This is a genomic window from Pseudomonas sp. BNK-30 (genome assembly GCF_047456185.1).
GTDB lineage: Bacteria > Pseudomonadota > Gammaproteobacteria > Pseudomonadales > Pseudomonadaceae > Aquipseudomonas > Aquipseudomonas putida_E.
In genome coordinates this window covers 4,313,142-4,369,861 of the sequence record NZ_CP179904.1, presented here as the reverse complement: position 1 = coordinate 4,369,861, position 56,720 = coordinate 4,313,142, and the positions used below count along the sequence as shown (strand labels likewise).

Genomic DNA, 56,720 nt, shown 5'->3' with positions numbered 1-56,720 from the left:
GCTTCGTCCGTCAGCGGATTGCTGAACAACAGAATCGAGCTGATGGGGAAATCGTTGTCCAGGTTGGCCAGTATGTGGGCCGGCAGTTCGGTAAGCCGGTTTTCGCTCAGGTCCAGCATCTCCAGTGGGAACAAGCTGTCTACCCAGGCCGGCCACTGCTCAAGGCCCATGCTGTTGAGGTCGAGTCGGCGAAGTGTTTGCAAGGCCTGAGGAGTGTGTGCGATCGCCCCCATTCGGTTGCCCGTGAGGTCCAGCGAGTTGAGGGTGGGTAAGCCGCCCAACGTGTTGATCACGTTCTGGTCGATCAGCAGGCCTGACTGGCGCAAGGCGATGTCCGTCAACCCCGGCAAGCGCAGAAGCGCAGAAGGCAGTGACTGCTCGGCTTGTCGGTAGTTGTCGATCGTCAGGCGCGTCACCCGTGGGAACCGGCTCAGCAATCCATCGAGCTGTGCCGTCGTACCACTGACGCGCTCAAGCGCAAGGTTATGCACCTGTGCGATGAAGAAGGCCGGCAAGCGTCTTGGAAAATGCGCCAGGGCAACATCATTCAGGCGTAAAGCCGCGCGTGTCAGCCCTGTTTCCTGGTAATGCCAGAACTCGTTCAGTGCCGCAGCGATACGGGTTCTGGCAGTCATTGCCGTTTGGCTGACTGGCGCGCTTGAGCTTGAGGCATTCACATAGTTATCGATGGCGTCGCGCAGTTGCTGGCGCTGCTGCAACTGGGCAGCCAGAAGCGTTCTGAACGCATCAGACTGGTCCATCTCAAAACGTGAGGCGCGGCCATCTTCGCTCAACATAACGCGGCGTATATCATCCTCGAAGAGCGGATTGCCCTGCATGGAAACCAGCGCGTGCTCGGGAATGTTGATTCGGTTATCCCGCAAAAGGTGCGGGAGGAGTCTGATCTGGTTGTTGCGCAGGCCAATGTGCCGAACCTGAGTCAGGGTGTTGTAGCCAACGCCCTCTGGCCAATGATCCAGTGCCATGTCGTCCAGGCCCAGGTAATCGAGTGTCAGTTCATTGAAGAGTGGGGGATGCTGCCCCGAAAATCGGTTACCGCTCAGGTCCAGTCGTCGCAGCCGTGTGAGCCCTGCCAGGCTGTCGATGTCTGTTGAGGACAGCGTGAGATTCTGGTTGGTCAGGCTCAGTGTTTCGAGCGCCGGTAGGCGCTGGGCAATCATGGGCAGGCTGAACTGGAATGCTGAAGGAGTTCCTTCAGGCCGGTAGGCGCGGCTGATCTCCAGCGATCTCAGGTTGGCAAACTGTCGGACCAGGCTGTCCAGTTGCGGACCGTGCTGGTTCCAGCCTTCATAATGTTCGGGTGATGTTTCAATCAATTGCAGGTCCGTGACGCTGGCGCTGAAGAAGTCCGGCAGTTCAAGAGGAAACTGCGCCAGGGATAGGCGCTCGAGACGAAGCGGGGCGATGGCTTCGCTGGTCGCCAGGAACGCACGCTCATACCAGTGCTGGGAGATGGCGTTCATCAACCGCTCCAGGCCATCGGTGCTCTGATGAGATCCTTGTGCGGCTTGTCGACGCCAGTCGTCCAGCCGGCTTTGCAGTCGGTCGCGTTGCTCCATCAGCCCGCTGAGCATCTCATCGATCTGAGCGCGGGTCAGGTTTCTGTTTTCCAGCGCGGCCATGATCTGCTCTGCGGGCCGTGGTACGGGAGTGTGTTGGCCGATCCGGCGTATGGAATTGAGCAGCGTCTGCCTTGAAGTGCTGCCAGCGCGGGGGCGGGTGCCGCCCAGCGGGTAGCCCAGCCGCCCATCTGCCAGGCGCATGGGCGAGCGAAAGCCCGGTGGCACGCCCTGCATGCCCAGCACCCGGCGCAATATCGCCCGTGGCAAGAGAGGCGCGTGTTGAATCCTGCTTCTGAGTGCGTGCATGTCCTCGACCGCCAGCGCCTGCCTTTGCTCGGCAGTGAGTACCTCGAACAGCGCCCCATGCAATGAACCGTGGACGCAAAGCTGATCGTCGGGGCGGGTACTGTCCATGACTACGTAACCTGCCCGGGCGCTGATGATCGACTTGCTTGCTGGCACCTCACTGGCGCCGATCTTTTCGATCTGGGCCGGCGAGTTCTGGCGCTGTTCGAGGGTGATGCCGACCTCGCTTGGCCACCCAGGCAGTTGCTCGAGGGTGTGCAAGACCAGCACGTCGGTATCCCAGTTGCGTACACCTTCCAGATAAAGCCCTTCATAGGCGCGATTCAACCGTACCTGTTGCGCAAGGCAGCGGACTTCTTCGGCGAGCCGTCTGGGGACTTTGCCAGTGGTCAGCTCACCCTGTTCGAAGGTATTGGCATGGCGCAACAACTCCTCGGTGAGGGGTGCCGGAAGCCGCGGATAGCGAGCCTGGATGACATCGGCGCCGGGCACCTGAGGCGCGGGCAGCTGACGATAGCGCCTTTCGAAGGCTGCATGGAGTTGGTTGGGCTCGGCCAGCTCAGGCAGGTGCTTGAGTGTCTGGTAGAGTTTGAAGCGAGACAGGGTGTCTTCCAGTTGTGCGGGTAGCCGCTGGCTGTTGCAGAGCGCATGGCGCAGAACATCTTCCTGGGTACCACTCACCCGCAGTATGCGCAGGGCGGTTTCATCGTCGAAATGCGCGCCAAGGTGGCCGGCACGTCTGAATAATTGCAGTTCTGGCCATTGCTCGGGCCTTTCTGCCGGTAGCAACCAGGCGCCAGCACCGTTGTGGCGTAGCGGCGGTTCATGGCTCAGGGCCTTGGCGGGGTGCACCAGGCGGTACTCACCATTTTCAGATATCCGTTTGACCGAATAGGTGCTGTCTTCGACTGCCAGCCAGGTCTTTCCAGCATGGCGATACAGGCCGGATTCATCCGGCAGCAGGCCAGCCGGTAGCACGACGTCATGGGCGTACGGGCGGGCGTCTGGTCGCCACAGGCGGCTACTGCCATCGGGCATGAGCACGGGCTCGAGCTCTTCGATGAACGAGGGTGTTTCCACGGAAATCTTCTCGACGGCCGGCCTGCCGTCGGCCGCCCCTGTTGCTACGGCCACAGTGGTTAAGGCAACGTTCTCGACAATATCCATCAGGTAATCGAGCGCTTGCTCACCGTCGCCGTCAGCCCAGCTTTCGAGGCCCTCGAAAACCTCGTAGCTCAGCTGAATGAGCGACAGACCGAGCATCAACTGCCCCAAGCCCGGTACGACGAAGGCGCCAATGTTCAAGGCGCCAGAGGTCAGCTGGGTAAAATAGGCCCTGCGTTTTTCGGCGCTTTTCTGGTCTTCCTGGGCCGTGGAAACGGCATGGAACGAAGCATCGTCCATGCGTCGTTGGCGTTTCTGGCTGACCAGTTCGTTGGGTAGTGGCCGGTTGAAGGGCTGTAGCGTTACCGGTACCCAAGCCTGCGGGTCACGAATACGCCTGGCTTGTTCGCCCTGGTGCGCCGGCGCTGGCAGCAGCAGGGTCCAATCCAATGGTTGTAGACAGTCGCGCAGCTTTTCCATGAAGCGGCCACTGTCACGCGCCGGCACGCCTTGTCGCAGATGGCTGAGTTGCATTGCCCACAGCTGCTCGCGCAAGTGCGCCTGGACTTCATGAACGGTAGCGTGCACTTTCAGCGGGACCCCTGCGCCGGGCAGGTACGTTACCAGCACGTTCTTGTACGCAAGACGGGTTGCGTCGTAACTCAGAAGCAACTCTGGAGAGGGTACGAGGCCTATCATCAGCGCACCGGTCAGGGAGATGTCAAAGAGCTTGAGAAAGGCGCACCGCATGGGGCTTTGCAGGTAGTGCGCCTCGCCACCTCTGGCGAGCGTCAGCAGAGCCTCATACAAGGGCAGGTCGATCATGTTGCCCAGGTAAGCCCTGTGCAGCTCAAGGCAAAAGGCGCACTGCTCGGCGTTGCCGAGCGTCTCGATAACGCTTGCGCTCCCAACGTCGGTGCCAGGGTGATAAATGGCGTTGAGCAAAGCTTGATAGGTGCCGCCGATGTCCAAGTCGCGCACTAGCGAGGCGAAGGCCTGCGGGGCTATCTGAACCAGGTTTCCGGTGGGCAGGTGCGCCAGGAACTGGTTGTTGTCGAGTATCACGGACTCCAACGTTTGGCCATCGAGGCCGCCAGGCTGGGCTTCGGCAGCTTCAAAATTCTGCAAGGCGCAGTGCAGCAGGCTTTGGGTAGCCAGTTTGAATGCCCGCTGGGCAGTGGTGAGCGGGTCCCCAGTCATGTTGGCTTGGTAGGCTTCGGCTTTGCCGGCGTTGAACAGGTAGGTCCGGGTGACATCCAGCTCAAGATTGAAACGCTCCTTGATCGCCGAGCCCAGCCGCTCCCTGGCGAACGCCGCCAGGTCGGGAAGCAGGGCGAACAGTGCGCCAGCTTCGCTTTCGGCCTTGCGGTACGTTTCATATTCCTTGACCAGCCGGTGGGCGTCAGCCGGTTGCCTCTGGCAGGCTTCGGCGAACCAGGGTACCGGGGTGCTCACGGCGGCGCGCATGTGCTGATGGGTTTCAGGCGTGGCAGTGAGCATCCAGGCCGGGATCTTGCCCTCTATCAGGGCCTGGGGGTGAAAAGTGTCATCGCTTCGGGATGACCTTGCATCGGGAAGGTGCGTCATTTACTGGCCTCGCGTCATAAAGCAGCGAGGCTATCGAGCGCGGTGGCGGGCATGTGCATAACATGATCTACCCACAGACACATGCTCAAAGCGCAATTCAGGTTTATGATGCCCAACGGCAGACTTAATCCTCACACGGAGTGCGCAATGCAGACCCTCTACCCTCAGATCAAACCCTACGCCCGGCACGATCTGGCCGTGGAAGCGCCGCATGTGCTGTATGTCGATGAAAGCGGCTCGCCTGAAGGTCTGCCGGTGGTGTTCATTCACGGTGGCCCGGGCGCGGGTTGCGATGCCCAGAGCCGTTGCTATTTCGACCCCAACCTGTACCGCATCATCACGTTCGATCAGCGCGGTTGCGGCCGTTCCACCCCGCACGCAAGCCTGGAGAACAACACCACCTGGCACCTGGTCGAGGATCTGGAGCGCATTCGCGAGCACCTGGGCATCGACAAGTGGGTGCTGTTCGGCGGCTCCTGGGGCTCGACCCTGGCCCTGGCCTATGCCCAGACCCACCCCGAGCGGGTTCACGGCCTGATCCTGCGCGGCATCTTCCTGTGCCGCCCGCAAGAGATCGAGTGGTTCTATCAGGAGGGCGCCAGCCGCCTGTTCCCCGATTACTGGCAGGACTACATCGGGCCGATTCCGCCGGATGAGCGTAATGACCTGGTCAAGGCATTCCACAAGCGCCTGACCGGCAACGATCAGATCGCCCAGATGCATGCCGCCAAGGCCTGGTCCACCTGGGAGGGCCGCACTGCCACCCTGCGCCCCAATCCGCTGGTGATCGACCGCTTCTCCGAGCCGCAACGGGCCTTGTCCATCGCCCGCATCGAATGCCACTACTTCATGAACAACGCGTTCCTTGCACCCGACCAGTTGATCCGCGACATGCCCAAGATCGCCCACCTGCCGGCCGTGATCGTGCATGGCCGTTATGATGTGATCTGCCCGCTGGATAACGCCTGGGCGTTGCACCAGGCATGGCCCAACAGTGAGCTGAAGGTGATCCGCGACGCGGGCCATGCGGCGTCCGAGCCTGGGATCACCGATGCGCTGGTACGGGCAGCCGATCAGATGGCCCGTCGCCTGCTCGATTTGCCGCTGGAAGAAGCATGAAGGGGCTGCTGCAGCGTGTGCGCGGCGCGCGGGTAGAGGTGGCGGGTGAAATTGTCGGCGCCATCGACCAAGGCTTGTTGGTGCTGGTGGCGGTAGAGCCTGAAGATACCCGTGAACAGGCCGATAAGCTGTTGCACAAGTTGCTCAACTACCGCGTTTTCAGCGATGAGCAGGGCAAGATGAACCTGTCCCTCAAGGATGTGGGCGGCGGTTTGCTGCTGGTGTCCCAGTTCACCTTGGCAGCGGACACCCGCAGTGGCATGCGTCCGAGCTTTTCGACGGCTGCGCCGCCAGCGCTCGGTGCCGAACTGTTCGACTATCTTTTGCAGCAAGCCCAGGGCCAGCATGCAGATGTGGCAAGCGGCCGATTCGGTGCTGACATGCAGGTGCACCTGGTCAATGATGGCCCTGTGACTTTTCTGTTACAAATATGAAGGAAAAAACGGCCTTGGTTGCGCGAAACAAGGTGTTTTGTACGATAAATAGTTGATCCAGCCTGATGCGTTGTAACGCATCCTGCTGGATAATCGCGCGCTGTTAGGGCCTGCGTTCGCAGGTTCGTTTTACTCTGACTCGAGCATTGTCTGGAACCGTTTGGGGAATCATTACGCCCTCACGGGGTCCGAACAGTGCTCGCCAACCCGGCATTTGTCGCTGGCCGTTGGTTTCATGATCTGTTTTCGGCGAGGGTTGCTCGTGATTGTTAGTCCCCATAAAGCATCTAGAATCCCCGGCAATCGGCTGCGCAAGGCCCTGATGGCCAGTGCCGCACTGGTCGGCCTGATGAGCGCGGGCCAGCTGTGGGCATTCAATCTTGACGATGTTGCAGCCAAGGCAAAGGATCTCGCCGGCCAGAAGTACGAAGCACCGAAAAGCAATCTGCCGGCAGTCTTCCGCGACATGAAGTTCGCCGACTACCAGAAGATTCGCTTCCTGCAGGAAAAGGCCGAGTGGGCCAAGGACAAGACGCCGTTCAAGCTGTCCTTCTACCACCAGGGCATGCACTTCGACACGCCGGTGAAAATCAACGAAGTCACCGCCACCACCGTCGAGGAAATCAAGTACGACCCGAACCGTTTCGAGTTCGGCGACGTGCCCCACGACCCGGATACCACCAAGAACCTGGGCTACGCCGGTTTCCGCGTGCTTTACCCGATCAACAAGGCCGACAAGCAGGATGAAATCATGACCCTGCTGGGGGCCAGTTATTTCCGTGTGGTCGGCAAAGGGCATGTGTACGGCCTGTCGGCCCGTGGCCTGGCCATCGACACCGCGCTGCCGTCGGGCGAAGAGTTCCCGCGGTTCACCGAATTCTGGGTCGAGAAACCCAAGCCGGCCGACAAGCACCTGGTGATCTACGCCTTGCTGGATTCGCCGCGCTCAACCGGTGCCTACAAGCTGATCCTGCGCCCGGGCAACGATACCGTGGTCGATGTGCAGTCCCGCGTGTTCCTGCGTGACCACGTCAGCCGTCTGGGCATCGCGCCGCTGACCAGCATGTACCTGTTCGGCCCTAACCAGCCCTCCAAGGTCATGAACTATCGCCCGGCCCTGCATGACTCCGAAGGCCTGTCGATCCACGCCGGTAACGGCGAGTGGCTGTGGCGCCCGCTGAACAACCCCAAACACCTGTCGGTGAGCAACTTCAGCGTCGAGAACCCGCGCGGTTTCGGCCTGATGCAGCGTCATCGCGATTTCAAGGATTACGAAGACCTCGACGACAACTACCAGAAGCGTCCGAGCGCCTGGATCGAGCCTAAGGGCGACTGGGGCAAAGGCACCGTCGATCTGGTCGAGATCCCGACTGCCGACGAAACCAACGACAATATCGTTGCCTTCTGGAGCCCAGAAACCCTGCCGGAGCCGGGCAAGCCGTTCGAGTACGACTACCGCATGCACTGGACCATCGACGAGTCGCGTTTCCAGGCCCAGGAGCTGGGTTCGGTTACCCAGACCATGCGTTCCACCGGTGACGTCAAGCAGTCCAACCTGATCCGTCAACCAGACGGTAGCGTAGCGTTCCTGGTCGACTTCGCCGGCCCGGCCTTGGCCGCCCTGCCGGAAGACGCCGCGGTACGCAGCCAGATCAGCGTCGGCGACAACGCAGAAGTGGTCGAGAACAATCTGCGCTATAACCCAGAGACCAAGGGCTGGCGCCTGACTTTGCGGTTGAAGATCAAGGAAGCCAAGAAGGCTACCGAGATGCGGGCCGCACTGGTCAGCGATGTTCCGGTCGAAGCAGCCAAGCCTGCCGAAGAAACCAAACACGACAAGACCGCAGCCAAGCATGGCAAGGCTGAAAAAGCCGCCAAGGCCGAGCAACCTGCCAAGGCCGAACAACCTGCCGCCGATGCGGCATCCACCAACGGGACCCCGGCCACCACCGAAAAAGTGCTGACCGAGACCTGGAGCTATCAGTTGCCTGCCGATGAGTAACTCAAGCGCAAGGCCGGAATCGCTTGGCGAGTACCTGGCCCACCTCCCACTGAGCGATGAGCAGCGCGCGGAACTCGCCAGTTGCACCTCGTTCAGTGAGTTGCACCAACGCCTGGCGGGCAATGCGACCGCCACCACCACTGAGGCCGTGCAGGCCTCGGTGGGCCCGCGCCTGACTGTAGGCAGCGCGGCCGAACTGGAAGATGCCCAGATGCTTGGCGTCGACGGCAGCGGCCGGCTTTGCCTGAAGATCGCACCGCCGATCAAGCGTACCCGGGTCGTGCCCGAGCCATGGCGCACCAATGTGCTGATCCGCATGTGGCGGCGCATGACCGGCCGCCCCAACGCGCCGCAGCCGCCAAAGCGCGAGTTGCCGCTGGCGCGCTGGCGCACGGTCGGCTCGATTCGCCGCTATATCCTGCTGACCCTCATGATCGGCCAGACGCTCGTCGCCGGCTGGTACATGAAGGGCATCCTGCCTTACCAGGGCTGGTCGTTCGTCGACCTCGACGAAGTGGTCAACCAGCCGTTGTGGGATACCGTAGTGCAGGTCTGGCCGTACGCGTTGCAAACGTCCATCCTGATCCTCTTCGGCATCCTCTTCTGCTGGGTGTCGGCGGGCTTCTGGACGGCGCTGATGGGCTTCCTCGAGTTGCTCACCGGCCGCGACAAATACCGTATCTCCGGCAGCAGTGCCGGCAGCGAGCCGATCGCTCCTGAAGCACGTACCGCGCTGGTGATGCCTATTTGCAACGAAGACGTGCCGCGCGTGTTCGCAGGGCTGCGGGCGACCTTCGAGTCGGTCGCCGCCAGCGGCAACCTCGACCGTTTCGATTTTTTCGTGCTCAGCGATACCAACGACACTGACATTGCCGTGGCCGAGCAACAGGCCTGGCTGGACGTGTGCCGCGAGACCAAAGGCTTCGGCCGCATCTTCTATCGCCGCCGCCGCCGCCGCGTGAAGCGCAAGAGCGGCAACCTCGACGACTTCTGCCGTCGCTGGGGTGGCGAATACAAGTACATGGTCGTGCTCGACGCCGACAGCGTCATGAGTGGCGAGTGCCTGAGCAGCCTGGTACGCCTGATGGAGGCCAATCCGGACGCTGGCATCATCCAGACCGCGCCCAAAGCCTCGGGTATGGACACGCTGTATGCGCGCATGCAGCAGTTCGCCACCCGCGTCTACGGCCCGCTGTTCACCGCCGGCCTGCACTTCTGGCAACTGGGCGAGTCGCACTACTGGGGCCACAACGCGATCATTCGCATGAAGCCTTTCATCGAGCACTGCGCCCTGGCGCCGTTGCCTGGCAAGGGCGCTTTCGCCGGCGCGATCCTTTCCCACGACTTCGTCGAAGCGGCGCTGATGCGCCGTGCCGGCTGGGGCGTGTGGATTGCCTATGACCTGCCGGGCAGCTATGAAGAGCTGCCGCCGAACCTGCTCGACGAGCTCAAGCGCGACCGCCGCTGGTGCCACGGCAACCTGATGAACTTCCGCCTGTTCCTGGTCAAGGGCATGCACCCGGTGCACCGTGCGGTTTTCCTCACGGGCGTGATGTCTTACCTGTCGGCGCCGCTGTGGTTCTTCTTCCTGGTGCTGTCGACCGCGCTGCTGGCAACCAACACGCTGATGGAGCCGCAATACTTCATCGAGCCGTACCAGCTCTACCCGCTGTGGCCGCAGTGGCACCCGGAGAAGGCCGTCGCGCTGTTCTCCACCACCATCGTGCTGCTGTTCTTGCCCAAGCTGCTCAGTATCATCCTGATCTGGGCCAAGGGCGCGGTCGAGTTCGGCGGGCGGTTCAAGGTCACCTTGTCGATGCTGATGGAGATGCTGTTCTCCATGCTGCTGGCGCCAGTGCGGATGATCTTCCACACCCGCTTCGTGCTGGCCGCATTCCTCGGCTGGGCTGCGACCTGGAACTCGCCGCAGCGTGACGACGACTCCACCCCGTGGAGCGAGGCGGTACGTCGCCACGGCCCGCAAACCCTGTTGGGTATTGCCTGGGCGGCGCTGGTGGCGTGGCTGAACCCGAGCTTCCTGTGGTGGCTGGCGCCGATCGTTGGTTCGCTGGTGCTGTCGATCCCCGTTTCGGTGATCTCCAGCCGCACACGCCTGGGCCTGGCGGCCAAGGACGAGAAGCTGTTCCTGATCCCTGAGGAGTACGCAACGCCCCAGGAGCTGCTCGCCACCGACCAGTACACCCACGAGAACCGCTGGCATGCCCTGCACGACGGCTTCGTCCGCGCTGTGGTCGACCCTCGGCAGAACGCCCTGGCCTGTGCCATGGCCACTGCCCGTCATGGCCAGGCAGCACCGATCGAGGCGATGCGCGCCGAGCGCCTTGCCAAGGCGATCGAGGTCGGGCCCAAAGGGCTGGACCTGGGTACTCGCCTTGCCTTGCTGAGCGACCCGGTCGCCTTGGCGCGTCTGCATGCACAGGTATGGGCCGAGCACAATGCCGCCTGGATCGACGTGTGGCGTGCATCGATCAACAACGACCCACATTCGCCGTTGTTGCCGTTGCACCCGGCGGACGAGGCGCAACCTAGCCTGGTTGGCGCCTGACCGACTCTGGGGCCGCTATGCGGCCCTTTCGCCGGCTTGCCGGCGACAGGGTTTTCCAATCTTTCTCATCCCCTCGGATTTTGGCCAACAAAGTCCCCCCCGGCTCTAGGTCCCAGGGCCGCCATGCGTTAGCATCCCTCTCCGATAAGCCATGCCGGCCGGTACGGCCGTGCCAACAATAAGATTCGCTACTTTTCTTGCTAGGGGACTTGGTGATGATGAAGAAATACCTTTCGCGGCTGCTGGTCGGCGTCACGGCGCTGGTCGCGGTGGCCTCGGCCCAGGCCGGTGCCATCGACGACGCGGTCAAGCGCGGTACCTTGCGGGTGGGCATGGACCCGACCTACATGCCGTTCCAGATGACCAACAAGCGCGGCGAAATCATCGGCTTCGAAGTCGATATCCTCAAAGCCATGGCCAAATCCATGGGCGTCAAGCTGGAGACCGTCTCCACCGCCTATGACGGCATCATCCCGGCCCTGCTGACCGACAAGTTCGACATGATCGGCAGCGGCATGACCCTGACCCAGGAACGCAACCTGCGCCTGAACTTCAGCGAACCGTTCATCGTGGTTGGCCAGACCCTGCTGATCCGCAAGGATCTGGCTGGCGAGATCAAGTCGTACAAAGACCTGAACAACGAGAAGTACCGCATCACCTCCAAGCTCGGTACCACCGGCGAGATGGTCGCCAAGAAGCTGATCGCCAAGGCCACGTACCATGGCTACGACAATGAGCAGGAAGCGGTGATGGACGTGGTCAACGGCAAGGCTGATGCCTTTGTCTACGATGCGCCGTACAACGTGGTGGCGGTCGACAAGGCCGGTGCCGGCAAGCTGCTGTTCCTCGACGAGCCCTTCACCTACGAGCCGCTGGCATTCGGCTTGAAGAAGGGCGATTACGACAGCATCAACTTCATCAACAACTTCCTGCACCAGATCAAGCACGACGGGACCTACGATCGTATCCACGACAAGTGGTTCAAGAACAAGGACTGGCTGAAGGAAATGGAATAAGAAGTAGCTTCAAGCCGCAAGCTGCAAGCTGCAAGAGGAGGTGGGCCAATACGCGGTCTGCTTTTCCTTGCAGCTTGTGGCTTGCGGCTTGCCGCTTTCTGGAGTAACCCCGTGATCAAACACAAGAAAGCCCAATGGCCCTGGCATGCGCTGACGGCGCTGGTCCTGGTGGGCCTGGCGATCAGCCTGTACCTGGCCACCTCGATGATTTCCTACGAGTGGCGCTGGAACCGCGTACCACAATACTTTGCCTACAAGGCCGAGGACGTGCAGCGTGCCAGCGATTACGGCACGGTGCAGGACATCGTCGTCTCCGGCGATAACGCCCGCGTTACGCTCAAGGATGAGAACGGCGGTGAGCAGGTGCTCGATGTGGCCAAGGACAGCCTACAACTGAGCCGCGGTGACGATGTGGCCGAAGGTGATCAGGTCGGCGTCACCCGTCACTGGGCTGCTGGCCCACTGGCCTGGGGCCTGTGGACCACATTGTGGATCTCGGTAGTGTCCGGGGCGCTGGGCCTGGTGATCGGCCTGTTTGCCGGGTTGTGCCGGTTGTCGAACAACCCGACCCTGCGCGACCTGTCGACCGTCTATGTCGAACTGGTGCGCGGCACGCCGCTGCTGGTGCAGATATTCATCTTCTACTTCTTCATCGGTACCGTGCTCAACCTGTCCCGTGAGTTCGCCGGGGTGGCAGCGCTGGCGCTGTTCACCGGTGCTTACGTGGCCGAGATCGTGCGGGCCGGCGTGCAGTCGATCGCCAAGGGGCAGAATGAGGCGGCCCGCTCGCTCGGCCTTAACGCCAGCCAGTCGATGCGTCACGTGATCCTGCCGCAGGCGTTCAAACGCGTACTGCCTCCGCTGGCCGGGCAGTTCATCAGCCTGGTCAAGGACACCTCGCTGGTCTCGGTGATCGCCATCACCGAACTGACCAAGAGCGGCCGTGAGGCCATCACCACTTCGTTCTCGACATTCGAGATATGGTTCTGCGTGGCAGGCCTGTACCTGCTGATCAACCTGCCGCTGTCGCATCTGGCCAGCCGGCTCGAGCGGAGGCTTGCGCAAAGTGATTGAAGTCCGTGACCTTTTGAAAGTGTTCGACACCCGAGGCCAGGTAGTGCGTGCGGTGGACAACGTCACCACCCAGGTGGCCAAGGGTGAAGTGGTCGTGGTGCTTGGCCCGTCGGGGTCCGGCAAGTCGACCTTCCTGCGCTGCCTCAACGGCCTGGAGCATTTCGACGAGGGCCATGTGGCCATCAACGGGCTGCGGTTGGAAGATCCGAAAACCGACATCAACGCCTACCGCCGCGAAGTCGGCATGGTGTTCCAGCATTTCAACCTGTTCCCGCACATGACGGTGCTGGAAAACCTGTGCCTGGCGCAGAAGGTCGTGCGCAAGCGTGGCAAGGCAGAGCGTGAGGCCAAGGCGCGGGCGTTGCTGGAAAAGGTGGGTATCTCGGAGAAGGCCAATGAGTACCCCTCGCGGCTTTCCGGTGGTCAGCAGCAACGGGTGGCGATTGCCCGTGCGCTGGCGATGGAGCCCAAGGTGATGCTGTTCGACGAGCCGACCTCCGCGCTCGACCCGGAAATGGTCGGTGAAGTGCTGGACGTGATGAAGACACTGGCCCAGGAAGGCATGACCATGGTCTGCGTGACCCATGAAATGGGTTTTGCCCGCGAAGTGGCCGACCGCGTGCTGTTCTTCGATCACGGCAAGCTGCTGGAGGATTCGGCGCCTGCGGCGTTCTTTGCCTCGCCGAAGGATCCGCGGGCGCAAGCGTTCCTGCGCCAAGTGCTCTGAAAGCAGCTGCAAGCTAAAGCCGGGCGGTGATGGGCGGCCCATAGCGTTCGGCTTTAGCTTGTGGCTTGAAGCTTTCAGAGGCTGAAACGCCCGACCATACCTCGCAGCTGCTGGCCCAGCTGCTCCAGCTCGCCGCTTGAAGCTGCCGTTTGTTCGCTGGCCGCACTGGTCTGGTCTGACGCATCGCGCACGCTGATCACACTGCGGTTTATCTGTTCGGCCACCACACTCTGTTGCTCGCTGGCCGTGGCAATCTGCTGGTTCATGCCCTGGATGCTCGACACCGTATCGGTGATCTGGCTCAAGGCATCCCCGGCCTTGCGGCTCAGCTCGACACTTTGTTCGGTCAGGCGTTTGCTGTTGTCGAGCAGGCTGGTCACCTCGTCGGTGCCGTTGTGCAAGCTTTCGATCAATTGCTCGATCTCCTCCGTGGACTGCTGTGTACGCTGCGCCAAGCCGCGCACTTCATCAGCCACCACGGCAAAACCACGGCCGGCCTCACCTGCTCGGGCAGCCTCGATGGCAGCGTTGAGCGCCAACAGGTTGGTTTGCTCGGAGACCGACTTGATCACATCGAGAATGCTGCCAATGCGCTGGCTTTCGCCCGCCAGATGCTGCATAGCTGCCAGGCAGTCGTCCATTTGCCTGGCCAGTTGCTCGATACGGCCAATGGCTTCAGTCACCACCTCATCGCCCTGCTGGGCCTGCTGGTCGGCGTTGGTTGCCGCCAATGAAGCTTGTTCGGCGTTTTGCGCGACTTCCTGGACCGTGGCGCTCATCTGGTTCATGGCAGTGGCGACCTGATCGGTTTCCTCGCGCTGCTGGCTGATGCGCAGCTTGGTGTCCTCGCTGCTGGCTGCCAGTTGTGTGGCGGCCTGAGACAAATGGCCAACACCTTGATCGATACCGCCGATCAGCTTGCGCAGGCTCAGGGTCATTTCCTGCATGCTGGCCTGCAGCTGGCCCATTTCGTCACGACGACCCACAGGCTCCACCTGGCTCAGGTCACCCCGGGCGATGCGCGCTGCCACCGCCAGGGTCTGGCGTAGCGGCTGGGTGATCTGCAAGGTGATCAGCCAGCCGGCTGCTACGCCCACCAGCAAGGCCAGTACCGCAACGCTGGTCAACAGCGAGCGGGCGGCCAGTGCTTCGCTGTCGCGCTGCTCGACCTTCCTTTCACCCAACTCCAGGCTCACAGCACGCAGTTCGTTGCCCATCTGCTCCATTTCGCTTTGCAACTGCTCGACAATCAGGGCGGCGCTTCGATACTGACCGAGGGTGGCTCGGTACTTGCCCAGCTCGACGCCAGGCTGCTCCATCACTGCCCGCGGCAGGCCCAAGGGGGTAAGAGCCTTGATCAGTTGTTCGAGGCTTTTGTCGGCGGCGTCCAGTGCAACCTCGCCGACCTTGGCGTAGTCCTCTAGCGGTGAGAAAGTGTAGGCCGGCACGAGGCTTTGCTGATTGGCCCCGTCTACGTGGCGGCTGAGGGTGTCCATCAGCCCCAGTAGGCCACCTTGTTGGGTATCGGCGGGCATTTTCAGCAATGCCTGGGTCTCGAGCTCATCAATGACGGCGTTGAGTTTTTGTTCCTGCGCCTGCATGGCCTCGCGCAGGGCACGTCGGCTTTCGACGGTACGCTGCAAGCTGGCAAAGTTGTCGTTCAGCCGCTGCAGCAGTTGCAGCTTCTGGGTGAGTATCTGGCGTGACTCGTCGACACTACTGCGTTGTTGCAGTGTCGTCAGCATGCCGTCGAGCTGTTGCAGGATGCTGCTTATCTGCGCCTTGCTGGCATCATCGGCCAGCACCCTATAGGTAATGCGCTCGGCACGCAGATCCTTGACCAGATCATTGATCCGGCCAATTTCGCTGAGCTGTTCCGAGCGGGTAATGGCGCCGTCCAGAGCGCGCCAGCCACTGACCGCGGTGGCCAAGGTTAGCAGCAGCACTACGGCGAAACCCAAGGCGAGCTTGGCGCCGACACTGATGTTGCCAATCCTGCGGTTGAGGTAGCTGAACATGGCAAGTCTCCATCCAGTTGAGTGGGTAAGCCACGCTGGCGCTTTGCCGGCATGGCACTCCTGCCCATCGGCGGATGGCTTGTAGGACTTGACCTGAAAATAAGGTAGGAAACTTCAGTAGCGCATGTAGGAATTAGTACCAGCCCTGTCGGCAGCTCGTTTGCGACAGGGCTGGCGTGTGCTTAAAGCCTGAAACGGCCAACCAGGTTCTGCAGGTGTGTGCCCAGCCGCGCAAGCTCGACACTGGAGCTGGCCGTCTCCTCACTCGCCGCCGAAGTCTGGTCGGAGATATCCCGCACATTGATCACGCTGCGGTTGATCTCCTCGGCGGTCGCACTCTGCTGTTCGGCGGCCGTGGCGATCTGCTGGTTCATCGCCTGGATCGACGACACGGTTCGGGTGATGGTCTCCAGCGAAGTGCCGGCGCGGCGGGTCAGCTCGACGCTGCTGTCGGTGAGCTGGCGGCTGGCGTCCATCACGCTGGCCACCCGCTGCGTTCCGCTTTGCAAACCGGCAATCAGCTCTTCGATCTCTTCGGTGGACTGCTGGGTACGCTGCGCCAGGCTGCGCACTTCGTCGGCGACCACGGCAAAGCCACGGCCGGCCTCACCGGCCCGCGCCGCTTCGATGGCCGCATTGAGGGCCAGCAGGTTGGTTTGCTGGGCCACCGACTTGATCACATCCAGCACGCTGCCGATCTTGTCGCTTTCGGCCTTGAGCTGGTTCATCGCCTCGCTGGAGTTGACCACTTCACCGGCCAGGCGCTCGATTTGCGCCACCGCTTCGCTGACAACCCGATCACCTTCACGCGCCTGCTGATCCGCCATGAGGGCCGCCTCCGAGGCTTGCTCAGCATTGCGTGCCACTTCATGCACGGTGGCCGCCATTTCGTTCATGGCAGTGGCCACCTGGTCGGTTTCGACCTTTTGGTTGTTGACCCCGGCGCTGGTCTGCTCGGTTACCGCCGAAAGCTCTTCGGCGGCGCTGGCTATCTGCGTGACACCGTCACCGATACCACCGATCAGTTCGCGCAGGCCTTGGGTCATGCGCTGCATGCTGGCCTGCAACTGCCCCAGCTCGTCGCGGCGGGTTGCCAGAAGGTCCTGGCGCAGGTCGCCGTTGGCCACGCGCTCGGCGGCGGCCAGTGTCTGGCGCAGCGGGACGATGATCTGCCGAGTGATGGCCCAGGCCGCGAGCAGGCCCAGTACCAACGCCAGTGCCGTGGCAGAGGCAAGCAAGGTTTTTGCCTTGCGCGAGCCTGCATCGCGGACTTCGGTCTGTGAAACCGTCATCTTCTGGCTGTTATCCATCAGCACGGTGCCTTGATCAGTCATCACCTGCAGGGCCTGATCACTGGCCGATTGCGCGCTACCGAACTGGTTGACCGCATCGCGGTAAGCGGCGAGGGCCGACATCGAGTCATCGAGGCTGGCGGCATATTCGGCGGGCAGCTTGGCCGGTAGCGCCTTGAGGTTGGTCATGGCCTGGTCGATGGCGTTGAGCGCAGTCTGCTGGTAGTTCGCTTCGCCACTGTAGGTGTAGCCGCGCACCTGGAAGCGTGCTTGCTGTAGCAGGGCACTGACCTCTACCGTGCTCTGGTAGGGCGTGATATCGCCGGCTTGCAGCAGGCGCTCTTGCACCCTGCTGATAAGCTCGGCTGCCTTGTCGGCACTGTCACCCAGTGCGCTTCGGCTGGCTTCGCGTCGTTGCCCGGCCTGCTTGAGGTCGGCGAAAGCTTGCTGATATTTGCGCACCGCCTCCTGCTGTTGCTGCAGGCGCTGATGATCGACGGGTTGCTCGATCTGGCCGAGCATGAGGCTGATCTGGCGGTCGAGGCCAGCGAGGGCTTTTTCCAGTTCGCCGATCGCCGCTTCGTTGCGATCGCGCTGGTAATGCTGACGCGCGATGCGCAGTTCCTGGGTGCCCTGGCTGATGACCGAGATATTGCCCAGCTTGTCACCACGGTCGATGATGCTGTTCATGCCTTGCCAGCCAGTGAAGGTGATGGCCAGAGTCAGTAACAGTACCAGGCCAAAGCCCAGCCCCAGTTTGCGATTGACGCTCACATTTCCCAGCGTTTCGGTAACCCATCGGAACATGTTCGACTCCCCGGTAAACTTGGCAGCACGGATTATTGTTGTGTTGCCTAGGCATCGGCCTGCGCCGGGGAAACTTGATGGGAAAATCCTGACCCGTTTGTCAGAAAATCCTTGAAAGCAAGGCTGTTACGGCGGTTTCCACACGCAGGATGCGGTCACCCAACTGCACTGGCGCGAGCCCTGCTTTGCCCAGCAACTCGACTTCGTAGGGGATCCAGCCGCCCTCGGGGCCAATGGCCAGTGTCACCGGGCCTTCGACGGCGCGCGGGCACGCGGGGTAGGGGCCGGGGTGGCCAACCAGGCCCAGGGTGCCGTCGGCGATGGCAGGCAGGCGGTCTTCGACGAACGGTTTGAAGCGTTTTTCGATGACCACCTCGGGCAGCACCGTGTCGCGGGCCTGTTCCAGGCCCAGTATCAGGTTGTCGCGGATGCTCTCGGGGTTGAGGAACGGCGTCTGCCAGAAGCTTTTTTCGACCTTGTAGCTGTTGACCAGGATCAACCGCTGTACGCCCAGTGTGGCGACGGTCTGGAACAGCCTGCGCAGCATTTTTGGCCGCGGCACGGCCAGCACCAGGGTCAGCGGCAGCTTGGCCGGCGGCGGCTGGTCGAAGCCGACTTCAAGCTCGGCTTCGTGCTGTGCCAGACGTACCACGGTGGCGGTGCCCATCAGGCCATTGATGCGGCCCACGCGCAGGCTGTCGCCCACCACCACGCGGTGAATCTCCTGCATATGGGTGAAGCGCCGATCGGCAAGGACGACGCGGTCGGCCGACACGAAGTCGGCCTCTTCAAGAAGCAACAGGTTCACGGCTGGGTCGCTGGTGGCTGGTCGTTGGGGTCGTTTGCCGTGTCATCTTCGGCGTGGCTGCGCTTGCGGATCAGGCTGCCACACAGCACGCCGATCTCGAACAGCAGCCACATGGGCACGGCGAGCAAGGTCTGCGAGAAGATGTCGGGCGGGGTCAGGATCATGCCGACCACGAAGCAGCCGATGATCACGTAGGGGCGGATTTTCTTCAGGTATTGCACGTCGACCACGCCGATCCACACCAGCAGCACCACCGCTACCGGGATCTCGAAGGCAACACCGAAGGCGAAGAACAACGTCATGACGAAGTCCAGATAACTGGAAATGTCGGTCATCATCGACACGCCTTCCGGCGTGGCGCTGGCGAAGAAGCCGAAGATCAGCGGGAACACCAGGAAGTAGGCGAAGGCCATGCCGGCATAGAACAGGAAGATGCTCGACACCAGCAGCGGAATGGCGATGCGCTTTTCGTGGCGATACAGGCCAGGCGCGATAAAACCCCAGATCTGCTGCAGGATGAACGGGATCGCCAGGAACAGCGAAACGATCATGGTCAGCTTGAACGGCGTCAGGAACGGCGAGGCCACGTCGGTGGCGATCATCGTGGCGTTGGCCGGCAGGTGTTCGCGCAGTGGCGCCGAGACCAGGGTGTAGATCTGCTGGGCGAAGGAGAACAGCCCGGCAAAAATCAGGAAGATGGCAGCCACGCAGCGCAGCAGGCGGGTGCGCAGTTCGGTCAGGTGCGAGACCAGCGGCATGGGCTGGTCGTCTTGCGGTTTTTCGCTCATGGGGCTCGCGGCGGTTGAGGCTGTTCGGGCTGCTCAGGCGCAGGCGCCGGCGCTACCGGTGCCGATGTTGGCGTGGCGGCGGGCTGCTCGGTGGCCACAGCGGCGGGTGGCTGGGCAGGCGGCGTCAGCGGGTTGAGGATGCGCTTGGCTTCCTGTTCCATTTGCAGGATGTGCTCGTTGTGCAACTGTCGGCGGATGTCATCGGCACCGATTTCGCGCTCGACTTCCATCTTGATCGAATTGAAGCTGCGCTTGAGCCGGCCGATCCACAGCCCTGCAGTGCGCGCGGCGCCGGGCAGGCGCTCGGGGCCGAGCACCAGCAGCGCGACGAGGCCGACGAGCAGTAACTCGCTGAAACTCATGCCGAACATGGTTCAGTCTTTCCGCTGCGGCTCTTGGACCGGTTGCGCCTGGCCCTCGATGGTGTGGCCCTGTGGCTGTTGTGCGGTGTTCTGCACCGGCGGTACCGGCTGGGCAGGCGGTGGGGTCTGCTCGGTGGGTTTGCTTTCTTCTTCGTTCATGGCTTTGCGGAAGCCCTTGATCGATTCGCCAAGGTCACTGCCGAAGTTCTTCAGCTTCTTGGTGCCGAACACCAGGACGACGACGACCAGCAGGACGATCCAGTGTTTCCAGTCAAAAATACCCATGGTGCTCTCCTAGAATGCTATTTGGTCAGGCCGAGGGCTCGCGAGCGGCCTTTTCATCGTGCCCGGACAGGCCGAAGCGGCGTTCCAGTTCATCGAGCACGGCTTGTGGGTGCTGGCCCAGTGCACTGAGCATGACCAGGCTATGAAACCACAGGTCGGCGGTTTCATAGATGACATCACTGCAATCCTTGCTGACCTCTGCGTCCTTGGCAGCGATGATGGTCTCGACGGACTCTTCGCCGAGCTTTTCGAGGATCTTGTTCAGGCCCTTGTGGTACAGGCTGGCCACGTAGGAGCTGTCGGGGGCCGCGTGCTTGCGTTCTTCGAGCACTTCGGCCAGGCGGTTGAGGGTGTCGCTCATGTCAGTGTCCTGCGTTGTAGATGGCATGCGGGTCTTTCAACACCGGATCGACGGTTTTCCACTGGCCGTCTTCGAAGACGCGGTAGAAGCAGCTTTCACGGCCGGTATGGCAGGCGATATGGCCCAGTTGCTCGACCATCAGGATGATCACGTCGGCATCACAGTCCAGGCGCATTTCGTGCAGCTTCTGCACATGCCCCGATTCCTCGCCCTTGCGCCACAGCTTGCCACGCGAGCGCGACCAGTAGATGGCGCGTTGCTCGGCGGCAGTGAGGGCCAGCGATTCGCGGTTCATCCAGGCCATCATCAGCACGCGTCCGGTCTTGTGGTCCTGGGCGATCGCCGGTACCAGGCCGTCGCTGCTCCACTTGATCTCGTCCAGCCACTCTTTCATCGTCGACTCCAAAACCGGGCCCGCTCCTGTACCGGGCCCTTTGCGCTAGTGTGCCAGCCAGCAGCGCGGCTGGCTATTGGCGCACGATCAGGTAAAGGCCTGCGGCCAGCATCAGCCAAGCCGGCCAGGCGGCCGGGGCGGCGAGGCTGGCGGCCTCGGCGGCGCCGGCGGCCAGCACCGCACCGCCACCCAGCAGGCCGGCACCGAGCAGGCGCAGTGCCCAGCGGTCGCCCTGGCGGCGCCGCTCCGGCAGTTGCGGGTCGTGCAGGTGCGGCTGGGAAAGACGTTCGAGCAGGTCGCGGGTCATGCCGGCCAGGTGCGGCAGCTGTTCGGCCTGGCTGTACAGGTTGCCGAACATGGCCTTGGGGCTGTAGCGCTCGCGCATCCAGCGTTCCAGGAACGGTTTGGCGGTACTCCACAGGTCAAGGTCGGGGTACAGCTGGCGGCCCAGGCCCTCGATGTTGAGCAGGGTCTTCTGCAGCAGCACCAACTGCGGCTGGACTTCCATGTTGAAGCGCCGGGCAGTCTGGAACAGGCGCATCAGCACTTGGCCGAAGGAAATGTCCTTGAGCGGTTTTTCGAAGATCGGCTCGCACACGGTACGGATGGCCGCTTCGAATTCATTGACCTTGGTGTGCGCCGGTACCCACCCCGAGTCGATGTGCAGCTCGGCGACACGGCGGTAGTCGCGCTTGAAGAAGGCGATCAGGTTGCGTGCCAGGTAGTCCTGGTCTTCGGCGGTGAGGCTGCCGACGATGCCGCAGTCGATGGCGATGTATTGCGGGCTCCACGGCTTGACCGTGCTGACGAAGATATTGCCGGGGTGCATGTCGGCATGGAAGAAACTGTGGCGGAACACCTGGGTGAAAAACACCTCCACACCGCGCTCGGCCAGCAGTTTCATGTCGGTGCGCTGGTCGGCCAGGGTGGCCATGTCGGTCACCGGCACGCCGTAGATGCGCTCCATCACCAGCACCTTGGGGCGGCACAGGTCCCAGTAGACCTGGGGCACGTACATCAGCTCCGAGCCTTCGAAGTTGCGCCGCAGCTGGCTGGCGTTGGCCGCCTCGCGGAGCAGGTCGAGTTCGTCGTAGATGGTTTTTTCGTAGTCGCCGACGATTTCCACCGGGTGCAGGCGGCGGGCATCGGCCGAAGCCCGCTCGGCGCCTTTTGCGATCAGGAACAGCCAGGCAAGGTCCTGGGCGATCACTGGTTTGAGGCCCGGGCGTACTACCTTGACCACCACTTCCTCGCCGGTCTTCAGGCGCGCGGCATGCACCTGGGCCACCGAGGCCGAGGCCAGCGGCTCGACGTCGAAGCGGCTGAACACCTCACCCACCTTGGCGCCAAGCTGGCTTTCGATCAGCGCCACGGCCTGTTTCGGGTCGAACGGCGGTACGCGGTCCTGCAGCAGCATCAGCTCGTCGGCGATGTCGGTGGGCAGCAGGTCGCGGCGGGTGGACAGCAACTGGCCGAATTTGATGAAGATCGGCCCCAGGTCCTGAAGCGCCAGGCGCAGGCGGGCTCCCCGGCTGAGTTCGGAGGGTGTGCGAGGCAACCAGCGCCATGGCATCAGCAGGCGCAGGCTGCGCAGCCACCACGGCAGCGGCAGGTCGAAGAGCAGGTCATCGAGGCGGTAGCGGATCACCACGCGCTGGATGCGAAAGAGACGACGGACGGCGAGCAGCTTCATGCGTTATCGCTGGTATCAAGGGATCGGGAGAGGCGCTGCAGGCGCGCCTCGAGGCGTTCTAGATCGACCTTCAGGGTATCGAGCTCGCTGAAGGCGGCTTCGGCTTCGCGCTTGCCTACCAGGGTGCGCGACTCTTCGGCCAGGTACTCGGACAGGTTCTGGCTGAAGCGTGCCAGGCCTTGGCGGGTCCAGCGTGCACGCAGGCGCACGTGGCCGGCGAGCAGCGAGGTGGCGACCGGGCCGAGCCAGCGTTGCAGTTCGTGTTCCCAGTCCAGCTCCAGGTCTTGCAACACACCGAACAGGTCGAGCAGCACGGCACTGTCGCCATGCAGCTCGACCTGAGGGCTATGCAGCACGGCCGTCTTGTCCTTGGCCACGGCCAGTTGCAGCAGGCTCCCGGCTGGCGCGCGCAGGCTGCAGTCGACCTCGCCTTGCCAGTGGGCGGCAAGCATCAGGCCCTCTTCATCGGGCAGGATGAACACTTGCAGGGCCGGCTGGCGACAATCGATTTCGATGACCTTGCCTTCCAGCGCGCCCAGCCGCGGCAATGCCGTGCTGTCCATGCGCAGGACGCGGTTCAGGCCATGTTCGACGCTGGCGAGCAGCCCTGCCAGCAACATCAGGGCTTGATTCCCCGGTGCACGGCGACGATGCCGCTGGTCATGTTGTGGTAGGTGACCCGGTCGAAACCGGCATCGACCATCATGGCCTTGAGGGTTTCCTGGTCGGGGTGCATGCGGATCGATTCGGCGAGGTAGCGGTAGCTCTCGGAGTCATTGGTGATCAGCTTGCCGGCCAGGGGCATGAAGGCGAACGAGTAGGCGTCGTAGGCCTTGGACATCAGCTTGTTGGTCGGCTTGGAGAACTCCAGGATCAACAGGCGCCCGCCCGGCTTGAGCACGCGCAGCATCGAGCGGATGGCTTCGTCCTTGTGGGTGACGTTGCGCAGGCCGAAGGCGATGGTCACGCAGTCGAAGTGGTTGTGCGGGAATGGCAGTTTCTCGGCATCGGCCTGGACGAATTCGATGTTGCCGGCAACGCCACGGTCGAGCAGGCGGTCGCGGCCGACCTTGAGCATCGAGTCGTTGATGTCGGCGAGCACCACTTGGCCGGTAGGGCCGACCAGGCGCGAGAACTTGGCTGCCAGATCACCCGTGCCGCCGGCGATGTCCAGCACCCGATTGCCGCTACGCACACCTGACAGCTCGATGGTGAAGCGCTTCCACAGGCGGTGCATGCCGCCGGAAAGCACGTCGTTCATCAGGTCGTACTTGGCAGCCACCGAGTGGAACACTTCGGCGACTTTCTTCGCCTTCTGGCTCTCGGGCACATCCTGGTAACCGAAATGGGTGGTGGGTTCGGCGTGTTCGCCTTTGCGCTGGTCGTTCATATCGCTTCACCGGAAAAAATTATCGCCATTCTAGGGCGAACGGGCGCATTTGTCTTGGCGGGGTGTACCGTGCGGCAGGGGCGGGCATAATGCCGATTATGTCTTCATATCCAGGAACACCCGCATGACCCAGATCAGCGTCGAACGCAAACACTCCCTCGGTCGCGAGGCCGCCCGTGCCAAGGCCCAAGCGCTGGTGGACAAACTGAGCCAGGAATACGACCTCAAGGCCACCTGGAACGGTGACCGTGTGGACGTCGCCCGCAGCGGCGCCAACGGCAGCGTACATATTGGCGAGGACAGCATCCGTGTCGAATTGAAGTTGGGCATGATGCTGTCGATGATGAGCGGCACCATCAAGAGTGAGATCGAGCGGGCGCTGGACAAGGCTCTGGTCTGAAAGCTGCAGCTGCTCTTAGGGTGAAGATTCTAATTTCACTCATTACCTTATGCTCAAGCCCAGCCTCCATGGGCGGTTTCTCCCTCCACTCATGAGCATGAGGTATAGAGCATGGCCAAAGTGAATGTGAAGAAAAAGGATGACGCCCAAAGCACGCTGGGCGAGGTGCGCGGCTACGCGCGCAAGATCTGGCTGGCAGGCATCGGCGCTTACGCCCGTGTTGGCCAGGAGGGTTCGGACTACTTTCAGGAGCTGGTAAAAGCCGGTGAAGGGGTCGAGAAACGTGGCAAGAAGCGCATCGACAAAGAACTCGATGCCGCCAACACCCAGATCGACGAAGCGAGCGAAGAAGTCAGCCGCGTACGTGGCAAGGTCGAAGTTCAACTCGACAAGATCGAGAAGGCTTTCGACGCGCGGGTCGGTCGCGCCTTGAATCGCCTCGGCATTCCGTCTAAACATGACGTTGAGGCGTTGTCCATCAAGCTTGAACAGCTGCATGAGCTGCTTGAGCGCGTCGCGCACAAACCATAAGGAGAGCAGGATGGCTGGCAAGAAGAATTCCGACAAAGACGGCAGCTCCTGGGTCGGCGGGGTCGAGAAGTACTCCCGCAAGATCTGGCTGGCAGGGCTGGGTATCTATTCGAAGATCGACCAGGACGGCCCGAAGCTGTTCGACTCGCTGGTGAAAGATGGCGAGAAGGCCGAGAAGCAGGCGAAGAAAACCGCCGAGGATGTCGCCGATAACGCCAAGGCCTCGACCACTTCGCGTGTGTCCGGCGTGAAAGATCGCGCACTGGGCAAGTGGAGCGAGCTCGAAGAAGCCTTCGACAAACGCCTGAACAGCGCCATTTCGCGCCTCGGTGTGCCAAGCCGGAACGAGATCAAGGCCCTGCACCAGCAGGTCGATAGCCTGACCAAGCAGATCGAGAAGCTGACCGGCGCCTCGGTCACACCGGTCTCCTCGCGCGCTGCTGCAGCCAAACCGGCAGCCAGCAAGACTGCGGCCAAACCGCTGGCCAAGGCAGCAGCGAAGCCTGCGGCGAAAACCGCGGCGGCAAAACCTGCGGCCAAGACTGCTGCGGCCAAGCCAGCAGCGAAACCTGCAGCCAAGCCGGTTGCCGCCAAGCCTGCAGCCAAACCCGCTGCGGCGAAGAAGCCCGCCGTGAAAAAAGCGCCGGCCAAACCCGCCGCCGCCAAACCGGCAGCCCCAGCGGCCAGCGCCACACCGGCCGCTACCGCAGCGCCGTCGCCAAGCGCGGCACCGGCCAGCAGCGCGCCGTCGGCACCGGTGAGCGCTGAAGCCTGACACCGGGTTGCCCTCATCGTCGGCAAGCCGGCTCCCACAGGTACCCCGCTGGTTTCAATGCCAGCAGGGTAGGTGTGGGGCCGGCTTGCCGGCGATGGGGCCAGCTCCAGCACCTTGTAAGCTATCTACCCCTCCAGATACCGCACCGCCAACTGCTCCGCCGCCTCCCGCGCAGGCGCCTGCAGATGCGGCGCCACCAGCATCATCACCTGGTACACCACGATCCCTACATCCCCCTCGCGCCCCAGTACCCGCTGGTAATCCAGCGAAAACATGAGCGTCAGGGTGATCTGCTCCACCAGTTGCCCCAGTGCCTGCGTCTCACTGACCACCTGGCCCTGGCCCTTGAGGCTGGCCAGCAATGCCGCCAGTGTGCGCTTGAGCGCATTGATCAGGCTGCGCATGCCCCGCGCCAGCTTGGGCAGGCGACCGGTCAGGTTCGACAGGTCCTGGAACAGGAAGCGGTACTGGGCCATGCGTTCGACAATCAGGTGCAGAAACAGCCAGTAGTCCTCGGCATCCAGGCGCACTTCCAGCGGCGGGTCCAGCAGCGGCACAAGCGCTTCTTCGAAGCGCTCGAACAGGCCGATTATCAAAGGCTCTTTGCCGTGGAAGTGGTAATACAGGTTGCCAGGGCTGATCCCTAGCTCGTTGGCAATCTCAAGGGTCGAAACGTTGGGCTCGCCCTGCTGGTTGAACAGCTGCAGGGCGCATTCGAGAATACGGTCGCGGGTCTTCATCCAGTCGTTGTGCTCATCGGGTCAGGACATAGGTGCCTGGCGCGGGGCCCAGCGGTGGGTAGGTTGCGTTGCCCAGCTCCACCCGCGGCGCCTTGAGCGGGCCGGAACGTGGGGTTATCCATTCCAGCCACAGGGGCCACCAGCTGCCGTCGTTGCGCTTGGCATCGTGGAACCAGGCCCGCGGGTCGCTCGATAGCCTGGGGTTGTCCAGGTAGTAGGCCTTGGGGTTTCCGGGCGGGTTGATGATGCTCTGGATGTGCCCGCTGTTGGCCAGCACGAACCGTCGCTCGCCGCCCAACAGCAGGGCCGAACGGTACACGGCATCCCATGGGGTGATGTGGTCATTGCTGCCGGCCACGGTAAAGCTGTCGAGGTTGACCTGCTTGAGGTCGATGGGCGTGCCGCAGACTTCCAGCCCGGCGGGGTGGGTGAGCGGGTTGAGCTTGAAGAAGTCCAGCAGTTCGCCATGCAGGGCAGCGGGCAGTCGCGTGCTGTCGGCGTTCCAGTAGAGAATGTCGAAAGCAGGGGGCGTTTTGCCCAGCAGGTAATTGTTGACCCAGTAGTTCCAGATCAGGTCGTTGGGCCGCATCCAGGCGAAGATCCGCGCCACTTCGCTGCCATCCAGTACCCCGCGCTGGTAAGAGCGGCGCTTGGCCGCTTCGATGGTCTGCTCGTCGGCGAACAGGCTGGCGGGGCTGTCAAACTTGCTGTCGAGCAAGCTGACCAGGTAGGTGGCGCTGCGCACCCGGCGCAGTTGGTGCTTGGCTTGCAGGTGGCCCTGCAGCGCGGCCATGGTCAGGCCGCCGGCGCAGGCCCCCATCAGGTTGGGGTCGCGGTTGCCGCTGATGCTGCGGCAGGCGTTGAGCGCCTCTTCAAGTGCCTCAACGTAGCTGGACAGGCCCCATTCGCGGTGGCGCGGGTCGGGGTTGCGCCAGCTGACCATGAACACCTGCAAACCGTTCTTGAGCATGTACTGGACGAAGCTGTTGTTCGCCTGCATGTCGAAGATATAGAACTTGTTGATCTGGGGCGGCACCACCAGCAAGGGCCGAGCGTGCTGTTTTTCACTCATCGGCTTGTACTGGATCAGCTCCAGCATCTCGTTGCGAAACACCACAGCGCCCGGGGTGGCGGCCAGGTTGCCGCCCACCTCGAAGGCGCGCTCGTCCACCTGGCGCGGCAGGCCGTCGTTGTGGCGCAGGTCATCGAGCAGGTGGGCCACGCCGCGCACCAGGCTCTGCCCGCCGGTATTGAGCAGTTCCTTGACCGCCAACGGATTGAGCAACGAGTTGCTCGGTGCCAGGGCGTCGTTGATCTGGTTGAACAGGAAATGCGCGCGGGCCCGGTCATCGTCGTCCAGGTGGCTTTCATCGATCCACAGGCGGGTCTGCTTCTGCCAGGCCAGATAGGCCTGCAGGCCACGGCGGTAAAACGGGTTCTGGCTCCATGTAGGATCGCTGAAGCGCGCGTCCCGCGGGCTTGGCGAATAGGGTGTGTCGCCGAGCATCACGCGCCCCAGCTGGCCGCTCAGGGCGAGCAGGTGGCGTGCGGTATGCAACGGGTTGAGCAAGCCATGGCGGCCAACATTGCGCAGCGTGGAAATCAGGTCGCGGCCGCGCAGGCCGACGATCGCGTTCTGTGCGTTCATGCTCATGGCGGGGAGCGTTGTCGTTCCTTTGGCCGGTTTGTCTTTCATGGCAGCACTCCTTCGTCAGGCCACGGTCGGGACAGAACAACAGCAAACAGCACCCTAGCCGCCGGAGGCCGGGCGGGGGTGCATGACCGCGCGCTGACGTTCTTGCTCGAGGAACTTCATGATGATCGGGGCGACGGCCTCAGCCCGGGTGATCAGGAACAGATGACCGTCGTCGATAATATGTAGCTGGGCATTGGGAATTCGCCAGGCCAGCAAGCGCATGTTGATCAGTGGGATCAGCGGATCGTCGTCGCCGGCCAGCACCAGGGTGGGCTGCTGGATCTTGTGCAGCCAGTGGATGCTGGTCCAGCCCAGCCCGGCGAACAACTGCCAGTAGTAGCCCAGCTTGCCGCCGGAGCGCACCTTGGAGGCATGGTGCATGGCAAGGTCAGGGTTGCGGCGAAAGGCGCCGCCATAGATCAGCGGAGCGATGCGGATCACATGTGAGGGCTGGATGTAACGCCGAGGGCTGGCCATGTTCCACAGTACTTTCGGCTTGCCCGGCACCATCACTGCACCGGCGGCGGTAGCGGCCAGCACCAATTTCTTGCAGCGTTCCGGATAGTCATGGGCGAACTGCTGGGCCAGGGCGCCGCCCCAGGACACCCCGATCACGTTGACCTGGCCGTAGTCCAGGTAGTCGAGCATGCGTGCGGTCAGCTTGGCCAGGCCGGGGAAGCGATAGGGGTGGCGGGGGGTGGAGGAGCCACCCACGCCTGGCACGTCGAAGGCAATGACTTCGAGGTCCGGGTCCAGCGCTTCGATGAACGGGAACACCAGCTCCAGGTTGGCGCCGATGCCATTGAAGATCAGCAGCGGCGTCAGGTGCGGCTTGCCTGGGCGCACGGCAGTGCGGATGGACTGGTCGTCCAGCTCGACGGTCCGGAATATGTAGTGTGACGACATGCGCATGACTCTGTGGTGAATGAAGCGCCGTGGCCTGCCGGTGGGCAGCCACGGCGTTACAACTCAACGTTCGTGAACGTAAGTTCCCGGTGCGGCTTCACCTGCGGCATAGGCACGGTTGCCCAGGCGGGCCGGCGCCTTTTTCAGGTCGCCGGCGCGCTCGCTCAGCCATGCCTGCCAATACAGCCACCAGGAGTCGGCATGCTTGTCTGCGTTCTCTTGCCAGGCCAATGCGTCGCCGGGGCGGTCCGCGCCAGTCAGGAAACGCGCCTTGGGGTTGCCCGGCGGGTTGAGGATGCTCTGGATGTGGCCGCTGTTGGACAGGACAAACTCGATCTTGCCGCCAAACAGGTGCGCCGAGCGGTAGCACGACTGCCACGGGGTAATATGGTCGGCGGTGCCGGCCACACTGAAGATGTCGCACTTGACCTTTTTCAGGTCGATGGCGGTCCCGCACACTTCCAGTGCATCGGCGCGGGTCAACGGGTTGTTCTTGAACATTTCGATCAGGTCGCCGTGGAAGGCCGCCGGCAGGCGCGTGGTGTCGTTGTTCCAGAACAGGATGTCGAATACGGGCGGCTCGTTGCCGAGCAGGTAGTTGTTGACCCAGTAGTTCCAGATCAGGTCGTTGGGGCGCATCCAGGCGAACACTTTGGCCATGTCGCTGCCTTCGAGCACGCCGGCCTGGTAGGAGTGGCGCTTGGCCGACTCCAGAGTCAGCTCGTCGACGAACAATGCCACCTGGGTATCCAGGGTGGTGTCCAGCACGCTGACCAGCAGGGTCAGCGCATTCACCTTCTTCTCGCCCAGCGCGGCGTAGTGGCCAACCAGTGCGGTGCAGGTGATGCCGCCGGAGCAGGCACCGAGCATGTTCAGGTCCTTGCTGCCGGTAATCGCCAGGACCGCGTCGACCGCTTCCTTGAGTGCGTCGATGTAGGTCGACAGGCCCCACTCACGCTGGGCTTTGGTCGGGTTGCGCCAACTGATGATGAAGGTCTGCTGATGCGAGCGCAGGCAGAAGCGCGCCAAGCTTTTCTCAGGGCTCAGGTCGAAGACGTAGAACTTGTTGATCTGTGGCGGCACCACCAGCAAAGGGCGGGCGTGCACCTGCTCGGTGATTGGGCTGTACTGGATCAGCTCCAGCACGTCATTGCGGTACACCACGGCGCCTTCGCTGGTACCGAGGTTCTTGCCCACTTCAAAGGCGTCCATGTTGACCTGGCTGGGCATGCCACCGTTGTTGACCACGTCCTTGGCCAGGTTGGACAGGCCGTCGAGCAGGCTCTTGCCGCCGGTTTCGAAGAAGCGTTTGACCGCCGCCGGGTTGGACAGGGTATTGGTCGGCGCCATGGCTTCGGTCATCAGGTTGATGACGAATTGCCCGCGGCTGATGTCCTGGGGCGACAGGTCGCTGTTGCCGATCCAGTCCTGCAGCTCCTTGCGCCAGGCCAGATAGGTTTGTAGGTAGCGGCGGTACAGCGGGTTCTTGCTCCAGGCCGGGTCCTGGAAGCGACGGTCGTCGCCCTCGGGGGCCAGGCTGGACTTGCCCAGCAGCACGTTTTTCAGCTCCAGGCCGAAATGTGCCACGTGTTTGGCGCTGTGCAGCGGCTGGCGCACGGCCTGGCGCAGCACGGTACGCGCAGAGCTCAGCAGGTCCTTGCGGCGGATGCCGATGACCGGGTTCAGGCCCAGGGTGTTGTCCGAGGCTTGCCGCTGCAACTCATCGTTGTTCTTGTTACTCATCTACGACGCTCCGTTGTCCTGAGACGAGTACCGGTTTGCTGTGGCGCATGCACAGTCGACAGCCCGGTACTGCTACTCGGGTGACCAGTGATAAGGAACAGCGGTGCTGCGGGCCGGATGCAATCGGCGATGAGCTGCGGGGGAATCTGCGTGTGAAGACAGCCTGCTTTCGCTCGCGACCTCTACATACCGGCCATGCCCTGACTGCCTTCAAAGCAATGCAGGGAACTTGCCAGCTCCATTGGTTACCCGACTTTCATGTAATGCGCAAGACAGCCCTTGAATGAGCTGTCTGTAGGGCATTCAAGCAGATGAGATTAGAAAATGCGCTCTAAAGCGTGGAAGGCTTGAGCTAGAGCATCAGTTTGACCACTGTTTCGGCAGGATCGCGGGATTTGCCGGCCTTGTGCAACTCATCGAGGTACTCGGCCCAGAGTTGTTCCTGACGCAGGCACAGTTGCTCCAGGTATTCCCAGGTGAACAGCCCGCTGTCATGGCCGTCGTCGAAGGTCAGTTTCAGTGCATATTGGCCAGCGGGCTCAAGGCCGCTGAGGCCGACATTGATCTTGCCGAATTGCAGGATGGGGTTGCCGTGGCCCTGGACCTCGGCGGAGGGGGAGTGCACGCGCAGGAATTCGGCGGGCAGGTGATAGGCCTCGTCGGGACCGTAGGTGAGGCTGAGTGTCCTGGAGGCTTTGTGCAGGTTGATGGCGGTTGGCATGCGGGCCATGGTCTGAATCTCTTCTGAGCGACAAGCTTCAAGCTTCAAGCTTCAAGCTTCAAGCTTCAAGCTGCAAGAAGTGATATTAGAGCCACCATGGAAAGATCATGTGAGCGCAGTGCTGCAAGCGACGCCAAACAGCTTGTCGCTTGCAGCTTGCAGCTCGCCGCTTAAAGGATGTAGCGCGACAGGTCTTCGTTCTGGGCCAGCTCACCCAGATGGCCGTTCACGTACGCTGCGTCGATCTGGATCGGTGCTTCATCATGTGCACTGGCCAGGTCGCCGGCACTGAACGACACCTCTTCGAGCAGGCGCTCGAGCAGGGTGTGCAGGCGGCGGGCACCGATGTTCTCGGTCTTCTCGTTGACCTGGAAGGCGATCTCGGCCAGGCGCTTGATACCGTCTGCCTTGAACTCGATGTTCAGGCCTTCGGTCTTGAGCAGCTCGCGGTACTGCTCGGTCAGCGAAGCGTGCGGCTCTTGCAGGATGCGCTCGAAGTCTTCCGGGGTCAGCGCCTTGAGCTCCACGCGGATCGGCAGGCGGCCTTGCAGTTCAGGGACCAGGTCGCTCGGCTTGCTCAGGTGGAACGCGCCGGAGGCGATGAACAGGATGTGGTCGGTCTTGACCATGCCCAGCTTGGTGTTGACGGTGCAGCCTTCGATCAGTGGCAGCAGGTCGCGCTGCACGCCTTCACGGGACACATCAGCGCCGCCGACGTTGCCACGCTTGGCCACCTTGTCGATTTCGTCGATGAATACGATGCCGTGCTGTTCGACCGCTTCCAGGGCCTTTGCCTTCAAGTCATCATCGTTGACCAGGCGGCTCGCTTCTTCGTCGCGAACCATCTTCAGCGCTTCTTTGACCTTGAGCTTGCGCGCCTTGCGCTTGCCCTTGCCCATGTTGGCGAACAGGCTCTGCAGCTGGTTGGTCATCTCTTCCATGCCGGGCGGCGCGGCGATTTCGACGCCAACGGCGTCGGCCACCTCGATTTCGATTTCCTTGTCGTCCAGTTGGCCTTCACGCAGGCGCTTGCGGAACAGCTGGCGGGTATTGGAGTCGCTGCTGGTCTGCGCGGCTTCCTCGCTGAAGCTGGTGACCCGGGCCTGCGGCAGCAGGGCGTCGAGAATACGGTCTTCGGCGGCATCTTCGGCGCGGTGGCGCACGCGGATGATCTCTTGCTCGCGCAGCATCTTCATCGCGGCGTCGGCCAGGTCGCGGATGATCGACTCGACATCGCGGCCAACGTAGCCCACCTCGGTGAACTTGGTCGCTTCGACCTTGAGGAATGGTGCGTTGGCCAGCTTGGCCAGGCGGCGGGCAATTTCGGTCTTGCCGACGCCGGTGGGGCCGATCATCAGAATGTTTTTAGGTGTCACCTCGGCGCGCAGCTCGGCTGGCAGCTGCATCCGCCGCCAGCGGTTGCGCAGGGCGATGGCCACGGCGCGCTTGGCGTCGTCCTGGCCGATGATGTGGCGGTTGAGTTCGTGGACGATCTCGCGGGGGGTCATGGACATGATGAAAATGGTCCTCGAGCAGAATGAGTCAGCGTGGAAAAGCCCCGTCACCGGGACGGGGCGCCAGAACAGCTGATCACTCGGCCAGGTCCTGCTCCTCGATGGTCAGGTTGTGGTTGGTGAACACGCAGATGTCACCGGCGATGTTCAGTGCGGTTTCGGCGATTTCGCGGGCCGAGAGGTCAGTCTTGTTCAGCAGGGCGCGGGCCGCGGCCTGGGCGTAGGCGCCGCCGGAGCCCATGGCGATCAGGCCGTCTTCTGGCTCGACCACGTCACCGTTGCCGGTGATGATCAGCGATGCGTCCTTGTTGGCCACGGCCAGCATGGCCTCCAGGCGGCTCAGGGAGCGGTCGGTACGCCATTCTTTGGCCAGCTCGACGGCGGCCCGCACCAAATGGCCGGAGTGTTTCTGCAGTTGGGCTTCGAAGCGCTCGAACAGGGTGAACGCGTCGGCGGTGGCGCCGGCGAAACCGGCGATGACCTCACCGTTGTACAGGCGACGTACCTTTTTGGCGTTGCCTTTCATGACGGTGTTGCCGAGAGATACCTGGCCGTCGCCGCCCATGACGACTTTGCCGTGACGGCGGACAGAAACGATGGTGGTCAAGGGGAGAGTCTCCACGCAGCGGGGCAAAATTGCCTGATGCAGACTCATATGGGGGTGGGGGGAAGGATTTCAACCGAGGGGGATGAATGGTTGCTATCAGCCTGTGCGGGGCGCGGTCGCTGTAGGAGCGGCCTTGTGTCGCGAAAGGGCCGCAAAGCGGCCCCAAGATCCCGGCACTATTCGGAAATTCCCGGGGCTGCTTCGCACCCCTTTCGCGACACAAGGCCGCTCCTACAGCGAGCGGTGTGCTTACTCAGCCCTCGTGGCAGACGTGCCCGTCGACCACGGTGTAACGCACCGCGCCGGGCAGGCAGTGGCCGATGAACGGGCAGTTGTCGCCGCGCGAGTACCACTGCTCGCCGGCAACCGTCGAGGCCTTGGCATCGAACAGCACCAGGTCCGCCGAGCCACCGACCTTCAGTTCACCCGCCGGCAGGCGCATGGCGGCCGCCGGGCCGCTGGTCAGGCGGGCGAGCAGGGTCGGCAGGTCGAGCAGGCCGTCTTCCACCAGCGTCATGGCCAATGGCAGCAGCAGTTCGACGCTGCTGATACCGGGCTCGGTGGCACCGAACGGGGCCAGCTTGGCATCGCGCTCGTGCGGCTGGTGATGGCTGGAGATCGCCTGGATCACGCCCGATCTGACCGCTTCGCGCAGGCCATCGCGGTCGGCGGCGCTACGCAGTGGCGGCTGCACGTGGTAGAGGCTTGAGAACTCCCGCAGCGACTCGTCGGTGAGGATCAGCTGGTACAACGCCACATCGGCGGTCACTGGCAGGCCGAGTTGTTGGGCCTGGGCGATCAGCCGCGCGCCACGGGCGCTGGTGATCTGGGTGAAGTGCGCACGTACGCCGGCCTGCTCGACCAGCAGCAGGTTGCGCGCCAGGGCCACGGTCTCGGCGGTTTCCGGAATGCCGGGCAGGCCGAGGAAACTGGCCATCGCGCCTTCATGGGCCAGGCCGCCCTGGGCCAGGTCGCGGTCCTGGGAGTGGAAGACCACGGTCAGGTCGAAGGTGGCAGCGTATTCCAGGGCACGGGCCAGGGTACGGTTGTTGGGGATTTCTTTCAGGCCGTTGCCGAAGGCTACGCAACCGGTGTCACGCAGGGCGACCAGTTCGGCCAGTTGCTCGCCTTCCAGGCCCTTGGTCAGGGCGCCGATGGGGTAGACCTTGCTGTTGCCGGCTTCGCGGGCGCGGTCGAGGATCAGCTCGGCCACTGCCGAGGTATCGAGCACCGGCTTGGTCTGCGGTGGGCAGCACAGGCTGGTGACGCCTCCGGCCACGGCGGCGCGGGTTTCACTGGCAATGGTGCCCTTGCGGCTGTAACCCGGCTCGCGCAGCGATACACCGAGGTCGACCAGGCCGGGTGCGGCGATCAGGCCATCTGCCTGGATTGTACGGCTGGCGCTGAAGCCAGCCGGGGCCGCGCCGATGGCGGCAATGCGGCCACCGTCCAGGTGCAGGTCGGTGACGTGGTCCAGGCCACTCTTGGGGTCGATGACCCGGGCGCCAAGAATGCTGAGGGTCACTGGGCGTTCTCCTGGTCGAGTTGACGTTGCGTGTTCTGCCCGCTCATGGCCATGGACAGCACCGCCATGCGCACGGCGATGCCGTAGGTGACCTGGTTGAGGATCACCGAATGCTTACCGTCGGCCACCGCCGACTCGATCTCCACGCCGCGGTTGATCGGCCCCGGGTGCATGACGATGGCGTCCGGCTTGGCGCCAGCAAGGCGCGCGGTGGTCAGGCCGAACAGGCGGTAGAACTCACCCTCGCTGGGCAGCAGGCCGCCGGCCATGCGTTCACGCTGCAGGCGCAGCATGATCACCACATCGACGTCCTTCAGCCCTTCTGTGAGGTCGGTGTAGACCTTCACGCCGTACTGCTCGATACCAATCGGGATCAAGGTTTTCGGGCCGATCACGCGGATGTCCGGGCAGCCCAGCGCCTTGAGCGCGAGCATGTCGGAGCGGGCCACACGCGAGTGCAGGATATCGCCGACGATCGCCACGGACAGGTTCTCGAAGCTGCCTTTGTGGCGGCGGATGGTCAGCATGTCGAGCATGCCTTGGGTCGGGTGCGCATGGCGGCCGTCACCGCCGTTGATCACCGCGACATCCGGGCATACATGCTCGGCGATGAAGTGCGCGGCACCCGAGTCGGAGTGGCGCACGACGAACATGTCGGCGGCCATGGCTTCGAGGTTGCGCAGGGTGTCGAACAGGGTTTCGCCCTTGCTGGTCGAGGAGGTCGACACATTCAGGCTGATCACGTCGGCCGACAGGCGCTGGGCGGCCAGTTCGAAGGTGGTGCGGGTGCGGGTCGAGTTCTCGAAGAACACGTTGCACACGGTCTTGCCGCGCAGCAACGGGACTTTCTTGACGGCCCGTGCGCCGACTTCGAGGAACGAGTCGGCGGTGTCGAGGATCTCGGTGAGCAGTTCGCGGGGCAAACCGTCGAGCGAGAGAAAGTGGCGCAGCTGGCCCTGATCATTGAGCTGCAGCGGGCGCTTGGCGTCGATTGGCGTCATCGCGAGTGGACTCTTAAAGGGCGGAAGCGGTGGCGAGGTCCTGGCGCTCGAGTGCGAGCGGTGCGGGGCCGGTCAATTTTACCCGTTCATGGGCCGCCAGCGACAGGGTGGCACCCAGCACGTTGGGGCGGATCGGCAGTTCGCCGGCGTCCAGGTCAAGCAGGCAGACCAGGGTCACGCTGGCCGGGCGGCCGTAATCGAACAGTTCGTTGAGCGCGGCGCGAATGGTGCGGCCGCTCATCAGCACGTCGTCGATCAGGACCAGGTGCTGGCCTTCGACCTCGAACGGCAGCTCTGACGGGCGCACTTGAGGGTGCAGGCCGTTCTGGCTGAAATCGTCGCGGTAGAACGACACGTCCAGCGTGCCCAGCGGGCTGGCATCGGCCAGTTCCTGCTGCAGGGCCTGGGCTACCCAGACGCCGCCGGTGCGGATGCCGATGTAACGCGGCTCGGTGATGCCGCGGCGGGCGAGATGGGCGCGAAGGTCGACAGCCATCTGCCGGATCAGATCGGCGGGATTGGGTAGGCTCATTGCGTGTCTCCTGGAGGGCGCCGGGTTGGCCCGACGGCAAAGCGGAAAATTAGGTATTGGCCTCCAGCCAGCCTTGCAGCAGCAGGGCCGCGGCGATGGCATCGACCGGGTTGTCACGGTAACTGCCGCGCTGGCCGCCGCGGGCCATGCGCTCGCCCTTGGCCTCGAAAGTGGTCAGGCGTTCGTCGTGAGTGTGCACCGGCAGGTTGAAACGGCCGTTGAGGCGGCGGGCGAACTTTTCGGCGCGGGCGCTCATTTCGCTTGGCGTGCCGTCCATGTTCAATGGCAGGCCGACAACGATGGCATCGGGCTTCCACTCATTGATCAGTTTTTCCACCTGGGCCCAGTCCGGCACGCCATTCTGCGCTTTGAGCGTACACAGTTCACGTGCCTGGCCGGTCACTACCTGGCCGACGGCCACACCGATCTGTTTGCTGCCGTAGTCGAAGCCCAGCAGCAGGCGCAGCTCGGCCATCAGGCGTGGCCCGCCTGGCTGGTCAGCAGGCTGAGGTTGATGCCCAGGCTGGCGGCTGCGGCCCCCAGGCGCTGTTCACTGGCCAGGCCAAAAATGATGTCCGCATCGAACGGGCAGTTCAGCCAGGCGTTATCGGCGAGTTCCGCCTCCAGTTGCCCAGCTTCCCAGCCGGCATAGCCCAGGGTGATCAGGCTCTTTTGTGGCCCGACACCTTCGGCGATGGCGTACAGCACATCCTGCGAGGTGGACAGCGACAGGCCTTGCAGCTCGACAGTGGCCTGGTAGCTGCATTCGCTGCTGTGCAGTACGAAGCCGCGGTCGGTCTGCACCGGGCCGCCCTGGTAGATCGGTACCTGCAGGGTGCTGGCCGGCGGTTCCTCGTCCGGGCGCAACTGCTCGAGGATGTCCGCCAGGTTCAGCTCCTGAGGTCGATTGACCACCAGGCCCATGGCGCCATTGGCGTTGTGCTCGACGATGTACGTGAGGGTCTGGGCAAAGTTCGGATCGGCCATGTGCGGCATGGCGATCAGGAACTGATGCTTTAGGTAGCTCGGGGCGAGGTTTTTCATGGGGGATAGTGTGGCGCCAGGTGGCGAGGCTGACAAGGCATTCGAGCTTGCAGCTTGCAGCTCAGTTACTGGAAAGCCGATCCCCACGGGCAAACCGCCAGGTACGGATGATTTCCAGTCGGTCGTATTCCGCCAGGTCGCCGGTAAACGGCGCAAACGGCGCCGCCAGCCGCACGATGCGTTGGGCTGCCTGGTCCAGTACCGGCTGCCCGGACGACTCGAGCACCAGCACCTCATAGAGCGAGCCATCACGGTTGATCGACACCATCATCCGCAGGTTGCCGTAGATCTGCTGGCGGCGTGCTTCGTCGGGGTAATTGAGGTTGCCCACCCGCTCGACCTTCTTGCGCCACTCCTCCTTGTACCAGGCGCCCTTGTCGCGCATGGTCGAGGCAGCGTTCAGACGGTGGATGCGCGGGCGCTTGGCGTACATCTGCTGTTCGTTGGACAGCTCGGCCTCGAGGCTGGCGATCTGGCTCGACAGCTGCGAACTGTCGAAATCTGGCGTTGCTGCCGGTTTGGGCTGCGGCTTGCTTTCCTTCGGCTTGGGCTCGACCTTCTGCGCCTTGGGAGCTTGGGTGGCCACGGCGGATTTTTGCGGCGCAGGCGGCGGTTTCACCTCGGGTTTTGCCGCCGGCGGCGGGGTGACCTTGTTGATCTTGCTGTCCTGGAACGGCGCGATCTCGGTGGTGGTGGGTACCGCCTTCTTCTCCAGGGTGCCGCTGCCTTGCTGGTTGGCCTGGGCCTGGAAATCGGCCTTCTCGGGCAGCTTCTCGCTTTTGAAGGTGGCCAGGGTGATGTCCATGGTCTGGCGGATTTCAGCCGGCTTGACCACGGTAAAGCCCACGCCGAGGATCAGCGCCAGGTGCACCAGGGCAGCCAGGAACAGGGTAAAACCAAGCCGGTCCACCGGGCGAACGCGGGGTGGAAGCAGGTCGGCGGGGATGTCGGCGGGCAGCGTCATCAGGTATCCACAGTCAGCTACAAGCTACAAGCCGCAAGCTGCAAGTAAGGGCAGGTTGGTGCAGGCCGGCTTTTTTGCGGCTTGCAGCTTGCAGCTTGCGGCTGCGCATCATACCCCACTCTGCGCTTTTGCTCCGCGTCGGCGGTCAGCGCGCCTTCAACTGGCGATCAATGGCATCCATCAGCTTGCCACCGATATCGGTGTTGTAGGCCGCGTCGATCTCGCGGATGCAGGTCGGGCTGGTGACGTTGATCTCGGTGAGGTAGTCGCCGATCACGTCAAGGCCGACGAACAGCAGGCCTTTTGCACGCAGGGTCGGGCCGACCTGGGCAGCAATCCAGCGGTCACGCTCGCTCAGCGGGCGTGCTTCGCCACGCCCGCCTGCGGCCAGGTTGCCGCGTGTCTCACCGCTGGCCGGGATGCGCGCCAGGCAGTAGTCGACCGGTTCGCCGTCGATCATCAGGATCCGCTTGTCGCCGTCCTTGATGGCCGGCAGGTAGGCCTGGGCCATGATTTGCTGGGCGCCGAGTGCGGTCAGGGTTTCGAGAATGACCGACAGGTTGGGGTCACCAGCCCGGTGGCGGAAGATCGAGGTGCCGCCCATGCCGTCCAGGGGCTTGAGGATCACGTCGCCATGCTGGGCGGCGAAGGCGCGAATGATGTCCGGGCGGCGGCTGACCAGGGTAGGCGGCGTGCATTGCGGGAACAGGGTGGCGAACAGTTTTTCGTTACAGTCGCGCAGGCTCTGTGGGCGGTTGACCACCAGCACGCCTTCGGCTTCGGCCTGCTCCAGCAGGTAGGTGCTGTAGACGAACTCCATGTCGAACGGCGGGTCCTTGCGCATCAGGATCACGTCCAGTTCGGCCAGCGGGCTGTCCTGCTCTTCGCCCAGCTCGAACCAGCGCGCCGGGTCGGCGAACACGTTGAGTGGGCGCATCCGCGCGCGGGCCTTGCCTTCGGCCTGGTACAGGTCGCGCTGTTCCATGTAGAACAGGCTCCAGCCACGGGCCTGGGCGGCCAGCAGCATGGCCAGCGAGCTGTCCTTCTTGTAGGAGATGGACGCGATGGGGTCCATGACAATGCCGAGGCGAACGCTCATGGGGGTGGTTCCTCTTGGCGGCGGGTAGCCGCGACGAATCGAAAGAAAAGTGGCTCAGGGTGGCGCCGCGAACGCCGCGGGTCAAGGGGCGCGGTAGATGGAATGGCCACCCGGAGTGTGCTAAAAATGAGCTGCAAGCCTTAAGCTACAAGCCTCAAGAAAAGCCAGCCATGTGCCAGTCCGCCTTTTCTTGCAGCTTGACGCTTGCATCTTGCAGCTCAATTTTTTCTGGTAGGCATCTATGGAACAACCCCTGAAGGTGATGGTGATCGACGATTCACGCACGATCCGCCGCACTGCGCAGATGTTGCTCGGTGAAGCAGGCTGCGAGGTGATCACCGCCAGCGACGGTTTCGATGCCCTGGCCAAGATCGTTGACCACCAGCCACAGATCATCTTCGTCGACGTGCTCATGCCGCGCCTGGATGGCTACCAGACCTGCGCCGTGATCAAGCACAACAGCGCCTTCAAGGACATCCCGGTCATCCTGCTGTCGTCGCGCGACGGCCTGTTCGACAAGGCGCGCGGGCGGGTGGTCGGCTCCGATCAGTTCCTGACCAAACCATTCAGCAAGGAAGAACTGCTCGACGCGATCAGGGCCCACGTGCCCGGGTTCGCCGCGCACGAACAACACGCACCCTGACCACGCCCGAGGTGGCGTGGCTTTTATTTTCCTGATGGGGAAACAGCATGGCCCGAGTTCTGATTGTCGACGATTCGCCGACAGAGATGTACAGATTGACCGAGTGGCTCGAAAAGCATGGCCACCAAGTGCTCAAGGCCAACAACGGCGCTGACGCTGTGGCCCTGGCCCGCCAGGAAAAGCCCGACGCGGTGCTGATGGACATCGTCATGCCCGGCATGAACGGCTTCCAGGCCACCCGGCAATTGAGCAAGGACCCGGAAACCAGCGCAATTCCTGTGCTCATCGTTACCACCAAGGACCAGGAAACCGACCGTATCTGGGCGCAGCGCCAGGGTGCGCGCGGCTTCGTCACCAAGCCGGTGGAAGAGCACGCCCTGATCGCAAAGCTCAACGAAGTGCTGGGCGCTTGACCACCCGCCCCCAAGGCGCGTCGCTGACCGCCTTCGAGCTGTTACTGGACATCGACCGGCGATGCCGACTGCTGGTTGCCGACCAGCCGCCGCAGGACACGCGCCTGCAGCAATGGAGCGGTATCGGCTTTCGCGTTGCCGGGCAGTGGTTCGTCGCGCCGATGGGCGAGGTGGCCGAAGTGTCGCGCGAGCCACGCAGCAGTCGGGTGCCGGGCGTACAGCCTTGGGTTTGCGGGGTAGCCAACCTGCGCGGCAGGTTGTTGCCGGTGATGGACCTGAGCAGCTTTTTCGGCCTCGGTCCCGCGGCAACGGGCAAGCAGCGGCGCGTGCTGGTGCTGGACCATGAGGACCTGTTCGTCGGCCTGCTGGTGGACGAAGTGCTCGGCCTGCAGCATTTTGCCCTGGATACCCTGGAACTTGCGCCGCCACAGCCGCTGATTCGCGCCGCTGCACGGTTCGTTCAGGGGCATTTCCCGCGTGAGCGCAACTGGGCCATCTTCAGCCCCTTCGCCCTGGCCCAGGCGCCGGGCTTTCTCGACGTGGCGCTATAGGACATTCGAACGTGAACAAGCCGGCCACCAATGTCGCCCCTACCAGCATGACCCCGCGCACGCGCAGCATCGCTCAGATCACTGTGCTGTTCGTGGTGCTGATCCTTTCGATCATCCTGCTGTTCGCCAATTTTGCGTACCTCAACACCCAGTCCAATCACGACAAACAGTACATCGGCCATGCCGGCGAGCTGCGCGTGCTGTCGCAGCGCATCGCCAAGAATGCTACCGAGGCTGCAACCGGCAAGGCGTTGGCTTTCAAGCTGCTTTCGGATGCGCGCAACGATTTCGAGCAGCGCTGGAGCTACCTGCGCGATGGTGACAAGTCCACTGGCCTGCCAGCGGCGCCCGCCGCCGTGAAGGATGAAATGGAAGCGGTGCGCCAGGACTGGGAAAACCTGCGCAAGGACACCGATATCATCCTGGCCAGCGAGCAGACCGTGCTATCGCTGCATCAGGTGGCGGCGACCTTGGCCGAAACCGTACCGCAGCTACAGGTCGAGTACGAGAAGGTTGTGGAGGTCTTGCTGCAGAGTGGGGCTCCGGCCAGCCAGGTGGTGGTGGCCCAGCGCCAGTTGCTGCTCGCAGAACGCATTCTGGGGTCGGTCAACACGGTGCTGGCTGGCGACGACTCAGCTGCCCAGGCCGCCGATGCCTTCGGCCGCGATGCCAGCCGGTTTGGTCAGGTGCTCGAAGGCATGCTGGCGGGCAACCCGGCGATTCAGGTGACACGCGTCGAGGATGCCGACGCACGTGCGCGCCTGGCCGAAATCGCCGAACTGTTCCAGTTCGTCGCCGGTTCAGTCGATGAAATCCTCGAAACCTCGCCCGAGCTGTTCCGCGTTCGCGAAGCGGCCGGGAACATTTTCAGCCTCTCGCAAACATTGCTCGACGAAGCCTCGCACCTTGCCAACGGCTTCGAGAACCTGGCAGCCGGGCGTACCCTCGATACTGTGGGCGGGTATGTTCTGGGGCTGCTGGCGCTGGCCTCGATCATCCTGATCGGCCTGGTGATGGTGCGGGCAACCCATCGTCAACTGCAGGAAACCGCCGAGAAGAATGAGCGCAATCAGCAGGCGATCATGCGCCTGCTCGATGAGATCGAGGAGCTCGCCGACGGTGACCTGACCGTGACCGTGTCGGTGACCGAGGACTTCACCGGTGCCATCGCCGACTCGATCAACTATTCCGTCGACCAATTGCGCGACCTGGTGGCCACCATCAACCACAGCGCCGAGCAAGTGGCTGCCGCAGTGCAGGACACGCAAAACACTGCCCGCCAGCTGGCCAAAGCTTCAGAGCACCAGGCCGAACAGATCAGCGAGGCTTCCGAGGCGGTGGGTGACATGGTCGAATCGATCGACCGGGTTTCCGCGCATGCCTACGAATCGGCCAAGGTGGCCGAGCGTTCGGTGGCGATCGCCAACAAGGGCAACGAGGTGGTGCATAACACCATCAACGGCATGGACAACATCCGTGAGCAGATTCAGGACACCGCCAAGCGGATCAAGCGTCTGGGTGAATCTTCCCAGGAAATCGGCGACATTGTCAGCCTTATCGACGACATTGCTGATCAGACCAACATTCTCGCATTGAATGCCGCCATCCAGGCCTCGCTGGCGGGAGAGGCCGGCCGAGGGTTTGCCGTGGTGGCCGATGAAGTCCAGCGCCTGGCTGAGCGTTCGTCCTCGGCGACACGGCAGATCGAGGCACTGGTGCGCACCATTCAGGCCGATACCAACGAGGCAGTGATATCCATGGAACAGACCACCGCCGAGGTGGTGCGCGGTGCGCGCCTGGCGCAGGATGCCGGGGTGGCGCTGGCCGAAATCGAAGGGGTGTCGCAGAACCTCGCCGAACTTATCCACAGCATCTCCGACGCCGCCCAGTTGCAGACCTCTTCGGCAGGGCAGATCTCCCACACCATGTCGGTGATCCAGCAGATTACCGCGCAGACCTCCGCTGGCTCCGGCGCAACCGCCGACAGTATCCGCCACCTGGCGCGAATGGCCAGCGAGATGCGCCGCTCCGTGTCCGGTTTCACCCTGCCTGCACCTGCCGAGCGGCGCTGAGGAGTCATGATGGCTGCAGCAGTAAGCCCCGAGCGCCACGATACCGTCGCCCTGGCCTGGACCAAGGCGGCCATCCTCGATTGCCTGGGCCAGGCACGCCAGGCCCTTGAGCGCTTTGCCGGGGAGACGGACGATTTGTCCATGCTGGCGTTCGTGGTGGATAACCTGCACCAGGTTCACGGCTGCCTGCGCATGCTCGAACTGCGCGGTGCCACGCGCTTGGCCGAAGAGCTGGAGTTGCTGGCCAGGGCCTTGGCCGAGGGCCAGGTCAGCCCCCGCGGCGACTGCCTGGGCCCGCTGTTCCGCGGCCTTGAGCAACTGCCCTCGTACCTGGAACGGCTGCGCGGAGCGCGGCATGACTTGCCGTTGGTCATGCTGCCGCTGCTTAACCAGTTGCGGGCTTGCAGGGGGGTAGAGCCCTTGGCTCAAGGCAGCCTGGTCAGTGGTGCGGCGCAGCGCTTTGCAGGCTCGGACGACCTGGCCAATCTAGACCTGTCGCTGGGCAATTGGCGTGAGCAGGTTCAGGCAGGGCCTGGGCGTGACGCCCTGCGTTCGGTGATCAGCGCATTGTGCGACGACCTGATGCGTATCAAGGAGCGTCTGGACCAGTTCGTGCGCGGGGATCGTCAGCACAGCGAACAGCTGGACGCCCTGTTGGCCCCCTTGCGTCATGTAGCCGATACCCTTGCGGTCCTGGGCTTTCAGCAGCCTCGGCGGGTCATCATCGATCAGGTACTGGCCCTGCAGGCGTTGGCCCAGGGTGAACGCGTGGCGGATGACGCCGCACTCATGGATGTGGCGGGCGCCTTGTTGTATGTGGAGGCGAGCCTCAATGGCATGGTCGGCCCGCTGGAGCAGGGCGGGCAGGGCGGCTTGCCCGGCTCGGACCTGGCCGAGATTCGCCAACTGGTGTTGAACGAGTCGATGAACGTGTTGCAGCAGGCCAAAGACCTGATCGGAGATTGCCTGGAGTCCGGTTGGCCGCGTCAGCGCCTGCAACCACTGCCGGGGTTGCTGCAGCAAGTGCGAGGGGCGTTGGCGATGCTGATGCTGCCGGCAGCTGCCGAAGTCTTGGCCGGTTGTGCAGGTTACGTGCACGGCTGGTTGCAGCACCTGGACGTCGAGCCGCCGCCGGAGGAGCTTGACCACCTGGCCGATGCCCTCAGCGCCAGTGAGTGTTACCTGCAATGGCGGGTGGCCGACCCTCTTGCCGATGCCCAACCTTTCCTCGACAGGGCGCGCGCCAGCCTGGCGGCGCTCGGTGTGCGATGCTCGCTTGGCGTCATTGCCCAGGACGGCAGTACCGACGGGGTTGATGACGAGTTGCGCGAGGTTTTCCTTGAAGAGGCCGGCGAGCTGCTGCCACAGATCGAGCGGCACTGGTTGCGCTGGCGCGCTGATAACAGCCTGCGGGATGCCTTGCTGGAGGTGCGCCGGGACTTGCATACGCTCAAAGGCAGTGGCCGGATGGTCCATGCCCAGGCGGTCGCCGAATTGGCCTGGGGCGGTGAGCACCTGCTCAACCGGGTTCTGGAAGGGCGTATGGCGCTGGCCCCGGAGGGTGTGGTGGCCCTGCAGCAGGTCGTGGTTCATTTGCCCGACCTGCTGGCTGACTTTGCCGCCGGCCAGATGCCACAGGTGACCGAGATCGAGCAGCTGGCGAGCCATCTGCATGCGCTGGCGGAAAACGATTCGCCGGCAGGTGCCGAAATCGATGGCCTCGATCCGCTGTTGCTGGACATATTCCGCAATGAAGCGCAGGGCCATCTGGCCAGCCTGGAGGCATTTCTGCAGGGCGCCGGGGGCCATGACACCGATGTCAGCGACACCCTGCAACGCGCCTTGCATACCCTCAAGGGTAGCGCTGCGATGGCCGGCGTTTTGCCGATCGCCGAGCTGGCCACCGCGTTCGACCGGCTGGTACGCGAATACCGGGGCCACCACTTGCCTTTGCAAATGGCCGAGCTGGAATGGCTGGAAGCGGCGCGCGCACTGTTGCACCTGGGCCTCGCGCAATTGGGCAGCAGCCCGCTGGCTCCCATTCCGGGCGCGGCGCAGTTGATCGAGCAGGTCGGTGAGGCCGTGGACATGCGCTTGGCCAGCTTGCATGAGGAGCCGCAGCATGGGCGCCGGGGCAAGCGTGATCCACAGGTGATCGCCAGCTTCCTCGCCCAGTCGATGGACATTCTGCTGGATGCCGAGGCCCTGTTGTCGCGCTGGCAGGAGCAGCCTGGGCAACGCCAGTCGCTGGACAGCTTGCTCGATGAGCTGACCACCCTCTGTCACGGTGCGCACCTGGCCGACCTGAGGCAGATGGACGATGTCTGCGAAGCGTTGCTGGACCTGTATGGCGCGGTGGAAGAGGGCAGCCTTGCTGCTGATGAACGCTTCTTCGCCCAGGCACGGCAAGCCCATGGGGTACTCCTCGACATGCTCGACGAGATCGCAGCCGGCCAGGAACCGTCCGCCCGCCCAGCCTGCATCGACGGCTTGCGTGGCTTGCTGGACGACGCACTGGCACCCGATGCTACCGGCCTGGTGGCACCCGGGTCGGTCACGCGCCTTGATGGTCCCCCGGCGTTGGCCGAAGAGGCCGAAAACCCGGGCGACAAGGAGCTGCTTGAAGTCTTCCTCGAAGAAAGCTCTGACATTGTTGAAAGTGCCGCCGCCGCGCTTGCGCGTTGGCAGGCCGACCCGCGCAACAGCGCCGAGGTGGACAACCTGCTGCGTGATTTGCACACGCTCAAGGGCGGGGCGCGCATGGTGGAAATCGCCGCCATCGGCGACCTGGCCCACGAACTGGAGTTCTTGTACGAACTGCTGGCTGCCGGGCGCTTGCCGCCTGGTGCCCCGTTGTTCGCTCTGTTGCAGAACTGCCATGACCGCCTGGCGCACATGCTTGACGCTGTGCGCCTGGGGCAGCCGCTGCATGCGGCTACCGCGTTGATCGACTACATCCGCAACTTCAGCAGCGCCGCCCTGACCGACAGCGCTGCCGGGCAGGCCCCGGCCGGGGCTGCACCTGCCGACGCACCTGCCGCTACGCCGGAGCGGGCCCCCGGTGACCTGGTCAAGGTGGATGCCGAACTGCTCGATGACCTGGGCAACCTGGCGGGTGAGCACTCGGTCATCCGTGGGCGTATCGAGCAACAGGTCAATGACGCCCAGTTCGCCTTGAGCGAGATGGAAACCACCCTGGAGCGCATGCGCGACCAGTTGCTGCGCCTGGATATGGAAACCCAAGGGCGAATCAGCAGCCGTCAGCCGTTCGAAGGGGACGCCTACGAGGATTTCGACCCGCTGGAAATGGACCGCCATTCCCAGCTGCAGCAATTGTCACGGGCGTTGTTCGAATCGGCCTCTGACCTGCTTGACCTGAAAGAGACGTTGGCCCAGCGCGCGCAGGAGGCGCAGGCCCTGTTGCAGCAGCAGGCGAGGGTGAACAGCCAGTTGCAGGAAGGCCTCACCGCTACGTTGATGGTGCCGTTCGAGCGCCTGGTGCCGCGCCTGCAGAGGGTGGTGCGCCAAGTGGCCAGCGAGTTGGGCAAGCAGGTCGAACTGGTGGTCGGCAATGCCGAAGGTGAGCTTGATCGCAGTGTGCTCGAACGTATGGTTGCACCTTTGGAGCACATGCTGCGCAATGCTGTCGATCATGGCCTTGAAACCCGTGAAGCGCGCTTGGCTGCCGGCAAGCCTGAGCTGGGCACCATCCAGCTGAATTTGCTCCATGAGGGGGCCGATATCGTCATCGAGATGACCGACGACGGTGCCGGCGTGCCGCTGGAGGCTGTGCGGCGCAAGGCGATCAAGCGTGGCCTGCTGGACCCCCAGGCACACCTGAGCGACCACGAGATACTGCAGTTCATCTTGCGCCCGGGGTTTTCCACCGCAGAGAAGATCACCCAGATTTCCGGGCGTGGGCTGGGCATGGACGTGGTGCACGAAGAGGTCAAGCAACTGGGCGGCTCGATGAGTATCGAGTCGGCGCAGGGCAAAGGTGCGCGCTTTCTGATTCGCCTGCCGTTCACCGTGTCGATCAACCGTGCGGTGATGGTCCACCTGGGTGAGGAGCAATATGCCATCCCGCTCAACACCATCGAAGGTATCGTGCGCGTGCCGCCGGCCGAGCTGGCTCTCTGTTACCAGCGGGATGTGCCGCGCTATGGCTATGCTGGCCATGAATACGATTTGCGCTACCTGGGCGAGCTGCTGCAAGGCCTGCCACGGCCAAGCCTTCTGGGCCAGAGCGTGCCATTGCCGGTGTTGCTGGTGCATTCGCAGGAACAGTCGTTCGCCATTCAGGTCGATAGCCTGTCGCCGAGCCGCGAGATTGTGGTGAAGAGCCTGGGCCCGCAGTTCGCCGCCGTGCCTGGGTTGTCTGGCGCGACCCTGCTCGGTGATGGTCGGGTGGTACTGATTCTTGATCTGCTTGGCCAGTTGCGCGGCCAACAGCGTCGCCTGGCGCGGCTGCCGGGGGGAGCGGGGTGCAGCGTACGCTGTTCGGCCCGGCGCCGCGCCGGGCGTCGCTGGTGATGGTGGTGGACGATTCGGTGACCGTGCGCAAGGTCACCAGCCGCCTGCTGGAGCGCCATGGCATGAGTGTGCTGACGGCCAAGGACGGTGTCGATGCCATGGCGTTGCTGGAGGAGCACCGCCCGGATGTGTTGCTGCTGGACATCGAAATGCCGCGCATGGATGGCTTTGAAGTGGCTACCCGCATTCGTCGCGACGAGCGCCTCAAAGACCTGCCGATCATCATGATCACCTCGCGCACCGGGCAGAAACACCGCGACCGGGCCATGGCCATCGGCGTCAACGACTACCTGGGCAAGCCTTATCAGGAGTCGGTGCTGCTGCAGAGTATCGCCCATTGGAGCCAAACCCATGCTTGAGTTGATCGCAGGCCAGCGCAGCAGCCTGACCGGCCTGCTGTTGCCCTTGGGCGACCGAACCCTGGTGTTGCCCAATGTGGCGGTGGCCGAGCTGATCGGCCAGCGCAACCTGGTGTGCCAGCGTGCCGAGCCGGCCTGGCACCTGGGGTGGATCGATTGGCGCCAGCAGCACCTGCCGCTGATCGGCTTCGAGGCAGCGTGCGGTGGTGAAACACCGTGCGGCGAGCGGGCACGTATCGTGGTGCTGAACGCTTTGGGCGATACCGGGCTGCGATATCTGGCGGTGTTGCTGCAGGACATTCCACGCTCGTGCAAGCTCGACAGCCAGCTCAATTATGTGGATGTGGCGCTGGGTAGCCTGGAATTGGCGGCTGTGCAGGTGGGCGAGCAGGTGGCACGGGTGCCAGACTTGGTTGGGCTGGAAAGGCTGGTGCGTGACGCGCAGCTGCAATGACTGAAGCTGTAAGCTTGCAGCTTGAACCTTGCAGGTGCTTGGGAGGTCTGTGTTTGCATGTATCACGGTGAACGCTTCAACGCTTGGACCCATCTGGTCGGTGCCGTTCTGGCCTGCATCGGCGCCATCTGGCTGATCGTCGCTGCAGGCCTGCAGGGCGACCCCTGGAAGATCGTCAGCTTCTCCATCTACGGCGGCACGCTGTTGCTGCTCTACAGCATCTCGACCCTCTACCACAGCACCCGCGGCCGGGCGAAGGTGATCATGCGCAAGCTCGATCACCTGTCCATCTACCTGCTGATCGCCGGCAGCTACACACCCTTCTGCCTGGTGAGCCTGCGCGGGCCTTGGGGCTGGAGCCTGTTCGGGGTGGTCTGGGGGCTTGCGGTGATCGGCATGCTGCAGGAAATCAAGCCACGCTCGGAGGCGCGGGTCCTATCGATCATCATCTATGCGGTGATGGGGTGGATCGTGCTGGTGGCGGTCAAGCCGCTGCTGCAAAGCCTGGGCGCCGCCGGCTTTGCCTGGCTGGCGGCGGGCGGTGTGTTTTACACCGTGGGCATCATTTTCTTCGCATTTGACAGCCGATTCCGCCACTGGCACGGCATCTGGCACCTGTTCGTCATCGCTGGCAGCCTGATGCACTTCGTGGCGGTATCGCTCTACGTGCGTTAAAAATCGCCCCACAGCTGTTGCGCCACCGAAAGGGCCACCACCGGCGCTGTTTCAGTGCGCAACACGCGTGGGCCAAGACGGGCAGCTTGGAAGCCTGCCCCCTTGGCCTGTTCGACTTCGGCATCGCTCAAACCACCCTCGGGGCCAATCAGGAACGCCAGGCGTGCCGGTTTTTCATGACTGGTCAGCGGCTCTGCGACAGGGTGCAAGACCAGTTTCAGGTCAGCATCGCTGCCCTTGATCCAGTCGGCCAAGGTCACCGGTGGGTGGATGATCGGCAGCGTCGAGCGGCCGCATTGCTCGCAGGCGCTGATCGCGACCTGGCGCCAGTGGGCGAGGCGCTTGTCGGCGCGCTCGTCTTTGAGGCGCACTTCGCAGCGTTCGCTGACGATCGGGGTGATTTCATTGGCGCCCAGTTCGGTGGCCTTCTGGATGGCCCAGTCCATGCGCTCGCCGCGGGAAAGGCCTTGGCCTAGATGAATGTGCAATGGCGACTCGGCCTGGCCGGCAACGGCCTGGTCGAGGCTGACGCGCACGGTCTTCTTGCCCACTTCGAGCAATTGGCCCAGGTATTCCTGGCCGCTGCCGTCGAACAGTTGCACGGCAGCGCCGGGGGCCATGCGCAGTACGCGGCCGATATAGTGGGCCTGGGCTTCGGGCAGGTCGTGCTCGCCGAGGCTCAGGGGGGCGTCGATGAAGAAGCGGGACAGTCTCATGGTTCTGCTCAGGAAGAAGGTTGGACATCGTCCTTGTAGGCGCGGCCTTGTGTCACCAAAGGGCCGCACAGTAGCACCGGTCATTTGGCGGCGCTGCTGATCCTTGGGGCTGCTGTGCAGCCCGTTCGCGACACGAGGCCGCCCTTACAAGGCGTTGCGATTGCTGGTCGGTTAGCCCGGATCGCGGAAGTCGGGGTGGAAGTTTGCCGGTACCGCCACGCTGACGCTGTCTCGCGTGGCAATATCGATGCCTTCACTGGCCACCTCGGCAAGGAAGTCGATCTGCTCGGGCGTGATCACGTACGGCGGCAGGAAGTACACCACGCTGCCCAGCGGGCGCAGCAGGGCGCCGCGGGTCAGGGCATGCTCGAACACTTTCAGGCCGCGGCGCTCCTGCCACGGGTAGGCGACCTTGCCCGCCTTGTCCTGGACCATTTCGATCGCCAGGGCCATGCCGGTCTGGCGGATTTCGGCAACATGGGCATGATCGGCCAGGTGCGCAGTGGCGCTGGCCATGCGTGCGGACAACGCCTTGTTGGCCTCGATGACGTTGTCCTGTTCGAAGATGTCCAGGGTCGCCAGGGCCGCCGCGCAGGCCAGCGGGTTGCCGGTGTAGCTGTGCGAATGCAGGAACGCGCGCAGCGTCGGGTAGTCGTCGTAGAACGCCTGGTACACGGTATAGGTGGTCAGGCACGCGGCCAGCGGCAGGTAGCCGCCGGTCAGCGCCTTGGACAGGCACAGGAAATCGGGGCGGATGCCAGCCTGCTCACAAGCGAACATCGTGCCGGTGCGCCCAAAGCCCACGGCAATCTCGTCGTGGATCAGGTGCACGCCATAGCGGTCGCAAGCCTCGCGCAGCAGCTTGAGGTAGACCGGGTGGTACATGCGCATGCCGCCTGCACCCTGGATCAACGGCTCGATTATTACCGCCGAGAGGGTCTCGTGGTGTTCGGCCAGGGTCTGTTCCATGGCTGCGAACATGTTGCGCGAATGTTCTTCCCAGCCCATGCCCTCGGGGCGCAGGTAGCAATCCGGGCTGGGGACTTTGATGGTATCGAGCAGCAGCGCCTTGTAGGTCTCGGTGAACAGCGGCACATCGCCCACCGACATGGCGGCGATGGTCTCGCCGTGGTAGCTGTTGGTCAGGGTGACGAAGCGCTTTTTTGCCGGCTTGCCGATGTTCTGCCAGTAATGGAAGCTCATTTTCAGCGCCACTTCGATGCACGATGAGCCATTGTCCGCATAGAACACTCGGTCCAGACCGGCAGGCGTCATCGCGACCAGGCGCTCGGACAGCTCGATCACCGGCTGGTGGCTGAAGCCCGCGAGGATCACATGCTCCAGCTGGTCGACCTGGTCCTTGATGCGCTGGTTGATGCGCGGGTTGGCGTGGCCAAACACATTGACCCACCAGCTACTGACCGCATCCAGGTAGCGCTTGCCTTCGAAGTCCTCGAGCCACACGCCTTCCCCGCGCTTGATCGGGATCAGCGCAAGCTGCTCGTGGTCTTTCATCTGGGTGCAGGGGTGCCACAAGACCTTCAGGTCACGCTGCATCCACTGATCATTGAGGCCCATTGGCACTTCTCCTGGCGTTACGGCATGTTTGACCGCGTAAGCCTAAGCAATGCCGGGAGGCAGGACAACCGCTGCGGGTCAATGACGACAGGTGCGGGTCCACTCGAGCTTGCGGATATGCACGGTGCCGGCTCTGGAGGTGGAGATGGTCAGGCGTCGAAACGGCCCGGGGAGGTGCTGGTAGCAGGGTTGAGTGCAGAAATGGCCAGGCATGAACTCGGTGTATCCGCTGCCCGAAAGCGTCAGCCAGTAAAAATTGTGCGGGGTCGGGGCAATCCCGTCCCAATCGAAGCCCTCGGTATCCATGAGCATTGTCACATCTTCGAAATGCTGGTCGCTGACGACGTAGCATTCCAGGCGTAGGCTTTCGACTTCCTGGCTGAAGCTGATTTCCACTTCACTCTGCTCGCCAATCACCAGCTCGGTGCCATCTTCACCTTTGAAGGCTTCATGAACACCGGCCCATGAAGTGCCATTGCTGCGGATACGCAAGCCTGAGGGCGTCAGTAACGTTTGTTTGTGCCACAGGAGCTGCCTTTTGATGTGGGCAAAATGCTCCTCATAGGTCATGCGCAGTTCCTTTTGTCGGTTTTTCCAGTCACCCGGACCAGCGTTGCGCAAGGGCAGCAGGCTCGTCTACTGACAAAAATGCCAGTTGCCAAAAGGACTTGATGGCGCTGTGGTGGCAGGGTCGGCATACCTGACGTATTCTTAACGCATCATCTCGGGGCGTCTTTGCCTCTTCCCATTTCTGTAACGTCAACTCGGAGTTCGCCATCATGGCTGCTGCTTGGGTGCGCCTGTGCGCGTTGGTATTGATCGGTGTGTCCAGCGGCGCCGCGCTGGCAAAGGACAAGACACCTTCGGCAATCGTGGTGGGTGGCGGCCTGGCAGGCCTGACTGCAGCCTACGAGCTGCAGAGCAAGGGGTGGCAGGTGACCTTGCTGGAAGCCAAGGCGGGCATGGGCGGCCGTTCGGGCCTGGCCACCAGTGAGTGGGTCGGCAACAGCAAGGCTCAGCCGGTGCTCAACCAGTACCTCGAGCGTTTCAAGCTTGAAACACTGCCCGCGCCTGAGTTCGTACGCACTCCCGGGTATCTGATCGACGGTGAGTACTTCAGCGCCAGCGACCTGGCTACCAGGCAGCCGGCTACCGCCCAAGCCCTCAAGCGCTACGAGAAGACCCTCGATGACCTGGCCCGTTCGATCGATGACCCGCTCAAGCCACAGGCGACCAGTACGCTGTTCGCCCTCGACCAGATGAACGTTTCCACCTGGCTCGACAAGCTGCAGTTGCCCAGCACTGCACGGCAGCTGATCAACCAGCAGATCCGTACCCGCTACGATGAACCGTCGCGTCTCTCACTGCTTTACTTCGCCCAGCAGAGCCGTGTCTACCGCGGCGTCAGCGACCGTGACCTGCGTGCCGCCCGCTTGCCTGGTGGCAGCCCGGTACTGGCCCAGGCTTTCGTCAAGCAGCTGAAAACCATCAAGACCAGCTCGCCAGTCACCTCCATCGTCCAGGACCGCAGCGGGGTCACTGTCAAGGTTGGCAGCGCCAGCTACCAGGCCGATTACCTGGTCATGGCCGTACCGCTGCGTGCTCTGGCCAAGATCCAGATCACTCCGGCCCTGGACACCCAGCACGTCGCGGCGCTGAGGGGCACCAACTATGGTTGGCGCGATCAGCTGCTGCTCAAATTCAAGCAGCCAGTCTGGGAAAGCCGCGCGCGCATGTCTGGCGAAATCTTCAGCAACGCAGGCCTTGGCATGCTATGGATCGAGCCAGCACTCAAAGGTGGCGCCAACGTGGTGATCAACCTGTCGGGTGACAACGCCCGTCTGCTACAGGCCTTCGGTGACAAACAGATGGTCGACCAGGTATTGATCCGCCTGCATGCCTTCTATCCAAAGGCCCGTGGCGCGTTCACCGGTTATGAGGTCAAGCGCTACAGCGCCGACGCCGGGACTGGCGGTGCTTACCTGGCTTTTGGCCCCGGGCAGATCAGCAAGTACTGGCGCCTGTGGGAGCGCCCGGTGCAACGCATTGCATTTGCCGGTGAGCACACCGACGCGCTGTACCCAGGCACCCTCGAAGGTGCCCTGCGCAGTGGCCAGCGTGCCGCCAGCCAGGTGCAGGACCTGCTGGCCGGCAAGTCGTTCGACCCTGTAAAAGCTGCCCCGGTAGCGGCAACTGCTGGGTCGCAGAAGGACAAAGGTGGGTTCTTCTCCAACATGTTTGGTGGGTCATCCGACAAAGAAGACAACGCCGAAAAGGCACCTGCCAAAGCCGAGCCGGTGAAGGCCGAGGAGGCGCGGGTGGACAAGCCTGGTTTCTTCTCGCGGCTGTTCGGCAGCGCTGGCAAGCCCGAAGCCAAGGCTGCTCCGGCGCCTGTCGAGGCAAAAAAGGCCCCAGCCAAATCGGAGCCTGAAACACAGGCCGTTACCCACTCCCAGGCCAAGGCTGGCTGATGGGTGATCGCCTGGCCCTGTCACCGTCAAGCGGACGGCAGGGCCAGGGCTGACAACCTGGAATTACCCGCTATCGTTAATGTTTCCTTAATAGCCAACTCGGACAATTACTATCGGATTTATCGATAATCCAAAGCAATTTTTTGTGCTTTTATTCGATACGTTACGCGTTAGTCTGTGCATAGCTTTCACGGGGAAACACGGCATCATGCAACTGCGCAATTCACCCTCTCGCTATGGCGTGGTCAGCATCCTCCTGCACTGGGGCGTTGCGCTGGCGGTCTTTGGTCTTTTCGGTCTTGGTCTGTGGATGGTCGGTCTCGATTATTACAGCCCTTGGCGCAAGGCAGGCCCGGACCTGCACAAGAGCATCGGCCTGGTGCTGCTGGCTGTCATGCTTGTGCGTGTGCTGTGGCGCTTCATCAGCCCACCGCCGCCGGCGCCTGCCAGCCACGGGGCATTTACCCGCCTGGCCGCCAGGTTGGGGCATTTGGCCCTGTACACAGGCCTGTTCGCGGTGATGATCGCCGGCTACCTGATCTCTACCGCCGACGGTGTCGGTATTCCGGTATTTGGCTTGTTTGAAGTACCTGCCCTTGTCAGTGACCTGCCTGATCAGGCAGACCTGGCCGGTGTTATTCATTTGTGGCTGGCGTGGGGCCTGGTGATTTTCGCCGCGCTGCATGCCCTGGCTGCCCTGAAGCACCATTACATCGACCGTGACGCGACCCTGGTTCGCATGCTGGGCCGCAAAGCTTGACTCTCAACCTCAATTGCAAGGAACTGAAAGGATGTTGAAAAAGACTTTTGCCGCTCTGGCGCTCGGTACCGCTTTGCTCAGTGCTGGTCAGGCCATGGCCGCCGAGTACAAGATCGACAAGGAAGGCCAGCACGCGTTCGTCGACTGGAAAATCAGCCACCTGGGCTACAGCTTCATTCACGGTACCTTCAAGGACTTCGACGGCAACTTCACTTGGGATAGCGCCAAGCCTGAAGCCAGCAAGATCAGCGTCGACCTGAAAACCGCCAGCCTGTGGTCGAATCACGCCGAGCGCGACAAGCATATCGCCAGCGCTGACTTCCTGGACGTGAAGAAGTACCCGGAAGCGAAATTCGTTTCCACTGCCGTCAAATCGACCGGCGAAAAGACCGCAGACGTGACCGGTGACCTGACACTGCATGGTGTGACCAAGCCTGTGACCTTCAAGGCCACCTTCAACGGTGAGGGCAAGGACCCATGGGGCGGTGAGCGTGCTGGCTTCAACGCTACCACCACGCTGAACCTGAACGACTTCGGTATCAAGGGCCCTGGCGCAACCTCGCAGACCCTGGACCTGGACATCAGCGTCGAAGGTGTGAAGCAGAAGTGATCATTGCCTGAGCAATAAAAACGCCGCCCCATGGGGCGGCGTTTTTATTTGCCGGTAGCGTTAGCCGCCTTTGCGGGTCAGTAACGCAGGCCGCTCACCACGTGGGCGGCTTGGCAGGTCTTCCAGTTGCTCAGGCGTTGGGAAACGGTCGAGCTTGGATTCCTTGCGGATGATCACAGGCTGGTTTTGCGGCTCTCGCGAGCTACGTACTGCCGGTTCCTGACGGGATGCGTCATCACGGCCGGCCGAACGGTTGCGGCCACCACCGTTGCTATCGCGGCGCGCATCACCTCCCTTGTTGTTGCGCGGCGGGCGTTTCTCGCCACTGGCGCTGCGCGGCTGGCCGCCGTTACGCCCTTGGCCACCACCACTGTTGCTGCCACCACTGTTGCTGCGCCCAGGGTTGGCCTGGCCTTGACCAGCGCCGGCATTGGCACCCGGGCGACGGTTGCGGCCCTGGTTCTTGGCATTCTGGTAGGGGCTGACGTAGTCGGCACGGTTACCGAAGTTGTCGATTTCGTCGTCCAGGAATTCATCCGGAGCACGGTCGGCCGGTGCCTTCGGCACACTGTTCTGGCTGGCTTGCTGTTGGCGCGGCTTCTTGTCACGCGGCTTGCGCGGCTGTTGCTGCTTGTCGGCGGGCTTTTCCTTGTCGGCAGGCTTGTCGGCGGCCTGCTGCTTGGCCTTGCCTTTATCCTTGCCCTTGTCCTTGCGGCCGCCACTGCCATCTTTGCCACCGTCACCACGGGCCTGCTGATTGCGGCCGCCGCGACCGTTGTTCTGCGGGCGTTCACGCACTTCAGGCTTCTCGGCCTCCACCTGGCTTGGGTCGAAGCCCATCAGGTCGCCATCGGCGATCTTCTGCCTGGTGACCCGCTCAATGCTCTTGAGCAGTTTTTCTTCGTCCGGCGCGACCAGGGAAATGGCCTCGCCCGAGCGGCCGGCACGGCCGGTGCGGCCGATACGGTGAACGTAGTCTTCTTCGACATTGGGCAGTTCGAAGTTGACCACATGCGGCAGTTGGTCGATGTCCAGGCCACGGGCGGCAATGTCGGTGGCGACCAGTACGCGTACGCTGTTGGCCTTGAAGTCGGCCAGTGCCTTGGTACGAGCGTTCTGGCTCTTGTTGCCGTGGATGGCCGCGGCGCTCAGGCCGTGCTTTTCCAGGTACTCGGCCAGACGGTTGGCACCGTGCTTGGTACGGGTGAATACCAGTACCTGCTCCCAGGCGCCGAGCGTGATCAGGTGCGCCAGCAGCGCGCGCTTGTGGCTGGCGGGCAGGCGGTAGACGCGCTGCTCGATACGCTCGACGGTGGTGTTCGGTGGGGTGACCTCGATGCGCTCAGGGTTGTGCAGGAGCTTGTCGGCCAG

General features: G+C 63.0%; 49 protein-coding genes and 3 pseudogenes (2 of these 52 cut by a window edge). 20 read left to right on the top strand and 32 right to left on the bottom strand.

Annotation, left to right across the window (positions count from 1 at the left end):
* Positions 1-4,580 carry the 5' portion of a dermonecrotic toxin domain-containing protein gene (locus ACMGGN_RS20255; RefSeq protein ID WP_414156247.1) on the bottom strand. Its footprint begins 1,006 nt before the window's first position, so the window shows 4,580 of its 5,586 coding nt (coding positions 1-4,580); the start codon lies at positions 4,578-4,580; its stop codon lies beyond the left edge, outside the window.
* Between the two features lie 147 nt (positions 4,581-4,727).
* On the opposite strand from ACMGGN_RS20255, the gene pip reads away from it, so the two are divergent.
* From pip to ACMGGN_RS20220, 7 genes are all read left to right on the top strand, one after another.
* Positions 4,728-5,699 (top strand): prolyl aminopeptidase, encoded by a 972-nt coding sequence (gene pip / locus ACMGGN_RS20250; protein WP_115273404.1) that lies wholly within the window; start codon positions 4,728-4,730, stop codon positions 5,697-5,699.
* Complete coding sequence (dtd, locus tag ACMGGN_RS20245; RefSeq protein WP_012312380.1) at positions 5,696-6,133, top strand: D-aminoacyl-tRNA deacylase; 438 nt, start codon at positions 5,696-5,698, stop codon at positions 6,131-6,133. The genes pip and dtd overlap by 4 nt, the downstream gene beginning before the upstream one ends.
* A 322-nt stretch (positions 6,134-6,455) precedes the next feature.
* Positions 6,456-8,135 (top strand): glucan biosynthesis protein G, encoded by a 1,680-nt coding sequence (locus ACMGGN_RS20240; RefSeq protein WP_239539342.1) that lies wholly within the window; start codon positions 6,456-6,458, stop codon positions 8,133-8,135.
* The gene (gene mdoH, locus ACMGGN_RS20235) at positions 8,128-10,701 is read left to right on the top strand and encodes a glucans biosynthesis glucosyltransferase MdoH (RefSeq protein ID WP_046785006.1); all 2,574 of its coding nucleotides are present in this window, start codon (positions 8,128-8,130) and stop codon (positions 10,699-10,701) included. The genes ACMGGN_RS20240 and mdoH overlap by 8 nt, the downstream gene beginning before the upstream one ends.
* Before the next feature lie 218 nt (positions 10,702-10,919).
* Complete coding sequence (locus ACMGGN_RS20230) at positions 10,920-11,717, top strand: transporter substrate-binding domain-containing protein (RefSeq protein WP_046785173.1); 798 nt, start codon at positions 10,920-10,922, stop codon at positions 11,715-11,717.
* Between the two features lie 111 nt (positions 11,718-11,828).
* Positions 11,829-12,791, top strand: a complete 963-nt coding sequence (locus tag ACMGGN_RS20225) for an amino acid ABC transporter permease (protein ID WP_012312384.1) — start codon at positions 11,829-11,831, stop codon at positions 12,789-12,791.
* Positions 12,784-13,518 carry an amino acid ABC transporter ATP-binding protein gene (locus tag ACMGGN_RS20220; RefSeq protein ID WP_012312385.1) on the top strand — a complete coding sequence of 245 codons (735 nt, stop codon included), beginning with the start codon at positions 12,784-12,786 and terminating at the stop codon, positions 13,516-13,518. Before ACMGGN_RS20225 ends, ACMGGN_RS20220 begins: the two co-directional genes overlap by 8 nt.
* Before the next feature lie 74 nt (positions 13,519-13,592).
* Here ACMGGN_RS20220 and ACMGGN_RS20215 read toward each other — a convergent pair whose 3' ends face one another.
* The 13 genes and pseudogenes from ACMGGN_RS20215 to ubiE form a co-directional block, all read right to left on the bottom strand.
* The gene (locus tag ACMGGN_RS20215; protein WP_414156846.1) at positions 13,593-14,456 is read right to left on the bottom strand and encodes a methyl-accepting chemotaxis protein; all 864 of its coding nucleotides are present in this window, start codon (positions 14,454-14,456) and stop codon (positions 13,593-13,595) included.
* Positions 14,451-15,536 (bottom strand): annotated as a pseudogene (locus ACMGGN_RS20210) (methyl-accepting chemotaxis protein); the annotation flags it as partial. The gene ACMGGN_RS20215 and the pseudogene ACMGGN_RS20210, both read right to left, overlap by 6 nt.
* Positions 15,537-15,718: 182 nt before the next feature.
* Entirely contained in the window at positions 15,719-16,432 is a 714-nt protein-coding gene (locus tag ACMGGN_RS20205; protein WP_414156845.1) for a methyl-accepting chemotaxis protein, read from the bottom strand.
* Positions 16,433-16,573: 141 nt separating this feature from the next.
* Positions 16,574-17,518, bottom strand: a pseudogene (locus ACMGGN_RS20200) (methyl-accepting chemotaxis protein); the annotation flags it as partial.
* A gap of 217 nt (positions 17,519-17,735) precedes the next feature.
* Positions 17,736-18,443: a 16S rRNA (uracil(1498)-N(3))-methyltransferase gene (locus ACMGGN_RS20195; RefSeq protein ID WP_115273408.1), complete on the bottom strand. Its 708-nt coding sequence runs from the start codon at positions 18,441-18,443 to the stop codon at positions 17,736-17,738.
* The gene (gene tatC / locus ACMGGN_RS20190; protein ID WP_012312389.1) at positions 18,440-19,231 is read right to left on the bottom strand and encodes a twin-arginine translocase subunit TatC; all 792 of its coding nucleotides are present in this window, start codon (positions 19,229-19,231) and stop codon (positions 18,440-18,442) included. The genes ACMGGN_RS20195 and tatC overlap by 4 nt, the downstream gene beginning before the upstream one ends.
* Positions 19,228-19,602 (bottom strand): Sec-independent protein translocase protein TatB, encoded by a 375-nt coding sequence (tatB, locus tag ACMGGN_RS20185; RefSeq protein WP_115273409.1) that lies wholly within the window; start codon positions 19,600-19,602, stop codon positions 19,228-19,230. The genes tatC and tatB overlap by 4 nt, the downstream gene beginning before the upstream one ends.
* A gap of 3 nt (positions 19,603-19,605) precedes the next feature.
* Positions 19,606-19,878, bottom strand: coding sequence for a twin-arginine translocase TatA/TatE family subunit (locus ACMGGN_RS20180; protein ID WP_237859101.1), 273 nt, complete (start codon positions 19,876-19,878; stop codon positions 19,606-19,608).
* A gap of 25 nt (positions 19,879-19,903) precedes the next feature.
* On the bottom strand, positions 19,904-20,239 hold the full coding sequence (locus ACMGGN_RS20175) for a phosphoribosyl-ATP diphosphatase (RefSeq protein WP_046785010.1): 336 nt from the start codon (positions 20,237-20,239) through the stop codon (positions 19,904-19,906).
* Position 20,240: 1 nt separating this feature from the next.
* Entirely contained in the window at positions 20,241-20,633 is a 393-nt protein-coding gene (gene hisI / locus ACMGGN_RS20170; RefSeq protein WP_115273411.1) for a phosphoribosyl-AMP cyclohydrolase, read from the bottom strand.
* A 73-nt stretch (positions 20,634-20,706) separates the two neighbouring features.
* Positions 20,707-22,326, bottom strand: coding sequence for a ubiquinone biosynthesis regulatory protein kinase UbiB (gene ubiB / locus ACMGGN_RS20165; protein WP_115273412.1), 1,620 nt, complete (start codon positions 22,324-22,326; stop codon positions 20,707-20,709).
* Positions 22,323-22,946 (bottom strand): SCP2 domain-containing protein, encoded by a 624-nt coding sequence (locus ACMGGN_RS20160; protein ID WP_046785013.1) that lies wholly within the window; start codon positions 22,944-22,946, stop codon positions 22,323-22,325. Before ACMGGN_RS20160 ends, ubiB begins: the two co-directional genes overlap by 4 nt.
* On the bottom strand, positions 22,946-23,716 hold the full coding sequence (gene ubiE / locus ACMGGN_RS20155) for a bifunctional demethylmenaquinone methyltransferase/2-methoxy-6-polyprenyl-1,4-benzoquinol methylase UbiE (protein ID WP_414156246.1): 771 nt from the start codon (positions 23,714-23,716) through the stop codon (positions 22,946-22,948). Before ubiE ends, ACMGGN_RS20160 begins: the two co-directional genes overlap by 1 nt.
* Before the next feature lie 124 nt (positions 23,717-23,840).
* Between ubiE and ACMGGN_RS20150 the strand changes: the two genes are divergently transcribed.
* The 3 genes from ACMGGN_RS20150 (at position 23,841) to ACMGGN_RS20140 (ending at position 25,422) form a co-directional block, all read left to right on the top strand.
* Entirely contained in the window at positions 23,841-24,116 is a 276-nt protein-coding gene (locus ACMGGN_RS20150; RefSeq protein ID WP_046785014.1) for a polyhydroxyalkanoic acid system family protein, read from the top strand.
* A gap of 111 nt (positions 24,117-24,227) precedes the next feature.
* Positions 24,228-24,647, top strand: a complete 420-nt coding sequence (locus ACMGGN_RS20145) for a phasin family protein (protein ID WP_046785015.1) — start codon at positions 24,228-24,230, stop codon at positions 24,645-24,647.
* Between the two features lie 10 nt (positions 24,648-24,657).
* Positions 24,658-25,422, top strand: coding sequence for a phasin family protein (locus ACMGGN_RS20140; protein ID WP_115273413.1), 765 nt, complete (start codon positions 24,658-24,660; stop codon positions 25,420-25,422).
* A 125-nt stretch (positions 25,423-25,547) separates the two neighbouring features.
* On the opposite strand, the gene ACMGGN_RS20135 is transcribed toward ACMGGN_RS20140, so the two are convergent.
* The 14 genes from ACMGGN_RS20135 to gshB form a co-directional block, all read right to left on the bottom strand.
* Positions 25,548-26,162: a TetR/AcrR family transcriptional regulator gene (locus tag ACMGGN_RS20135; RefSeq protein WP_115273414.1), complete on the bottom strand. Its 615-nt coding sequence runs from the start codon at positions 26,160-26,162 to the stop codon at positions 25,548-25,550.
* A gap of 13 nt (positions 26,163-26,175) precedes the next feature.
* Positions 26,176-27,858 (bottom strand): class II poly(R)-hydroxyalkanoic acid synthase, encoded by a 1,683-nt coding sequence (gene phaC / locus ACMGGN_RS20130; protein WP_161871888.1) that lies wholly within the window; start codon positions 27,856-27,858, stop codon positions 26,176-26,178.
* A gap of 54 nt (positions 27,859-27,912) precedes the next feature.
* Complete coding sequence (gene phaZ, locus ACMGGN_RS20125) at positions 27,913-28,764, bottom strand: poly(3-hydroxyalkanoate) depolymerase (RefSeq protein ID WP_046785019.1); 852 nt, start codon at positions 28,762-28,764, stop codon at positions 27,913-27,915.
* 63 nt (positions 28,765-28,827) lie between these two features.
* Positions 28,828-30,507 (bottom strand): class II poly(R)-hydroxyalkanoic acid synthase, encoded by a 1,680-nt coding sequence (gene phaC, locus ACMGGN_RS20120; protein ID WP_414156245.1) that lies wholly within the window; start codon positions 30,505-30,507, stop codon positions 28,828-28,830.
* A gap of 352 nt (positions 30,508-30,859) precedes the next feature.
* Positions 30,860-31,237, bottom strand: a complete 378-nt coding sequence (locus ACMGGN_RS20115; RefSeq protein ID WP_046785021.1) for a gamma-butyrobetaine hydroxylase-like domain-containing protein — start codon at positions 31,235-31,237, stop codon at positions 30,860-30,862.
* A gap of 161 nt (positions 31,238-31,398) precedes the next feature.
* Positions 31,399-32,742, bottom strand: a complete 1,344-nt coding sequence (gene hslU / locus ACMGGN_RS20110; RefSeq protein WP_046785022.1) for an ATP-dependent protease ATPase subunit HslU — start codon at positions 32,740-32,742, stop codon at positions 31,399-31,401.
* 76 nt (positions 32,743-32,818) lie between these two features.
* Positions 32,819-33,349, bottom strand: coding sequence for an ATP-dependent protease subunit HslV (gene hslV, locus ACMGGN_RS20105; RefSeq protein ID WP_012312406.1), 531 nt, complete (start codon positions 33,347-33,349; stop codon positions 32,819-32,821).
* Positions 33,350-33,602: 253 nt separating this feature from the next.
* Positions 33,603-34,874 carry a dihydroorotase gene (locus ACMGGN_RS20100; RefSeq protein ID WP_046785023.1) on the bottom strand — a complete coding sequence of 424 codons (1,272 nt, stop codon included), beginning with the start codon at positions 34,872-34,874 and terminating at the stop codon, positions 33,603-33,605.
* Positions 34,871-35,875 (bottom strand): aspartate carbamoyltransferase catalytic subunit, encoded by a 1,005-nt coding sequence (locus ACMGGN_RS20095; protein ID WP_012312408.1) that lies wholly within the window; start codon positions 35,873-35,875, stop codon positions 34,871-34,873. Before ACMGGN_RS20095 ends, ACMGGN_RS20100 begins: the two co-directional genes overlap by 4 nt.
* A gap of 13 nt (positions 35,876-35,888) precedes the next feature.
* Positions 35,889-36,407, bottom strand: a complete 519-nt coding sequence (gene pyrR, locus ACMGGN_RS20090) for a bifunctional pyr operon transcriptional regulator/uracil phosphoribosyltransferase PyrR (RefSeq protein ID WP_046785024.1) — start codon at positions 36,405-36,407, stop codon at positions 35,889-35,891.
* Between the two features lie 49 nt (positions 36,408-36,456).
* Positions 36,457-36,882, bottom strand: a complete 426-nt coding sequence (gene ruvX / locus ACMGGN_RS20085) for a Holliday junction resolvase RuvX (protein ID WP_012312410.1) — start codon at positions 36,880-36,882, stop codon at positions 36,457-36,459.
* A complete protein-coding gene (locus ACMGGN_RS20080) occupies positions 36,882-37,451 on the bottom strand; it encodes a YqgE/AlgH family protein (RefSeq protein WP_251962069.1) in 570 nt (189 codons plus the stop codon). The genes ruvX and ACMGGN_RS20080 overlap by 1 nt, the downstream gene beginning before the upstream one ends.
* 61 nt (positions 37,452-37,512) lie before the next feature.
* On the bottom strand, positions 37,513-38,415 hold the full coding sequence (locus ACMGGN_RS20075; protein ID WP_414156244.1) for a TonB family protein: 903 nt from the start codon (positions 38,413-38,415) through the stop codon (positions 37,513-37,515).
* A 145-nt stretch (positions 38,416-38,560) separates the two neighbouring features.
* On the bottom strand, positions 38,561-39,514 hold the full coding sequence (gshB, locus tag ACMGGN_RS20070) for a glutathione synthase (protein WP_039602037.1): 954 nt from the start codon (positions 39,512-39,514) through the stop codon (positions 38,561-38,563).
* Positions 39,515-39,755: 241 nt separating this feature from the next.
* On the opposite strand from gshB, the gene ACMGGN_RS20065 reads away from it, so the two are divergent.
* The 7 genes and pseudogenes from ACMGGN_RS20065 to trhA all read left to right on the top strand — a co-directional run bounded on the left by ACMGGN_RS20065 (position 39,756) and on the right by trhA (position 49,214).
* Entirely contained in the window at positions 39,756-40,157 is a 402-nt protein-coding gene (locus tag ACMGGN_RS20065; RefSeq protein WP_039602038.1) for a response regulator, read from the top strand.
* Positions 40,158-40,204: 47 nt separating this feature from the next.
* Complete coding sequence (gene pilH, locus ACMGGN_RS20060; RefSeq protein ID WP_012312415.1) at positions 40,205-40,570, top strand: twitching motility response regulator PilH; 366 nt, start codon at positions 40,205-40,207, stop codon at positions 40,568-40,570.
* A complete protein-coding gene (locus ACMGGN_RS20055; RefSeq protein WP_046785027.1) occupies positions 40,567-41,121 on the top strand; it encodes a chemotaxis protein CheW in 555 nt (184 codons plus the stop codon). The genes pilH and ACMGGN_RS20055 overlap by 4 nt, the downstream gene beginning before the upstream one ends.
* A gap of 47 nt (positions 41,122-41,168) precedes the next feature.
* A complete protein-coding gene (locus ACMGGN_RS20050) occupies positions 41,169-43,193 on the top strand; it encodes a methyl-accepting chemotaxis protein (protein WP_414156844.1) in 2,025 nt (674 codons plus the stop codon).
* Positions 43,194-43,202: 9 nt separating this feature from the next.
* Positions 43,203-48,085, top strand: a pseudogene (locus ACMGGN_RS20045) (Hpt domain-containing protein).
* Entirely contained in the window at positions 48,078-48,539 is a 462-nt protein-coding gene (locus tag ACMGGN_RS20040; RefSeq protein WP_012312419.1) for a chemotaxis protein CheW, read from the top strand. Before ACMGGN_RS20045 ends, ACMGGN_RS20040 begins: the two are co-directional and overlap by 8 nt.
* A gap of 57 nt (positions 48,540-48,596) precedes the next feature.
* The gene (trhA, locus tag ACMGGN_RS20035; protein ID WP_115273419.1) at positions 48,597-49,214 is read left to right on the top strand and encodes a PAQR family membrane homeostasis protein TrhA; all 618 of its coding nucleotides are present in this window, start codon (positions 48,597-48,599) and stop codon (positions 49,212-49,214) included.
* On the opposite strand, the gene ACMGGN_RS20030 is transcribed toward trhA, so the two are convergent.
* The 3 genes from ACMGGN_RS20030 to ACMGGN_RS20020 form a co-directional block, all read right to left on the bottom strand.
* The gene (locus ACMGGN_RS20030) at positions 49,211-49,930 is read right to left on the bottom strand and encodes a 16S rRNA (uracil(1498)-N(3))-methyltransferase (protein ID WP_115273420.1); all 720 of its coding nucleotides are present in this window, start codon (positions 49,928-49,930) and stop codon (positions 49,211-49,213) included. The two genes, trhA and ACMGGN_RS20030, sit on opposite strands and share 4 nt — an antisense overlap.
* Positions 49,931-50,101: 171 nt before the next feature.
* Entirely contained in the window at positions 50,102-51,508 is a 1,407-nt protein-coding gene (locus ACMGGN_RS20025) for an adenosylmethionine--8-amino-7-oxononanoate transaminase (protein WP_414156243.1), read from the bottom strand.
* Positions 51,509-51,586: 78 nt separating this feature from the next.
* On the bottom strand, positions 51,587-52,078 hold the full coding sequence (locus tag ACMGGN_RS20020; RefSeq protein ID WP_115273422.1) for a hypothetical protein: 492 nt from the start codon (positions 52,076-52,078) through the stop codon (positions 51,587-51,589).
* 209 nt (positions 52,079-52,287) lie between these two features.
* Between ACMGGN_RS20020 and ACMGGN_RS20015 the strand changes: the two genes are divergently transcribed.
* From ACMGGN_RS20015 to ACMGGN_RS20005, 3 genes are all read left to right on the top strand, one after another.
* Entirely contained in the window at positions 52,288-53,979 is a 1,692-nt protein-coding gene (locus ACMGGN_RS20015) for a flavin monoamine oxidase family protein (protein ID WP_115273423.1), read from the top strand.
* Between the two features lie 208 nt (positions 53,980-54,187).
* On the top strand, positions 54,188-54,739 hold the full coding sequence (locus ACMGGN_RS20010; RefSeq protein ID WP_046785034.1) for a cytochrome b: 552 nt from the start codon (positions 54,188-54,190) through the stop codon (positions 54,737-54,739).
* 31 nt (positions 54,740-54,770) lie between these two features.
* Positions 54,771-55,349: a YceI family protein gene (locus ACMGGN_RS20005; RefSeq protein ID WP_012312426.1), complete on the top strand. Its 579-nt coding sequence runs from the start codon at positions 54,771-54,773 to the stop codon at positions 55,347-55,349.
* A gap of 60 nt (positions 55,350-55,409) precedes the next feature.
* Here ACMGGN_RS20005 and ACMGGN_RS20000 read toward each other — a convergent pair whose 3' ends face one another.
* Positions 55,410-56,720, bottom strand: the 3' portion of a protein-coding gene (locus ACMGGN_RS20000) for a DEAD/DEAH box helicase (RefSeq protein ID WP_204919451.1). The gene runs 600 nt beyond the window's last position; the window shows 1,311 of its 1,911 coding nt (coding positions 601-1,911); its start codon lies beyond the right edge, outside the window; the stop codon is at positions 55,410-55,412.

What these genes read in the sequence shown, in the direction of transcription:
- ACMGGN_RS20175 (WP_046785010.1), bottom strand. Translation starts at nt 20,239, where the DNA reads ATGAGCGACACCCTCAACCGCCTGGCCGAAGTGCTCGAAGAACGCAAG.
- tatC (WP_012312389.1), bottom strand. Translation starts at nt 19,231, where the DNA reads ATGAGCGAAAAACCGCAAGACGACCAGCCCATGCCGCTGGTCTCGCAC.
- ACMGGN_RS20140 (WP_115273413.1), top strand. Translation starts at nt 24,658, where the DNA reads ATGGCTGGCAAGAAGAATTCCGACAAAGACGGCAGCTCCTGGGTCGGC.
- pip (WP_115273404.1), top strand. Translation starts at nt 4,728, where the DNA reads ATGCAGACCCTCTACCCTCAGATCAAACCCTACGCCCGGCACGATCTG.
- ACMGGN_RS20145 (WP_046785015.1), top strand. Translation starts at nt 24,228, where the DNA reads ATGGCCAAAGTGAATGTGAAGAAAAAGGATGACGCCCAAAGCACGCTG.
- ACMGGN_RS20015 (WP_115273423.1), top strand. Translation starts at nt 52,288, where the DNA reads ATGGCTGCTGCTTGGGTGCGCCTGTGCGCGTTGGTATTGATCGGTGTG.
- ACMGGN_RS20075 (WP_414156244.1), bottom strand. Translation starts at nt 38,415, where the DNA reads ATGACGCTGCCCGCCGACATCCCCGCCGACCTGCTTCCACCCCGCGTT.
- ACMGGN_RS20010 (WP_046785034.1), top strand. Translation starts at nt 54,188, where the DNA reads ATGCAACTGCGCAATTCACCCTCTCGCTATGGCGTGGTCAGCATCCTC.
- ubiB (WP_115273412.1), bottom strand. Translation starts at nt 22,326, where the DNA reads ATGAAGCTGCTCGCCGTCCGTCGTCTCTTTCGCATCCAGCGCGTGGTG.
- ACMGGN_RS20180 (WP_237859101.1), bottom strand. Translation starts at nt 19,878, where the DNA reads ATGGGTATTTTTGACTGGAAACACTGGATCGTCCTGCTGGTCGTCGTC.
- ACMGGN_RS20230 (WP_046785173.1), top strand. Translation starts at nt 10,920, where the DNA reads ATGAAGAAATACCTTTCGCGGCTGCTGGTCGGCGTCACGGCGCTGGTC.
- phaC (WP_414156245.1), bottom strand. Translation starts at nt 30,507, where the DNA reads ATGAGTAACAAGAACAACGATGAGTTGCAGCGGCAAGCCTCGGACAAC.
- ACMGGN_RS20050 (WP_414156844.1), top strand. Translation starts at nt 41,169, where the DNA reads ATGACCCCGCGCACGCGCAGCATCGCTCAGATCACTGTGCTGTTCGTG.
- ACMGGN_RS20080 (WP_251962069.1), bottom strand. Translation starts at nt 37,451, where the DNA reads ATGAAAAACCTCGCCCCGAGCTACCTAAAGCATCAGTTCCTGATCGCC.
- pilH (WP_012312415.1), top strand. Translation starts at nt 40,205, where the DNA reads ATGGCCCGAGTTCTGATTGTCGACGATTCGCCGACAGAGATGTACAGA.
- ACMGGN_RS20215 (WP_414156846.1), bottom strand. Translation starts at nt 14,456, where the DNA reads ATGACCCTGAGCCTGCGCAAGCTGATCGGCGGTATCGATCAAGGTGTT.
- phaZ (WP_046785019.1), bottom strand. Translation starts at nt 28,764, where the DNA reads ATGTCGTCACACTACATATTCCGGACCGTCGAGCTGGACGACCAGTCC.
- ACMGGN_RS20025 (WP_414156243.1), bottom strand. Translation starts at nt 51,508, where the DNA reads ATGGGCCTCAATGATCAGTGGATGCAGCGTGACCTGAAGGTCTTGTGG.
- ACMGGN_RS20205 (WP_414156845.1), bottom strand. Translation starts at nt 16,432, where the DNA reads ATGAACGAAATGGCGGCCACCGTGCATGAAGTGGCACGCAATGCTGAG.
- ACMGGN_RS20030 (WP_115273420.1), bottom strand. Translation starts at nt 49,930, where the DNA reads ATGAGACTGTCCCGCTTCTTCATCGACGCCCCCCTGAGCCTCGGCGAG.
- dtd (WP_012312380.1), top strand. Translation starts at nt 5,696, where the DNA reads ATGAAGGGGCTGCTGCAGCGTGTGCGCGGCGCGCGGGTAGAGGTGGCG.
- hisI (WP_115273411.1), bottom strand. Translation starts at nt 20,633, where the DNA reads ATGAAAGAGTGGCTGGACGAGATCAAGTGGAGCAGCGACGGCCTGGTA.
- mdoH (WP_046785006.1), top strand. Translation starts at nt 8,128, where the DNA reads ATGAGTAACTCAAGCGCAAGGCCGGAATCGCTTGGCGAGTACCTGGCC.
- ruvX (WP_012312410.1), bottom strand. Translation starts at nt 36,882, where the DNA reads ATGGCCGAGCTGCGCCTGCTGCTGGGCTTCGACTACGGCAGCAAACAG.
- ACMGGN_RS20160 (WP_046785013.1), bottom strand. Translation starts at nt 22,946, where the DNA reads ATGTTGCTGGCAGGGCTGCTCGCCAGCGTCGAACATGGCCTGAACCGC.
- ACMGGN_RS20150 (WP_046785014.1), top strand. Translation starts at nt 23,841, where the DNA reads ATGACCCAGATCAGCGTCGAACGCAAACACTCCCTCGGTCGCGAGGCC.
- tatB (WP_115273409.1), bottom strand. Translation starts at nt 19,602, where the DNA reads ATGTTCGGCATGAGTTTCAGCGAGTTACTGCTCGTCGGCCTCGTCGCG.
- ubiE (WP_414156246.1), bottom strand. Translation starts at nt 23,716, where the DNA reads ATGAACGACCAGCGCAAAGGCGAACACGCCGAACCCACCACCCATTTC.
- ACMGGN_RS20095 (WP_012312408.1), bottom strand. Translation starts at nt 35,875, where the DNA reads ATGACGCCAATCGACGCCAAGCGCCCGCTGCAGCTCAATGATCAGGGC.
- ACMGGN_RS20065 (WP_039602038.1), top strand. Translation starts at nt 39,756, where the DNA reads ATGGAACAACCCCTGAAGGTGATGGTGATCGACGATTCACGCACGATC.
- gshB (WP_039602037.1), bottom strand. Translation starts at nt 39,514, where the DNA reads ATGAGCGTTCGCCTCGGCATTGTCATGGACCCCATCGCGTCCATCTCC.
- ACMGGN_RS20040 (WP_012312419.1), top strand. Translation starts at nt 48,078, where the DNA reads ATGCTTGAGTTGATCGCAGGCCAGCGCAGCAGCCTGACCGGCCTGCTG.
- trhA (WP_115273419.1), top strand. Translation starts at nt 48,597, where the DNA reads ATGTATCACGGTGAACGCTTCAACGCTTGGACCCATCTGGTCGGTGCC.
- ACMGGN_RS20115 (WP_046785021.1), bottom strand. Translation starts at nt 31,237, where the DNA reads ATGGCCCGCATGCCAACCGCCATCAACCTGCACAAAGCCTCCAGGACA.
- hslU (WP_046785022.1), bottom strand. Translation starts at nt 32,742, where the DNA reads ATGTCCATGACCCCCCGCGAGATCGTCCACGAACTCAACCGCCACATC.
- pyrR (WP_046785024.1), bottom strand. Translation starts at nt 36,407, where the DNA reads ATGAGCCTACCCAATCCCGCCGATCTGATCCGGCAGATGGCTGTCGAC.
- phaC (WP_161871888.1), bottom strand. Translation starts at nt 27,858, where the DNA reads ATGAAAGACAAACCGGCCAAAGGAACGACAACGCTCCCCGCCATGAGC.
- ACMGGN_RS20020 (WP_115273422.1), bottom strand. Translation starts at nt 52,078, where the DNA reads ATGACCTATGAGGAGCATTTTGCCCACATCAAAAGGCAGCTCCTGTGG.
- ACMGGN_RS20135 (WP_115273414.1), bottom strand. Translation starts at nt 26,162, where the DNA reads ATGAAGACCCGCGACCGTATTCTCGAATGCGCCCTGCAGCTGTTCAAC.
- ACMGGN_RS20005 (WP_012312426.1), top strand. Translation starts at nt 54,771, where the DNA reads ATGTTGAAAAAGACTTTTGCCGCTCTGGCGCTCGGTACCGCTTTGCTC.
- ACMGGN_RS20240 (WP_239539342.1), top strand. Translation starts at nt 6,456, where the DNA reads ATGGCCAGTGCCGCACTGGTCGGCCTGATGAGCGCGGGCCAGCTGTGG.